This window comes from Waterburya agarophytonicola KI4 (assembly GCF_020640915.1).
In the GTDB taxonomy this organism is placed as follows: domain Bacteria; phylum Cyanobacteriota; class Cyanobacteriia; order Cyanobacteriales; family Xenococcaceae; genus Waterburya; species Waterburya agarophytonicola.
The window spans coordinates 1-57,671 of sequence record NZ_JADWDC010000013.1 but is presented as its reverse complement, the minus strand read 5'-3'; the positions used below and the strand labels follow the sequence as shown (position 1 = coordinate 57,671).

Here is a 57,671-nt window from a genome sequence, read left to right as displayed (position 1 = left end):
GATTAAACTCCGCAGCAATACAGCTTTTCATAGCTTCTTCACTAGATACTGAGCCAATACCTGTTAAATCTACAGTACATTCTGCATAACGTTCGGGTAACAAACTACGACGACAGCTATCTAAAGCCATCATTGATTTGTTTTTTTCCAAACCACTACTAACAGTCGTGACGCAACTAGCTAATTCGTCGGGTCTACGAACTCGATAGCAAGACTGGAGCGCATCATTTCCCTTGATATCTGTTCCCTCTTTAATAGTATCGACACAACTTGCCAAATCCCCTGGATTTAAAGCATCAGAGCAAGCTGCTGCTGCTGCCGATTTTGCTACCCCATTTGCCATCAAGTTATCAGCACAGTTACCAATACTGCCAGCCATAGCGGGAGAACTAGGAATAGCTAACAAGAAAGCAGGTAGAGAAATTAAACTAGTCCAACGAATAGCTTTTACTAGAATTTTCATGACTATATTGACTATATTTTTGACTATTAACAATTCATAACTATACTAAGGGCTGATTTCAGAAATTTGTCAACTGGGATGAGATCGAGAATTGATCCATTTCCAGAGAGGATGTTTTTTACCTCGGGCATTTATTTTTTGTACTTGCTTTTCTAATTTACGTTTTTCTACTTCGGGTAAACCCCAGATTGCATTACGACTTTGCCACAATAGAACAGAAACAGTCATCCCGATACAAAAAGCTAAACAAAGAGTTGGTAGAAAATTGAAGTGCAATCCATAGTAAACTGCTGCCCAAGTAAAGTAATCTAAACAAAGAGCAATTTCTTCACGCAAATTCCAAATAGCATATATTCCTAAAGTGAGCCAGCTAGACAAAACAACTAACCAGCGGAGGTATATAGATAATTGATGCAGTCTGTGTACTTTCTGCTGAAAATCAGATTGAATGCTCACTGTTTTAATCCCCATGGAGAACAAGTTTGAACCCAAGTTTTATTCTGAGGCTGGAGGTGCGGAAACAGCTACAGAATTATTACTTTTGCGATTTCTCCACCAAGCAAGAAGAGTACTGGCAATAAAAATACTGGAATATGCGCCCAGGATAAAACCAACAATCAAAGCCAGGGCAAAGAATTTGAGAGTTTGTCCCCCAAAGAGGAAGATACCTATCAATGGAAGTAAAGTAGTCAAAGTCGTATTAATCGATCGCCCTAGAGTCTGATTGACAGCATTATCGACGATTTCGTTAATTTCTCCCTCTGGATTGGCGGTTATGTTTTCACGAATGCGATCGTAAATTACTACGGTGTCATTAACCGAAAAACCAATAATAGTCAGCAAGGAGACTAAAAACAAACTGTCTGCTTCCAAACCAATGACCAAACCTAACAAGGAAAAGACTCCTGCGGTGATAACTACATCATGGAAAAGAGCAGCGATCGCAAATAAAGCATAGTCAAATTGAAAGCGGATACTTAAATATACAATAATACCGAAAAATGCCACCAATAAGGCTAAAATGCCCGAAACAAATAGTTCTTCGCCAATAGTAGGCCCTACGGAATCGATTTGGACTGTTTTATCGTCAAATTTGCCGATCGCCGTTCCCAGAGAGCTTAATAATTGACCACGGCGATCGCCGTCAAGATTTTCTGTTCGCACTGACAGAATTTGTTGGTTATCTCCTAATAGCTGAATACTACTATTGCCTAAACCTTGACTGTCTAATACTTCTCTAACTTGGGCGGTATCAATTGCCTCGTCGCAGTTACCTGCTACGGTGCAATCTCTGGCGATTTGAATCCGAGTACCGCCAATAAAGTCGATTCCAGGACGAATGGGTGCATTTAAACTGACAAAAGAAAATACCATCATGGCAATACTGGCAACAATAGCCGTACCAGAAATTGCCCACCATAAATTGCGTTTGCTTGTAATACTTAATTTCATGGGTTGTTAATTATTGGTTGCTGGATATTGGCGAGCGTTCGCCTACATTTAAGTTGGGACAAAATAATTCTGGTTTTTGTCTTACCTTGGGTAAACTAAGTACTACCAATAGCATCAAAGTTCGACTACAGGTAACTGCGGTGAACATGCTCACCACTACTCCAATCAAAAGCGTAACCGCAAAACCTTTGACTAAACCAGAGCCAAGCCACAGTAGAGCCACACAAGCGATCGCAGTGGTAACGTTACTATCTAAAATGCTCGAAAATGCGCGAAAGAAACCAGATTCGACAGATCTATAGAGAGTTTTACCCCCACGTAGTTCTTCCCTAGTGCGTTCAAAAATGAGAACGTTGGCATCTACCGCCATCCCGATACTGAGAATAAAACCTGCAATTCCAGGTAAGGTTAAGGTGACTCCAACCAAGGCATAGCAAGCCATTGTTAATAAAGCATAGACAATCAATGCTCCATCGGCAATCAATCCTGGCAGACGATAATAAGCCACCATAAAGATTAAAACTAAAACTAAGCCCACAGAAGCAGCAATAATACTACGACGAATACTATCTTGTCCTAAAGTCGCACCAACGGTACGGTTTTCGACCACTGCAACAGGGAAAGGTAACGAACCTCCTTTTATCTGAATACCCAAGTCTTTGGCACCTTCTAGGTCAAAATTACCAGTGATTACGGCTCTACCTCCAGCAATACCAGTATCGGCGAATTCGGGCCCGACGACAGGAGAACTAATTAAGTCATCGTCTAAGAAGATCCCAATACTGCGACCAGTACCTGCTAAGTTTTTGGTTAATTCGGCAAATTTTTTGCCTCCAGCATCGTCAAAGTTAATTGCTACTTCCCAACGGTTTCCCGTAGCATCGGGTTGGGGACGGGCATCGGTTAAGTTTGTTCCCGTTAAACCAACTGATTCAAATAATTCGGCAACTGCTTTATTGGACTTGACTAAAGATTCGTTGATTTCGGCTAACTTAGCTTGGTTTTCTGGATTTGATTCTTGTTGACTATAAAATATTCTTTGAGCCTTTAACTGTCGATTAACCTGAGATTCTGCAATAAAATCTCCTTCGGAACCTTGTTTTTGTTCTTTGAATTCTAATTTAGCCGTTCCTTTCAAACGTCGTTCGGCTTCTTCAGGTTGGCTTTCTCCTGGTAGCTGAATTAAAATTTTGTCTTCCCCAATGGTTTGGACGGTGGTTTCGGAAACGCCAAATTCATTGATGCGATTTTCTAAAACTCGCTGTACCGCCTCTACATCTTCTGAGGTAGGTTTGACATCAGGTCTTTCTTTGGTGGGATTGACTTGAATAGTTAATTGCGCTCCCCCTCGGAGATCTAACCCTAACTGGGGAGGAATGGTAGTTAAGATAGCGATCGCTGCTGCGACCAATGCTAAAATTAAAATAATATAGGCTCTTTGTTTCTGCATTTGCTATCACCCGCCGTAGTGTTTGAGTAGCGTACTATTTTTCATATCGCGATATTAATATGATTATTGATTTAATTAACTCAGTCTACTACTTTAGATTGTCAAGTGAAAAACAAGCTAATCTACTCAATTGTTGATGTTTATGGTTTTTTCTTAGCAGACATATACTTATCCGTTTCTCGCAGTCTCATACTCAAAAAACGACAGATTTCTAAAATAATATGAGGGCGTTGAGAAATTAGACTAATAAAGCGTTTCTTTTCTAAACTCAATAAGAGACAGTCTTCTAAGGCGATCGCACCATCCCATCGCGGTGCTTCATCAAACAAGGCAATTTCCCCAAAGTATTGTCCTGTAGCTAATTGTTTGATATTTTCTAATTCACCATCAAGTTCTTTGACTATTTGAATCCTGCCTTCAGCGATAATATATAAATTATTCCCCCAACTTCCTTCGGTATAGATAGTTTCTCCTGCTAATACTTGTCTTTGTTCTAACGCTTCGTCTATTTGGAACAATTCATCTAGGGAGAGATTTTTAAATAAGGCTATATTTCGCAGTAAAAGCAATCGATTCATAGAGTTACTAACAGGGCAATCAAGGCGATCAGGTGCGGGAAAGATTTCTCTCGCTACTGATTGTACGATGGGATCGGGATCTTTGAGTAGGGCGGTGGGAACAATGGCTAATGCCACCGATGCCCCTGTTTTAATCCAGCGATCGCCACTTTCTAATGCTTCTAGTAATATTTTGTAGCCTTTATTTCTCAGCCATTGGGGAGTTGATTCGATCTTGGGTAGGGGTTTATCGGAGACGATTTGCTCTAATAACGGCATCAAGGGTTGGACAAAACGACGATGTTCGATCGAAGCCAAGACTTCCACCGCATTGGCTAAATCTCGGCGATCGCTGGTTGCCAAAATCCTTCTAACTAAATTGACGGTGCGGGAATATCCCAGACAGGAAAGAATATATAAAACTTTTTGTAATAAACGCTGTTGATAGTCTTCGATGGCGATCGCTAATAACCGCCAGCTAGGATCTTGACGGGGTATCTGTTGTTGCCATTTACGGGTACGGTTAAACTGCTGAAATTCTGGGGCGAGATGTTTGTAGAGGATTTCGTTAGCCCGTTTGGTTTTTACCTTGGCGATCGCAGCAATAGCAGTATTCACTATATTAGAATTACGGGAATCAAGATTATCTTGGGCTATCTTTAAACCAGACTTGCCATAGGCTGCAATGGTATGGGCTACCTGTTGGCGTACATGGGGATGAGCGTCCCCCATACCTGTCGTAACTGACTCCAGGGTTTCTCGACAATGAGTAATTTCTAATAGTTTATAACCCGCTACTCTAATTAAAGGTTCGTCGTGGTTTATCTCAGCTACGGCTATTTTAGCTAAATGAGAGTCTTGTGGTTTTGCTAGATTAGCTAAGGCTTCGAGCGCGTTTTGTTTGGCTTCGGTGGTGGCTTGGGGAAGTAAGTATTCAATTAGGGTAATAAATTCGGGGTTTTGGCTATAGCGAACTACTCTAGCGATCGCTTTACCGATGTTGTCAGTGATTTCTGTTTGCCAAAATTGTTCGGCAATCTTATTATCTATTTTGTCAGATTCGGTATGTTGGAAGGTGGCAATTAAGCCCAAAGTTTTTACTTCTGGATGTTTGTCACCAATCGATCTCTGCAATTGTTCGGCATTAAAATCATATTGGTTGGCAATTAAAACTTCTAAAGCCGTAGCCCGTACTGTAAAATCTAAATCTGTCAGTAAATTGGCAAACTTGTCTAGAATTTCCTGATTACTCTGACTAAATAGTTGCAACACTCCTTCCCGCAGCGATCGATTAGCATCGGGTAATAAAGCGATCGCCTCATGAAAAAATTGACTGGGATCGTTCAAATTGGTGGCTAATTCTAAACCTTTGACTTGGGTATAGCGATCTCCATCTGTGAGAAATTCTCGAACAACCTTACTAGATTGGGGTGGTAGTTGAGTTTTATTATTTTCAAAATCATCGAGATTAATACTATCAGTGCGAATCATCTCCTCTAAACTTTGAGTATAAAACTTACCCATAGGTATCCGCACGAATAATAATAAAACCGTCAGGCTAATTGCCAAACCCGTAATTTGTCCCAGACTTAAATAAAGATGGCAAATCCATAAAATAACTCCTGCCAGAGTCAACCCTACGGAATAGATTAAACCATCGCTTAAGGCTCTAATTCTGCCTAAATATTGATGGGGAATGCCGTTGTAGTTAAGTTGATGGATGGGCAGGTTAATCGCTTTATAGAAAGCATCTCCGTTGATATGGAGTCCGATAGCTGCGGTTAAATTGAAGTTAAACAGCAATCCGATTAAACTAATTAAAGTTGTCACGGGGTAAACTGCGTTGAGTCTGGCGACTCCGATCCATTTCAGCAGGGGGCGAGTAATGCCATAGAGAAACAACACCTGAATCAAGGAAATAATAATCCGCATTAATCCCAAGAAGGCAGTTAACTTAGATTCCTCAAAGTGTTCTCCGTAGATATTAAACCAGAGAAATTCCGAGCTAATATAAATAATTACGAGTAAGAAAGTGCTGCCCGCTAAAAATAATACTAAAGGATAGCGTTGACAAAGATCGGGCAAAGTTTTAATCGATTCGAGAATACTAACTTCCGCTTCTTGCTTGGGGGTTTCGAGACGACGCTGGGAAGATTCTAGGTATAACAATTGAAAAAAGGCGATCGCCATAAATATCGGCAACCCCAACAATAATTCCCGACTGGGAAAATAACGGGACAATAGGATAGTAAAGCCTCCCCCTACAAGTGTCCCTACTGCTTGAGCAATTCCAATGAAGGGGGCGTATTGTTTATATTCTAGAGTAGTAAAATAGTCGGTCAATAAACCAGGATAAAGCAGATTGTTATTAAAATCCCACTGGAAAAATATTACGATCAACAGAGCATAATAAACCCAGGTGGTATCTAAGTTAATTAACAACCTCATCCCAATCATTGCCACCATCGAAATTAGTAAGACATAACGAAATAACTGAGTACGACGATAGCGATCCGCAATCTGGGAAAACACCCCATAAGCAGGAAGGGAACACAAGCCGATTAAAATAAAAGCAATGGGTAGATTCCCCGCACCTACATGAGTAACAAATAAAGAATTAGCGATCGCCATAGCAATCACGTTATAAGTTAATACTGTAACTGCTAGTAATAAAAGTTGTGCCAAGCGATCGACTTGCAGGTTAGATAAACTCAAACGCTTTTCAAAAGACTGACTAATCATGATTGATGCTCGTTGAGAGGACTAATCTCCGTCAGTTTAGAAGTTATTGCCTCGTCAGTCTCTAAAGTTTCCATTTCCTTGCTTAAATTATTAATTGGGGCGGGTTTAATTAGTAAAGTCAATCCTGCTGCAATAATTAAAAACACTCCTCCTATTACCACAGCCAACAGCCGATTATCGTGGAGTAAATATCGCATTACCCAGCCAAAACCCAAAGATGCAGTAATCTCTGGTAAAACAACAAAGAAATTGAATATTCCTTGATAAATTCCTCGACGTTGGGGCGGAATTGAATTGGTCAACATCGCGTAGGGCATTATCAACGCGCTAGCCCAAGCTATACCCAAGCCAATCATCGCTAATAAAAGAATATATCGATTAGTAATAAATAACAGTGAAATTAAACTGATTCCGCCACAAAATAACGAAAAACTATGAATTGCAGGACGACCAAATCGCCCTGCAAGGCGAGGTAGCAGAAAAGAAAAGCCAATACAAACCGCATTATACAGAGCAAAACAAATTCCCGCCCATTCTATCCCTTCACTGTATAACAAAGAGTTTTGACTAGTCGCACCAAAAATATTTCTCGCTACTGCGGGGGGAAAATAAAGCAAAAAACAAAAGATCCCCAACCAGGTGAAAAACTGTACTTTTGCCAACTGCTGCATCTTCGGGGGAATATCTCCCAGGGTTTGCCATATCTCTCTTAAGCTGCTGCTAATCCCTCCTCGTGCTGCTTGTAGTTGTTCAAATTTAGCTAAATTTTGCGGTGGATACTCTGGAGTAGTCACAACAGTCCATAAAACAGTACCCAAAAATAATATCGCGCCGATGTAAAAAGAAACTTCTATCGTTAAGGGGATCTTACGCAGACTATTGCTAGTATTATCCACCTGAAAAATATGAGAAAGTATCCAAGGCAAAGCCGAAGCCGAAACCGCACCCAATCCCAGCATAATACTTTGCATGGCAAAACCTTGAGTTCTTTGTTCTCTAGGCAGCAAATCCCCCACAAAAGCCCGAAAAGGTACCATGCTGACATTAGCACTAGTATCTAAAATCCATAATAATCCTGCTGCAATCCAGAGATTAGAGCAGTTAGGCATAGCAAACAAAGCAATACAAGCTAAAATTGCTCCAACTAAGAAATATGGTCTTCTTCTACCCAAAAAAGTCCAGGTATAGTCGCTCAAGTTACCCACAATTGGCTGTACCAATAAGCCCGTCAAAGGTGCAGCCAGCCAAAGAATCGGCAAGCGATCCGCATCTGCACCAAGGTACTCAAAAATAGCACTCATGTTTGCCATTTGTAGCCCCCAACCAAACTGAATCCCTAGAAAACCAAAGTTCATATTCCAGAGTTGCCAAAAACTAAATTTAGGTTTGGATAATATCTCTGGGATATCAGCTGGTTGTGGGATAGACATATAAAAGAGGGTTAATAAATGTTGGCTGGAGTACTAAAGCTTAGTGTAGTTCAACTTAGGCGTTCAGCCTTCAAATGATTAAGCTTAATGCGATCGTATTTTACGAGGGAGATTTTCGGTTTTTGCCTCTATCTGTAATTTTTTTTAATCAAAATTTGCAAAAATAAACACAATAACAGGGTTTTATTTTTACTAAAAGTGTTAGCATGCAAATTGAGAATGAACAGATTAACGATTAAGTTTGTATCCAGTATATAAAGGTTTTTCCATAAAGTATTGAGCTATTTCTTTCCGCATAATTCTGTCTCTCTAAACACAACACTCATTGAGCAGACAATCAAAATATGTCAATTTACGTAGGCAATCTATCTTACGATGTTAACCAGCAAGACTTAAGTGAAGTCTTTGCCGAATATGGGACTGTTAAACGGGTTCACGTTCCTACTGATCGCGAAACAGGTCGCGTGCGCGGATTTGCTTTTGTGGAAATGGAATCCGAAGCAGAAGAAGATAAAGCGATCGAAACTTTAGATGGTGCTGAATGGATGGACCGTCAGCTAAAAGTCAACAAAGCTAGACCCCGTGAAGATAATAGAAATAGTGGTGGTAGAAACAATCGTTTCTAAGTTTCTTTAATAAATTTTTAATAAGTTTTAAAATTAAAGCTTTTAGAAATATAGGTGGATTGCTTCTGTGTCTACGTTTCTGAGAGCTTTTTATTTTGACGATCTGGAAAAAATCTTGCTTGAAAAACTCAAGAATCAGAAAATTCAAGAAGTCAGAAGGAACTTATAGCTGCTTATCTCGATCTTGCGATCGCCGTACCCAAAATACAAGCCCTTTCTAAGTTTGCTCCATTCACATTGCTACCTTCTAATTCTGCACAAAGCAAATTAGCCCCAACTAAATTAGCCCCAGCTAAGTTTGCCCCCCGCAAGTCGGCTTCTTCCAAATTTGTTTCGCTCAAGTTTGCACCTTGCAAGTCAGCCTGAGATAAATTAGCTCCCTTCAGGTTAGCACTATTAAGATTGACGCCTCGTAAGTCTGTTCCTCGCAAATCGACTCCTTTTAAATCAACTCCCGTCAAATTTGCACCGCTTAAGAATGCTCCCGATAGAGCAGCTTGGGATAATTTTGCTCCCATGAGATTCGCTCCTCTCAAGTTGCTACCACGCAAGTCAGCACTGCTGAGATCGGCTTGCATCAAGTTAGCTCCTAATAAACTAGCCCTAATATCAGCTAGTTTGAGATCTGCTCCTAATAAGTTTGCTCCATCTAGTCTTGCCCCTCTCAGGTTAGAGCAAGAAAAATCCGCACCACTTAAATTTGCCCCAGCTAAATTAATTTTTTCTAACTGACAGTGAGCCAAATCCTCGTCTTCTAAATCTATTCCTGGGAAGTGTTTTTCTTTTCCTGCGCGAACTGTATCTAGGGTCATTAATTTATATTTTATATTTCGTTAAAAATGAATTTTATTTTAGTAAGCCGAAGCATTCAAATTACTTAAGAAAATGGAGCTTTGCGATTAACATTGCCAGAGTTTATGAGCCACATTCCCGTAGCAATTTTAGGTCGATATGCCTGAAGAGTCATACCCTGTTGCATTCCCATTACCAAGAGAGATAAAGCATCAAGTAATTTTGGATCGTATCGCTTACCCGCCAAAGCCTGACAGTCTGCCAAAGCGTTGGTAATCGGATTTTTATCGGAGGAATATTGTTTGTATGCTTTCATTTTTTGTTGAAAATCTGCCAACAAGCAAATGATTCGCGATTCCAAAGGAATAGCATCATAAGCCAACCTCGAAGGAATTCCCGATCCATCCCAGGCTTCTCTTTGGTGAGTCAAAATTTTGGATATTGCTTCTAACTGAGGCATTACTCGCAAAACAGAAGCTTTAGAAGCAGAATCAGTTTTATTCAAAGCCTCTTTTTGCACTTTAGACTGTTTATTACGATCCTTCATTACTTCTGGCAAACCCACGCGATGTAGCAACCCAGAAATATAAAGGCGTTTGGCTTGCCACGCAGGAAGATCGAGTAACTGTGCCATTGCTTCTGCCATTGCTGCCACTTCCGAAGCTGCCATCGGATTCCTAACATCCGTGGCATCTAGTAGTTGAGCCATTCGTAAGAAGGCTTGCATTTCATTAGAAATGATGTTCTCATCTAAATCTTTAAAAACATTGAAGGTAGAGGCTTTATTTGGGTGATGTAGATTTTTTTGACTGTCTTGCAGATATTCGATCACTTGAGTTACAACCGCATCGAGATCGTCTCGTTGTCTGATGCCATGCTCGTCTGTCATTTGAGCGACTTTTTCTGTTAATAGCTTCGCTAACTCTGGTTGATAACCTTTAATATGGTCGATGGTTAAGTCTACCGTTTCGCGGACTAATGCTGGTTCAAATGTCCAAAAACCGTAAAATTTACGTTCTAAATCTTCTTTGGGCTTGTTGTCTCCATAATCTTCATCTGACAATTCCTGACACAGTACCATTGCGGTATAGGTAGAAGAAATAATCATTAAATGCCACTCTTCCGCAACGGGATCTTCTGGCTTGAGATCGACTAACTTAACGTTATCTTTTTCACTGGTAGGATGGCTGTCAAATCCTGCCTCGGCAGTCGCCAAAATTACCACATGCTGGGCTTTATCTGCCAAATCGCTATAACGATCTGCTTCTTCTAGATACCATTTACCACGCTGAAAAGCCGCGATCGCGATCGGCGCACTATCGGAATCTAGGATAAAATCTTCCAAAGCATGACAGAGTGCTACCAAAGTATTTTTGTAATAAACCCCTAAATTCAAGGGTTGCTTACCATCACGATGAGCCTCATCTAATCTTCTTAATATCGAGCCTTCCAGCATAATAAAAATTGAGTTTCTAAAAATAAAATGCGATCGCGTGATTTGCCAAAGGCATTACTGTTAGCGCATTTAATGGTTAACATAAATTTATTTTTTAAACAGAAGCAGTCATTTTCTGTTTATCTGATTTTACAGGGGCGGTTAACGCTTCTTCTAGGGGAGCTTTACCTAACTTATTCTCTAGGATATCCATGACTTCCCTGCCAAAGTCGTTGGGGTTTTGCTTCCAAGCTTGCAAACACACTTCTCCAAAGAAAGAACCCAAGGGTTCGGGATTCCAGAGTAGTTTTTTAGCAGTCCAGGGCATTAGACTCATGGGATTATATCCTGGTTGTAAGATTTCTTGTTCAAAGGCATATTCCTCCAGATGAGTATGGGGTTGTAAACCAATAAAGAAAATTGCTGGCTCTACTTTGTCTTTCCCAAAAATGGCTTCTAATTCTCGGTGATAAGCAATAGTTTGTTTGATAGTCGCTTCGGTTTCGTCAATTACATTAAAAGAGTAGTTGACCGAAACTAGATCGTTGAATCCTGCTGCTTTTAAATCGCGACAGTTTTGCAACACAGTTTTCAAGTTATAGCCCATACGCATTTTACGGACTAACTCTTGAGAGCCACTAGTAATTCCAATCTCAAAATAGTTCATTCCTGTTTGTACCATGAGATCGGCTAACTCTGCTGTTACATTATCCGCCCTGATATAAGCAGCCCAATGAATATCTTTCATGCCAGAATCGACTATTTTGTGTAGCAATTCAATCGCGTCGGGTATATATTTCTTTGCTGGAATAAATTGAGCGTCGGTAAACCAAAAATTGCGAATTCCTCTGTCGTAAAGCTGGCGCATTTCGGCAACAACTTCGTCGGCAGGATTGATTCTTACTTGCTTGCCTTCCACTACGGTATAGACACAATAGCAGCAATTGTGGGGGCAGCCTCGTTTGGTTTGTACTCCAATATAAAAATCATTTTCCTGAAGATAGTAGTTAAATTCAGGCCAAACAGTTTCAATGTAGTCGTAGTTGCAGGCAGTTTTGTCAATGGGAGTAGGCCATTCATGGATCAATTTTTCCCTGATCTTGTTTTCTCCAACTACATAACAACGTTCGTCGCGAAACTCTCGATCGCTCAGGATTTTTTCTAATAATTGCTCTCCTTCTCCTACCGAGACGATGGTGTTTTGGGGTAAGTCTTGCTGCAACTGTTCGTAAAATACGCTAACTGCACCACCCCCTACCACTGCACGAGCATCAGGACTATATTTTTTCGCTCTGTTTAATCCTCGTTTAATCAAGCCTGTATTGCGCCATAATTCTCCATAATAAGCAGTTGCTACCTTCAAACCACCCAAAGCACCCCGCAATTTAATTAGAGGGTTTTTAGCGTAGTAAAACTCGAAAGCATTTTGTAGTGGATTACCGCCTCTACCTCCCACAGGTGCGTAAATTTGGATATCGCGCCAGGAAAATACGAGTAAAGATGGTTTAAATTCATCTACACATTTGTCTAAGGCATTGTCAAAGTCTAGGGGGGGAACAGTACCAAGATCGAATATTTTTTGCTCTACATCAGGAAATAGCTTATGAACGTGGTCTGCAAGATAGACTACTCCAATCGGAAAAATGGGATTACAAGGAAGACGAACATACAGGATTCTTTGAGTCATGATTTTTCTTATAGTGTTAAGTTTTGCAAATTTTATAAGTTAATCAAAGGTATAAAATTGATTGTTTACCTTCAACGGTCATAATTTATTCATATAACTTAACTTTAGCGATAATATTTCCCACAATCAACCAAATTACTTAGATGCCCCCAAACTTGTCTATTTTTTTGAGTGGCAAACCAAGATATTTCCGTAAATGTAGATACTTTAAAGTTTGTTTATCGATCGCATTTTTGCTATTAAGTCAATTATGTCAGTAATTCGCAACTAATTTTTAGAAAAAATTAAAACAATATTAAGGAAGTAAAGTTGAGAGTTAATCAAACAAAAGATTATATAAATGTCTATCGGTAGCTAGTTTTACAACCGATGGGGATCGAGCGATGCTAGCTTATATATAGCGATAAAAAATTACTTTTAATCTCTTCAATAGTCATGGCTCAGATCTTAGATTCCCTCCCAAATGACGATAAAAACCGCATTCTTTGCTGTTACGTAAATGCAACTAGTCAGATTCAGATAGCTCGCATCACCAATATTCCTAACTGGTATTTTGAGCGAGTTGTGTTTCCAGGGCAAAGGCTCGTATTTGAAGCCGAACCCACGGCAGTATTAGAAATACATTCAGGAATGATGGCTAGCGCGATTCTTTCAGACACAATTCCCTGTAAGAAACTGGCTCTACAAGCAGTCGAACCAGAACCAAGCAACAAACCAGAACAAAATACGAGTAATGCTAATGCTACACCCATTAGTGAAATAAATAATGGCGATCGCGAAGAAGCAGTTTCTTCATCTCTCAACATTGCAGTTTAGGAATGTCGAGCAGTTAGTTACATTCAAAATTAAAAATCGGGCTGGGAGTTGCTAAATTTGGCAACTCCATTGTTTTTTGCCACTTTTATTTATACTAAAATTAATAATTTGGACAAAAGATTTGAATTTACCGTCTTTTCTATGGCTGTGGAAAATTGCAGCTTGGGCAATGGGAGGAACGATCGCTTTTTATTTATTGCTGTTGTTCTCTGGGGCTTGGATGTTTTATGGTCGCGCTGCTAGAATTGGTCGTCCCCCTTGGCTGGTTAACGCTCACTATATTGGCGGAATAATTATTGTCTTTTTAGTTTTATTATTGTTGGCGATCGGTGTTGTAGGCACAGTGGGTTACTATGGCAGTCTGGGACATTCGCCCCATCTTTGGTCTGGCTTATTTGTAGTGCTTTTAATTTCTCTTTCCGCCTGGAGTGCCAACCAGATCGATTCTCGTAATTCCTGGGCGCGATCGCTCCACGTTACTCTTAATGCTATTTTGTTTGTAGGATTAGCCTATGTTTCTTGGACGGGCTGGGAAGTCGTGCAAAAGTATTTGTAAAAGTCTGAAACCAAGCGAAACAAAAAAAAGGACGCAACTACAGTTATGTCCTTCAATAATAATTTAGTTAGATTAATTAGAAACTAAAGCTTGCTCCCGCATCTAGAGTAAAAGCGTCTCCGTTGTCGCCATCAACAAATACATTTAGATAGCGAAATTGCCCGAAAACATCTATAGATTCGGCAACGGGATAACCTACCCCCACTTTTCCTTGGAGTAAGAAACCAGATTCACTTGTATCAGGTTCTTCGAGTCCTAGTTGTTCTGCTTGATCTTTTGCTGCATCAACAGCATCTCCAGTAGCAGATACAACACCAAAACCAGCACCTGCACCACCAAAAGCATAGATACTTTTAGAATTGTTTTGGTTTAAAGGATATCTGAAAGTAGCGTTAGCTGCAATTCCTAACAAGTTGTATCCTAAGTCGTCAAAATCCGTACCGCCAAAATAATCATAAACCTCAAGCTCGGCAGAAACTTGCTCGGTTAATCTGTATCCTAGTAAACCGCCGAAACCAATACCGACATCAGTACCATCTCCACCAAAGAAAGCTCCTACATTACCACCTGCATAATACTTGTCAAAGGAACTTGTTCTGCGAGTGCGACGAGTGCGGGTTCTTTGAGAAATCTGGTTACGATCTTCAGACTCTTGTTCGTAAATAACATCAAAGTTATTACAATCAACACCAGCCTCGCAGCCTACTTGGTAATCTTCATAATTTTCTATATTTTGTGCCTTAACCGCAACAGGAAGGCTTGCTAGCAATATACTAGCTAAAATAGCTGTTTTAATTTTCATACTCTTCACACCAAATATTAGATTTTTAATCACATTGGTTATTTTTTTAACCAAGTATCTTATGGTATTGGGATATTTTGGAGAATATAAGTATCAAATGACAGATTTTCAACTGGCTAATTGTTTTTTATTATTATTTTTAACGAACTTCACGGAGTAGGTAGGAGTAGTTCATAAGCAAGTTATTCTCGCAAAACATAACCAACTCCGCGCACAGTTTGAATTAGCCGATTTTCCTTATCTTCCTCCAGCTTGAGGCGGAGATAGCGGACATAAACCTCAATAATATTCGAGTCCCCCATAAAGTCGTAACCCCAGACTCGTTCCAAAATTTGATCGCGAGTTAATACCTGACGGGGATGAGCAATAAGATATTCTAACAGATCGAATTCTTTAGCCGTCAATTCAATCGATCGCTTACCTCGAAATACCTCGCGGGTAGAACGATTGAGAGTTAGATCGCTAAACTGTAGCAAATCTAAATCTTCCTCTTGTTCGCGACGCAAACTAGCCCGTATCCTAGCCAGCAATTCCTCAATGCTAAAAGGCTTAATGACATAATCATCCGCCCCCGCATCCAAACCCGTCACGCGATCGCTTACTTCATCTTTGGCAGTAAGCAGTATGATCGGCACTTTATCCCCAGTCTGACGCAGGCGACGGCATATTTCTAGTCCAGATATCCCTGGTAACATCCAATCAAGTAAAATAAGGTCTGGTTTGACTTCCCTAGCTACAGATAGTCCCCCAAAACCTTCTGTCGCCACCGTCACCTCATAATTTTCAAACTCTAATTCCATCTTTACGAACTGGGCGAGTTTGGCTTCATCTTCTACTACTAGGATATGAGATTTCATAGTTTCTAGGCGGTCTATAATTATGGGTTTAGACAGTAGGTTCTACTCTGTAAGGGTAAATAGATGAACTCTATATCTACTAGTAGATATTTTACGAGTATTTCCCAGAAAATTAAATTAGAAATAGATTTAACCCAACTTTTTGTCTAATTAATTTAAGCCTTACTTTATAGATTAAAAGGGTATCTAAATTATCATGTTAATCTCAACCTTCGGTAATCAGATCGGTCAAGGTTTTAATAACGCGATCGCCTTCTAATGGCACAATATCTTTACCGTGCAGCATTTCTTGCAGCATTACAAAGTAAACCATTGTCCCCATCATCACCCTGACTGTAGCTTCGGGATCGGCTAATTCAAGTGCAGGATGAGACTTTAAGTATTTGGTCAAGATTTCAATGGTGGGTTTAGCCACATTGTTAACATAAGCCTTAGCTAATTCTGGGAAACGCCCCGACTCACCAATAATAATCCGCATAAAATCCTGGAAAGAGCGATTGTTTTGGATATTGGCAAGCATTTTCGTCATCATCCCTGACAACACTACTTGAGGATCTTGTTCTAACGATTGAGGTTTCTCCAAACTCATCACCTGCTGAAACTTGTCTTTGACTAAATCCTGCATCACTGCATTAAACAAATTTTCTTTATCTCCAAAATGACTGTATACCGTTGCTTTAGAAACCCTTGCTGACTTTGCCACTTTATCCATACTAGTTCCCGCATAGCCATTTTGCAGAAACTCTTTCATTGCCCCACTTAAGATAGCTGTGGTTTTAGCTTCTGATTTTGTTCGTTCAGAAATCTGGCGATCGCTTTTAGTCATGTTTACTGGAAATGAAAAAGTATTGCTAAACTATTCAGTTTAGTTTAGCATAGTAATAGCTGAACTATTCAGTTTAGTTGAATAATAAAAAAAGTTAGTAACTATGGAATATACAGCAGACAATAAAACCAAATCTAGCAAGCCTCTGGTGAAAAAAATACCCGCTTTAGTTATTGGTTTAGCTTTAATGCTTGGTGGCGTAACAGTTTATAGATTGACTCAAACAGATACTTCTCAATCTGAAGTACCAGTACAGACGATGCCCGAAATTAAAACAGTAACAGCATTAGGCAGACTAGAACCCAGTGGAGAAATAATTCAAATATCAGTCTCCTCTGGTGCATCAGGAAATCGCATCGATGAATTGCTGGTCAAAGAAGGAGACGAAATAGAAAAGGGTCAGGTAATTGCCGTTTTAGACAGTCGCGATCGCTTAGAGGCAGCTTTAAATCAATCCCAAGAAGAAGTAAAAGTAGCCCAAGCAAATCTAGAACTAGTCAAAGCAGGGGCAAAAACAGGAGAAATTAAAGCCCAAGAAGCAGCGATCGCTCGTATCGAGGCTGAAAGCAGCAATAATATCATTGCCCAAAGTGCTACAGTATCGCGAATTAAAGCAGAACTAAATAACGCCCAAGTAGAATATCAACGCTACGAACAACTTTACCAAGATGGAGCAATTTCCGCATCCGAAAGAGATAGCAAATATTTAGCTTTAGAAACAGCAAAAGAACAAGTAGCAGAAGCGCAAGCCAATCTCAATCGAATCAAATCATCCCAACAAGAACAAATCGCTGAAGCCAAAGCTACCCTCAACAAAATAGCGGAGGTACGTCCTGTAGATATAGCAGTAGCCGAGGCAGAAGTAAGACAGGCACAAGCAGCAGTTAAAACCACCCAAGCAGAATTAGATCGCGCATACATAAAATCACCCCAAGCAGGAACGGTAATCAAAACGATGATTCGTCCAGGAGAAATAGCTTCTAGCGACGAAGGTATAGCCAGAATTGGACAAATAAAAGAAATGTATGCCGTAGCCGAAGTCTATGAAAGCGACATTAGCAAAGTCAAACTAGGGCAACCCGTGACAGTTACCAGTAGTGCAATTGAAGGAAAGCTAGAGGGAACAGTAGAAAGAATCGGCTTAGAAATAGAACGACAAGAAGTAGTTAACACAGACCCCACCAGCAATATAGATGCCAGAGTTGTTGAGGTCAAAGTCAAGCTAGACCAAGAATCTAGCCAGAAAGTAGCAGGACTGACTAATTTGCAGGTGAACGCCAGGATTGAAGTAGCAAGTAGTAAGTAGTAAGTAGTAAGTAGCAACTAACAACTAACAAACGAACCAGTAAATCAAAACAATATACAAATCAATTAACAACGATCGCAAAACAATGTTCACATCACTAAAAAACCGCACTCCTTTAGGTTGGCTACAGCTAAAGCACGACAAAATGAAAATGCTCACCGCATTAGCAGGAATAGCTTTTGCAGACATCTTAATGTTTATGCAGTTGGGATTCAAAGATGCCTTATTCAAAACCAACACCCAGTATCCCAGACTGGTAAATGGAGACATTGTCTTGCTTAGTACCCAAGCGACAAATTTTAACGAGCTATATACTTTTCCGCGACGGCGACTTTATCAAGCGATGGATGTGCCTGGAGTAGAATCTGCCGAACCCGTTTATATCGGTTCTCTCAAATGGCGCAATCCTCAAACTAAAGAAAAAACCTCTATGATGGTTGTAGGTTTCGATCCAGAACGACCAGCTTTCAATTTACCAGAAGTTAACCGTCAGCTAGATAAAGTCAAAATTCCCGACACGGTGCTATTCGATCGCGCCTCTAGGGGAAAATATGAAGAGGTAATTGCCCAAGTCGAACAGGGAAAACCCTTAACTACCGAAAGCGATCGCACTACCGTAACCATAGCTGGTTTGTTTGAGGTGGGTGCTTCCTTTGCCGATGATGGGGCATTGATGACGAGCGATTATAATTTCTTGCGTTTATTTCCCCGTAAGCAACAGGGAACGGTCAGTTTAGGGATTATTAACCTCGAACCAGGACAGGATTTGGAAGCAACCAGAGCTAGTTTAAACGCTTATCTCCCTGAAGATGTAGAAGCCTATACCCATGAGGAATATGTTGCCAAAGAAGTAACTTACATTCAAAATCGTTCTCCGATTGGCTTCGTGTTTACTTTGGGAACAACGATGGGCTTTATCGTCGGCATTGTGATTGTCTATCAAGTTCTTTCCACCGACGTGAACGACCACATGGCAGAATACGCCACCTTTAAGGCAATGGGTTATAAGAACTCCTATTTACTTTTTGTGGTGTTTGAAGAAGCTCTGATTCTATCGATTGCTGGTTTTATTCCCAGTACATTTTTAGCAATGGGACTATACCGATTAACCGCAGCAGCTACGGCTTTACCGATTGTCTTACCTATATCGAGAGCGATTACAGTCTTGATTCTAACTGTGATAATGTGTGGTGTTTCTGGTGCGATCGCCACTCGGAAACTCCAATCAGCCGATCCTGCCGATATATTTTAACGACATATTTTCCAAACTAAAAAATCAAATAAATATATTAATCATGGTTAATCAACAACCAGTAATAGATATCCACAATCTAAATCATTATTTTGGCAAAGGCGAACTCCGCAAACAAGTATTATTCGACATCAATTTGGAAATAGATCGCGGAGAAATTATCTTAATGACAGGGCCTTCGGGTTCTGGTAAAACTACGTTATTAACCCTAATTAGTGGACTAAGATCGCCCCAGTCGGGAAGCTGCAAAATTCTCGGTAAAGAACTATGCGGGGCGAGTTCTGCTGAATTGGTGCAAGCTAGACGCAAGAATGGCTATATTTTTCAGGCACACAACTTACATCACAGCTTGACTGCTTTGCAAAACGTGCAGATGGGTTTAGAGGTACACGGTAAATATTCTCCAGCCGAAATGCGCGATCGCACTACTGCCATTCTAGAAGAAGTGGGTTTGGCAGATCGAGTTAATTACTATCCCGATAAATTATCTGGCGGGCAGAAACAAAGGGTTGCGATCGCTCGTGCTTTGGTGGCACATCCTGCGATCGTTCTCGCTGACGAACCTACCGCAGCTTTGGATAGTAAATCGGGAAGAGATGTAGTCAATATTATGCAAAAGCTAGCGAGAGAACAAGGTAGCACAATTTTGCTGGTTACCCATGACGATCGCATTCTCGATATTGCCGATCGTATTGTGCATATGGAAGACGGCAGGTTAGTTAATAACTCTGTCAACCAAGCAGCTTAATGAGCTTTGCAGAAAAGACTCCTAAAGCATTTGCGAAGCTATCCTAAAGATTAACTTCGCAAATGCTTTAGCATACCGCTTCATCACCAGAGGGAATCCTTGAGGGCATATGAGGAGTTAATAGCGATCCGAAAAAAACAATTTATCATCAAGCAAGTCCGACCAACTTTTCGCTTAATTCCCAAAGACGTTTGCCTTTGTTGTCGTCCATCGCTTCGTCGGATATTTCTTGCTTGAAGGCTGCGCGATCTTCTGCTTGACGATTTCCCCAGCTATAGTAAACTCCAGACTCGTTAAACCCAGAATCGGCAGTAACTTTGGCGACTCTTTCCCCTGCCAATTCTTCGGTTACATAACCCCCTGTAATATTTTTCTGAAACCAAGGGAAGATAGTTTGAAAGAGAGAATAATGATTGCGGAATAGTGCTGTTTCGGCAACGCAACCAGGATAGAGGGCATTAAAAATAATTCCTGTAGACTCGTGATAGCGATCGTGTAACTCTCTCATAGTTAGCATATTACAGAGCTTGCTATCTTTATAAGCCTTACCTGGTTTAAATTTCTTACCATCAATCATTGCCACAGGTGCTTTAAAACCCGCTTCCATTCCTTGCAAGTCGCCTAAGTTTGGCGGTGCGGGAATGGGAATTTTACCGCCCAATTCTTTGGGGTTGGCAGTAACAGTACCTAAAATGACCAGTCTTTTCTCTGGCGCTGGAGATTGTTTTAGATCTTCCAACATCAGATTGCATAATAAGAAATGTCCTAAGTGATTGGTAGCAACGCTCAATTCATAGCCTTCTTTACTGCGTTGAGGTTCTTTTTCTAGGGGTAGATATACCGCAGCATTACACACCAAAGAATCGAGAGATTTACCCGTAGCGCGAAAATCAGTGACAAATTGACGCACGCTATCTAAAGAAGCGAGATCGAGATGAATAATACTATAGCTATCTTTGCTCATGCCGACTTGCTCGGCGACTTTTTCAGTTTTAGGCAAATTGCGGCAAGCCATAACTACGTGCCAACCTCGATCTGCTAAAGCTTTGGCAGCGTATAGACCAACTCCAGAAGACGCTCCTGTTACTACTACCGTTGATTGTTGCTCTTGTAACATTCTATTAAAATCTATCTATTCATCTACATATTTATACCTATACTTAAAATCTCATACTAAAGAACCTCTATGCTGCAACAATTTATAATTCTTTTCTTTAGCTCTCTAGTTTTTCAAGAAGTAACGATCTCCTATAAATAGAGAATCTATGAATTTCTTTTCTGCTAAGACATCATTTCTACTAACTCCTTTGACTTGAGCTTTATAAATCATTCGCATAATTTCAATCCCTTTAATTGTTCGCCAAGCATTATAAAATGATTGATATCCAAGAGCAGCATTTGTAATTTTTTTGACTCCTCTATGGTCTTGTTCGACTAGATTGTGTTGAGTAAAATTACCTCTGGATAATGAGATAAAGGATCTAAAGGTGCAATCAAAGTTGGTTCGGTAATAATTAATCCATAGTCAGCCAGATCGCCATAATAAGTAATAGCTTCTGGTTGAGGTAAATGATTATATGCTTGCGATCGCAGGTTTGAGGCGAAGACTATTCGATTTGCTAGAGTATAAGCCCCTAGCTGTACTGGTGAAGTCAGGCAAAAATTTGGTTTCAAGATCGACTCAATCGAGATAACTCAACCGCCATACTGTTAATTGTTGAGCTAATTATAACGATTGGCAAAATTCACGTCTTGTCGCTTATTGTCCTGATTTTTCCGATCTTGCCATGTATTGCTGTACTGAATTAACCCGATCAATTTAGAGAGCAAGATTAAACAAAATTGAGCAACATAGGAAAAAAGAGAAAGATAATCACTGAAATCCAGCTAGCAACAGCACATTATTGTTTAATTAGTCAATGCCATAGTAATCAATCCCTGTTGACCGACTAATATTTCTCGCAATAGAGTGCAGAGTCCAACCCAAATAATTGGAGTAATATCCACTCCGCCAATGGGAGATACTACTTTACGCAAGGGTGCCAGAAATGGCTCTGTAGGGACAACGACAAGACTAAAAGGGAAACGAGTAAGCTCGGCTTGGGGATACCAAGTGAGGACAATTCTAAAGATAAATAAAATTGTCATTAATCCGAGTAAAAGACTAACCGAGACCGCTCCCCAACTTGATAAATTCATGACTTTGATTTAAAAATAAGATTATTTGCTAGAAACAATACATAATGTAAATATATTTTAATTTATTGTACTGGAATTTTGGAATACATTTAAGAACTACCTGTCTTCTTTTGACCGCCATCCCCTTACAATATATGGTGAGCTTCTTTAGAATGCCAGATTGTAATTAACTTTAGTTTTGGTTAAAAAACTTTTAAAATTACAAAATAACGTAAATTATTAATACATAGACAACAATAGTCAGGATTAAAAATATGACTCCCTCATTAACTAATTTTCTTTTAAGCATCGGATTGGGTGCAGTAATTGTGGTTATCCCCGCAACCATTGCCTTGATTGTTCTCAGTCAAAGTGACAAAATCAAACGCAGATCTTAAGTTATAAGATTGCTTTGGCAATAAATTGTTATTAATTTTTGGACGACGGAATAGTCTCTATTGCAGAGATAGGGTAGCATTACCAGCAGTTCCGTCGTTATATTTTTACAGGGCTATACCTTGCGGGTATTAAGTTCGCCAATAGAAGAGTTATGACTGTTCTGGGTAGATTATAAATATAGATCACTTAAGATGAGTATAGACATATTCATACTCACAACTATGAGAACCAGATTAGGAGAATTGTAATGGTCAATTTTGGGCTGAATGCAGCAGCTATCTTAGGTTTATTCTTAGCAGTAGCGGGAGCAGGTTTGTTTTTCCTGCGCTCAATTCGCCCAGAGTTAGCAAGGGATTATGATATCTTTTTTGCTGCGGTGGGTTTGTTATGTGGAATTATTTTACTCTTTAACGGTTGGCGGTTAGACCCCATTTTGCAATTTGGTCAATTTTTGCTGACAGGGACGGCAATTTTCTTTGCGTTCGAAAGCATCAGAATGCGTGGTGTAGCCACAGAACAAGCCAGGCGCAATACGCCTATAGTAGATCGAGATCGCCCTGTTAGTCGTACTAGAGTCTATACTGAAGCGGAACTGGATCAAATTGACCCCTATGACAATGTTTATGAAGGAGCTAAACCTAACTATAATAGTCCCAGATTAAGAGCCTACGACGATCCTAATCCTCGTCCCCCTCGTCGTTCCGAACCCAGAAGAAGACCATCGCCCCAGAGCGATGTTAGAGATGAACCCCGACGCAGAACGAGTCGCAACCGTCCCGAAAATAGAGATTCAGCTATTGGTAGAGATCGCTATGCTGAAAAAGATAGTCGACCCAGACGTCGCCCCAGCGCACCACCCAATGATAGCTATGATGATTGGAATGCCAAAGATGAATGGGCTGATAATTCTCGCCCTTCCCCTCGTTCCCGTCCTCGTCCTCGTCCTACCAGAGAAGATAGATATTCTGACCCTACTCCGCCCCCTGCTGCTACTTCCCAACGCAGACCTAGCCCTGGGGATCTAGGTAGAAGCTACGAACCAGAAGATAGTTATGATGATGGGGAAAATTTTGGTAGTGGTTACGATGATGCAGAGGTAGGAAGAAACTATGAAGAAGACGAACAAACTATCCCAGGAGATTATGTGGTTGATTATCAACCCGTAGATGATGCTGGGTCTGATTATTCGGAAGACTCGGAAGATAGCGGTGATTATGATGATTACGACGACTACGACGATGCTGAAGATCGTAACTCCGATAGTCGGTATGACGACCGTGGCGATCGCCCAGAAACGCGCCAACCAATTAATTTTGATAATAAATACGAGTAAATTAAAATTTATTAGATAATGGGGGAAATGGGCAACTTTATTGAGGTTTTGACTGTCATTTAGTCACTCAAGTTACTTATACCAGGTAAAGTAAAAAGTTGTTTTTTCTCCCAGTTGAGAGTCCACCCAAACTTTTCCACCTTGATCTTCAACGATTTTTTTCACAATAGATAAGCCAATTCCCGTGCTTTCAATAGTGTCTCTTGCTTGTAAAGTTTGAAAAATCGTGAAAATGCGATCGTGGTATTGAGGATCGATACCCAGTCCATCATCACAGACGCTAAACTGATAAAATTCTGCTGCTTCTTCAACTGATATGAGAATATTACCCGATTCTTGGGGATGATATTTGATGGCGTTACTAATTAGATTAGAAAAAACTTGTTGTAATAATAGTTCTTTTGTTTCTAACCTGGGCATAGAATCGGCGATCTCGATTTTAAACCCTGGCGGTGGTGCGAGGGAATCGACAATATTACGCACTAGATTTCCCACATCAACAGTTTTAATGGGAGTGTTTTGTCGACCAATACGAGAATATTCGAGTAATCCTTGAATTAATCCATCCATGCGTTGCACTCTAGATTGCATTAACTGGAGTTGCTGCTGACTTTCTTCGGGTATTTGGTCTCCCAAATCCTCTTCCAACCAGGTTGCTAAGTTAGCGATCGCCCGCAATGGTGCTTTAAGATCGTGGGAAGTAACATAGGCAAAGCTGTCTAATTCTTGATTGCGTTTTTTGAGTAAGGCGGTGATTTTAAGAAGTTCTTGATTGGACCATTTAAGTTCTTGGGCTTTTTCTTTAAGAGAGTTTTCGGCTTTTTTCTGTTGGCTAAGATTCCGCATGACTGTGGATATATAATCAATTTTGTCATTAGCGGATTTGTGGGCAATAATTAGCTGAGATACAGGTAATTCTCGACCATCCTCGGTCAATAGGGCTGTTTCTCCCAACCAAGTGCCGTTAGCGATCGCACTAGGAATTCCTTGCTCTTTGACAATCTTTAAAGCCCAAGCTGGATAATAGTCGAGAATCGATAATTTGGTAATATCTTCATCGTCATCTATGTCCATTAATTGCTTCATAGGAGGGTTATTCCAAATCACTCGCCCGTGGAGGTCTGCCAACCCGATATAGTCTTCAGAAGCTTCTAGTACTTGAACTCTTCTGGCTAATTCTATTTCTAATTTTTTTCTAGCATTTAATTCGTTTTTGAGGTTGCTAATCAATTCTGCTTGCTGTATCGCGATCGCCAGTTGTACTGACAATTTGTCGAATAACTTTACTTCATCCGCTTCCCAATAGCGGGTTTGACTGCACTGATGAGCAATTAACAAACCCCATAATTCGGAGTCTTGTTTGAGGAGGGAAGGGGAAAGCAAGAGAGGGCATACTATGTGAGCTTTGACTTCAAATTCTTCTAATAAGTCGATATGACATTTAGACAGCCCATACTCGTAAATATTATTAACAACAAGGCTTTCTCCTTGTTGATATCTCAGCGCGCCCCGATCCTTAAAGCAAGTATCAATTATTTTTTGTCCGAGAGACTTTGTCCAATGGGGTTTAATTGACTCTGCAACCACATCCCCACTCATGTCTGGGGCAAATTTATAAATTACCACGCGATCGCAATTTAACAATAGCTGTACTTCTCTAACTGCGGTATCGAGAATTTCTGATAAATTTTGTGACTGACGAATGCGCAAAGCAGTTTCTGCAATCAGTTGCTGCTGTTGAAAACTTTTATTGAGTAAAGATTGCAAACGATCTTGCTGTAATACATTCTTGACTGAGGCGGTTAATATGGAAGGAGTTAGCTGTCCTTTGATCAGATAATCTTTCACCCCCCCTTTCATGGCTTCTACTGCTACGGCTTCACTACCTTGCCCTGTGAGCATGATAATCGAGGGAGTTTTGCTGGTCTGGGCTTTTAATTCTTCGATAAATTCTAAACCAGTAAAGTCTGGTAAGAGATAATCGAGTAAAACTAGATCGGGTTGAATTGTTGCCAGTTGCCTTAGACCATCTTCTCCAGATTCAACCTCAACAATTTGGTATTTAAAGATAATTTCGCGATCGAGATATCGACGATAGAGTTCTCGATCCTCAGCAGAATCTTCAACTATGAGAATTGTATATTGATAAACATTCATCAGCGATCGCTAATTAGAAATTATTTTTGAGATTTGTTCTAAAACTAATATTGTTCGCCATTTAATGTTGACATATCTAAGTCAAATTTAACTGCTAATTGACTCAATATTTCTTGCTCTTCTAAGGTGATATTGCCATTGGATATAGCAATCTCATAACATCTGTTTAAAGTTAGAGGAGCAAATTCAGGAATTAGTTCGTCTAGTAGTGCTTCAAGATCGTGAGAGCTTGTTAAATTTTCGGCAATTGTTCCTACTGAAGCGGGAGAAATTTCTTGTATTTTAGGTAAAATTTCCTTCCAATCTTGTTGGGGATAGCTAACCCGCACCATCTGCGCCAAAATACGATCCATCACCTTAGACTGATTTAAAGCTAGTTGCCAATCTGTATCGGTTTCTTGCTGTATGAACGCTAGCTCTATATTAGAAGATTTTCTCTCGTAAAAACGACAGGCAGTTTGTCCTAAAACATAGAGCATAGCTGCATTGGTCGAAGCACCCACAACCGCACCAATACCAGGAATAATCTCCACCACAGTCAAGCCTGTTTTCAAGACATCTGCACCTAAAGATAAACCAAAAATTGCCAATACTTCTCCCCGTCTGGCAGGATCTTGGAGGTCTAACCCATAAGCGGAGGCAATTTCGTAAACCATTTCGGTTTGCAGTTTGGTCGTAGCAATTAATTCTATACCTAAAAATAATGCTGCGATGGGGGGAATAATATTGGTTAATAATCCCAAACGCCCCCCAGACCAAGTTTTCTGCACGATCAAACGATGGGCAATTTGGTTTGACGTTTCCTGGGGATATTGCGATCGCATTTTAGCGACATTGGCTTCTATTTTGGCAACATCTGCTTGCCCCAAAAAAGTCATCAGCCAATCTAAACCCAGAATCTTATCTGCCGAGCTTAAAATCGGATTAGAAGCAATCCAGGCTAAAGTTTCTCCTGTAGAAACAGTGGTTTGTTCGAGGATTTTTTGAGTTTGAGTAGTTAATGTTTCTGTCAAACTACCTACTGTATCAATTATCTGAGTTAAGAAATTTTCTGATGTGTTTGTTTGGGGCATTTTGTAGAACGAATTAATGCTGAAATTCCCGACTATATCCTCAGCTTTGGTTTGGATAGTCAGGAAATATGTTACGAATTAAAATTTGCTAGACTTAGGTTTTTCTTTAAAGTTAGTGCAAGTATAATTCCGATCCAATAATTCTAAATGACTGAGAAAAATTATTGGTATTTGACTTTGTACTTTAGTTAGTTAAACTATCAAAAAAGTTAGATGCTTTTTCTTTTACTGTAGTTGCATTAGCTTCATCAGGGCTAATCATTTTATCTGCATCTGCACTACCTTGGACTGCATTTAATCCTTTTTGAGCTTCTTTAGTAACTTCATTGATTCCTCTAGGATTGGAACGAGCTACATCGTCTGTTTTGTTCTGAATTTCGTTTAGGCTAGCCTCTCCATCAGTAGTTTTGCTAGTTGCTGCCTGCGCGGGATAAGCACTAGCAACAAATAATAGACCGCAGACTAATACTGTTAATACTAAACGAACAGAGGATTTTAACCAGTTATTGAATTTATTAAGTAGCATAAGCTCACCTCGATAGTTTATTTGATTAACTAATTAATAGCAATTTGTGTAGTGTAACAGCATCTAACTAAAGGTATATATTGCTATTATTTTGCATAAAACCAGAGTTAAATGACAATTTAAAGGCACTTATCGATTTATTCGCCTTAAATACTTATTATTTTACGTGCCATAAAGTATCTATCTTGAGATGTACTTTTGAAATTTAGAATTGAAAGGTCATTTGACTCCCGAGCGATCGAGATTTGCTTCTTGGCGATCGCTCCTCCGTTTATTACCTTCACTTAATTTACGGAAATTTGAACTATGGGAGTTAGGTTTGGCTTGCCAACGATCTAAAATATCTCGAACCAATATCTCTTTGAGCCATACCTGAGCCACTACGGTAATAGGTAGAGCTAAAAATAAGCCTAGAATCCCAAAAAATACAGCAAAAGCAACTTGAGAAAGTAAAGTAACCGCAGGTAATAAAGACACTTGCTTTTCCATCACAATAGGAGTCAGAATATTGCTCTCAACCTGTTGAATTACGATATAAAGAATAACTACTGCCACTGCTTTCCAAGGAGCATCCAATAAAGCCATCGCTGCGGGGGGAACTACACTAAGTACGGGGCCCAAATTGGGGATGAAGGTTAAAATTCCTGCTAATAAACAATTAGCTAAAGGCAATCGAACACCAAGTAATAATAAGCCAATCCCGCTTAAAATAGCTATTACAGCCATGTTAAATAAGATACCAATCGCCCATCCTGCCAAATTTTCTTCGCACTTTTTGAGAATAGTCTTAACTCTAGAACGATAAAAAGCGGGAAACATTAAGAGAAATATTTGTTTGTAAGGAGTAGGTTTGGCTAACAACATTATGGTTACTACTATTACCAATAGAGAGTTGAGTAGTACGCTTAAAGTACTAGAAAACAACTCTAAAAAGTTGCTGACTATTTTATCAAGCCAAGACTGGAGATTTTGACCCAAAGATTGTAGTCCCCGAACGTCTTCAATCAAATTATCGGGTAATAAATTGCGCAACCATTCATTCCAATTACTAACCTGTTCTAAAGCAGTTGGAACTAGAGTAACTAATTCTTGAAATTGTTCAATAAAAGGCGGTATTACTAAAGCAATGAAGCCAATAGTAAAAGCTAGTACCCCACTTACTGATATAGCGATCGCATTTTTTCGACTTAATTTTAATTTTTGTTGTAGCAACTTGACTAGTTGATTGATGGCTGTCGCAAAAACAACCGCAGCAAATGCCAGCAATAACACTTGTTTTATTTGCCATAGAATATAAAGAGCAATAATAATTGCCAAAAACCCGACTAACGTACCCAAACTCACTATAAAATCCTCTCAAGATAAAATTTATGTATATAACAAGTTGATTGAAACTTAGTATAGTTGTCTTAAGATTGATTATCGTCTTTCTTAAGACTGTTGTATTTTTTGCCTTACATATATTATTTATTAGTTTTAATAGCAAAAAAAAGGACAGCATTGCTGTCCCTCAAGTTAGGCTCATTTAGAAATCAAAGATAATAATCAATTACGATCTAGCAGTGCGATCGTTGCGTTCTAAAGACTCTAGATCTCGACGTTCGGCTACTACTGTGGTTTCTTTTTTTCTGCCCGCTAAACCAAATAGTCCTAATAGACCGAGTAAACCCAACCAACCCCAGTTAGACTTCTGTTCGATGGCAGCAGCAGTCTCTGCTACCTCTGCTTCAGCAGCCTTGGCTGCGTTATTGATATTTTCTTGGGCCTCAACTGCGGTCTCTTTTACTTCTTGTTCGGCTTGGTTATAGTTATTTTCAATAGCGTTACCAGCATCTTGCAAACCATCTTCAACCGCTGCGCCAGTATTTTCTAAACCTTGTCCTGCTGCTTCTCCAGTATTTTTAATACTGTTGCCTAAAGACTTTCCTGCATCTTGAAGATTTTCGCCAACATTTTCGACATTTTGTCCTGCTTGATTAAGGTTTTCATTAACACTTTCCTCTTTTTCTTGGGCGAATGCAGCACCAGCAGAAAGAGCAAAAGCTAGAGCAAGAATAGTATTTGTAGTTAATTTAATTAAGTTCATAAAAAACTCCTAGTGATTATATTTAGTTACTTAGAATTTTGGGTAATATAGTAATATAGTTTTGTATTTGCCAGTGTTGATAACTTTAACAGAGAGAAAAAACTTCTATTAATGTCTTTCTCCCTACCAAAGATTGTTAAAGAAATTCTTTACCACTTGCGATCGCCATCTTCGTCTACTCTGGCTTGACGAATTACATCGGAGATTTCTTCTGCATCTTTAACGTGATGCAATACTTCTTCTTCTCCTTTTTCATTTTCCACGGAGAAGTAGGCAGGTACTTTTACATGACCTGCGGGGTCCCAGCTATCTACGGCTACTTGTTCTTTTTTTTCTTCTGAAGATTTAGAATCATCAATTACATCTCCTTTATTAGCAGTGCGATAAGCATCTTCTTGATTACTTTCGCGATATACTCTTTCGTGTTCTGGGTGACTCATAAATTCAATTACTCCTTTATATTCTTGTTACCATTAAACATAATTAGTAGGGGATAAATAATCTAGCAAACGATATATTTTTTATCTATCAATAGTTAGATACTATGATTATTTAATAGTTATTTAATAGTTATTTATCACCTGCGATCGTGCGACTAGTAGGTTTACATATAATAAAAATCGGCAGACGATCTAGGGTTAGATTTATCTACCGATCTTTAATTAACATTGATTGTGTCTGCTGTGATTAGCGAGCTTCCGTACCTTGGTTAGGGTCTCCTGCAACCTTTGCGTTCTTAGAACCTGGTGCATCTGGTTCTGCACCAGAACGAACATCTTGACTAGTACCTTGTCCTGTTTTGCGTTCGGAAGGCTCGATGGGGGTTTGCTTACCGCCGTCAGCCGTGGGAGTATTTTGTGATTCAGAGTTACTCATATTTTTAAACAGTTGTATTTTCGTTTCTATATTCCATATAGTTTCAAATAAAAGTAGAAAACAAACCTATCTAAAGATATAAAAAAAATAGTAGCAAATTTCTTTAAAGCGATCGTAATTAACTTGACTAATAGTTTCTTGTAGTTTCTTGATCGTCAGATTTTTATATATCATTAGCACGACTAATTATTATTGAGATATACATCACAAGTTAGATGAAACAAAAAAATATAAATAATAACCTGAAGGTGAAATTGAAATAAAAAAACATCTCTAAGGAATAAAACAAATTATGGTACTAGCTAAAATTGCTGACTTATATCCAGACTATAAACAAGATGTTTTTGGTGGTGAAGACATCAAAAGCTTTTCTGTCTATGATTATCAAAATGATAAAATAGGTTCTGTCTATGACATTCTTGTTGATGAGACTGGTCGCTTTCGCTATTTAGTAATCGATACTGGATTTTGGATTTTTGGCAAAAAAGTGCTTTTACCCATTGGCAGAGCTAGCGTAGACTACAGCCAAGAAAGAGTTTATGCTAAAGGTCTAACCAAAGAAGAGGCTGAAAATCTTCCTGAATATGACGATGATATGACCGTCGATTATGACTACGAAGAACGAGTCAGAACCATTTATCGAGGAGTAGATTACGATGCCGACAACACTGTCTATGCCCAAGAAGCGGGAGGCTATGATAGTGGTGCATATAATAAGACCGATTCTTACGCTTACGACCGCGAACCAAGTTTATACGCACATCAAGAAGTTGACGACCGTCAAAACCTCAAACTATACGAAGAACGTTTGGTCGCAAATAAAGACCGTTTTGTAGCTGGTGCGGTAACAATTGGTAAAAGAGTAGAAACCGAAACTGCCACTGTATCTGTTCCAATTGAGAAAGAAAGACTGATAGTCGAACGCACAACTCCTACTGACACCACTGCTGTAACTCCTGGGGAAGCTAGTTTTAATGCAGGAGAAGTAGCAAGAGTAGAAATGTACGAAGAAACTGCTGATATTGAAAAACAAGCTTTTGTCAGAGAAGAAGTAAGTATTCGCAAAGAAGTAGAAAAAGATGTAGTCTCTGCTAAAGAAACTATTCGTCGTGAAGAATTGGATGTCGAAACTGATGGCGACGCGGTAGTAAACAACAATCTGTAATTTAACAATCTAACCTTAGTCGATTTTTGAATCGTACATCAATTATGCAAAGGCGTTCGATAGAGCGTCTTTGTCGATTGAATATTACTTAATTTATCCGCAATCAATAATAATAAAAAAATGACTATCAGTGATAGCGAGCTTGTTAATAACTCTCCAGATATTAACTCTCAACCGAATGACTATAAAGTGAATTCCAATCTAGATCACGCTAAGAAATATAATGATACTTCAGGATTAACTAAAATTTCTTTGTTGGAAGAAAAACTTCAGGTTACTCGTCGCAAGCAAAAGGTTGGGGAAGTAATTGTTCGTAAAGAAGTTGAAACTCGAATTATCAAAATACCCATTCGTAGAGAAAAACTAGTTATTGAAAGAGTTGGTATCAATCCTGAAAAAATCACAGAAGTGATTGTTAATCAAGAAAAGGTCAACGGTTTCAAATACGATGAGATAGATGATACTAACAGTCTTCATCTAGTCAGAAGCAAATATCTAGATCTTCAAACAGCCCAGGATCTTTTAGATGCTATTGCCAGTCTTTCTGCTGCCAATAATGCCAAAATACGTCTGGAAATAGTGACCAATAGTGCTGAATCTCAACAACAGCATCAGGATGTTTGCGATCGCTTTATAAATCGATAATTTAGTGTTGAGTCCTAAGATTTAGATAACAAATTATAGAAATTATGGAATAAATATTTTTTCTCGTACCTGGACATTAATACAAGTGATACCATTACTTAGCACTCAAAATGTCTATTTTATTTAGGTTTTATAGTGGCACAGGTTGTAGTCGAAAATGTCTATAAAAGCTATTCTCGCTCTCAAGCGGATCGCAACGATCTTGCTCCATCAGCAAACATCCAAAAAATAACTAACTCCAAGCAAGTTAGCGTCTTGCGAGACATTAACTTTACTGTTAGTAATGGAGAGTTTTTGGTTTTGGTGGGCCCTTCTGGTTGTGGGAAAAGTACTCTATTACGCTTAATGGCTGGTTTAGAGGAGTTGACAGGGGGAAATATCCGAATTGGAGATCGCCTGGTAAACGATCTACCGCCAAAAGCGAGGGATATTGCCATGGTATTTCAGAATTATGCTTTATATCCCCACCTCAATATTTACGATAATATTGCTTTTGGTTTGCGACGCAACAGTTATCACTCATCAGCAAACCACAAAGAGCTAGCAGTTAAGAAGCTATCGGAGGATTTTCTAGTCAGTGTGACTCGTAATTTGCCACGTAGTTTCAGATATATGTCGGCGAAGGAAAAAAGTATTCGAGATCGGGTGAGATATGTTGCTAATCTATTACAAATAGAGCCTTTGCTATATCGTTTGCCCAAAGAACTTTCAGGAGGGCAAAAACAACGGGTAGCTTTGGGAAGAGCGATCGCTCGTAACCCCCAGGTTTTTTTGATGGACGAGCCTTTATCTAACCTGGATGCTAAACTACGCACCCAAACCCGCGCCCAAATTGTCAAACTTCAGCGACAGCTAGAGACAACCACGATTTATGTGACCCACGATCAAACAGAAGCCATGACTATGGGCGATCGCATTGCGGTCATGAATAACGGACAAATTCAGCAAATAGATTCACCTCTAGAAATATATAATAGTCCTGCTAATCGTTTTGTAGCAGAGTTTATTGGCTCTCCACCTATGAATTTTTTGCCCGTAACTTTAGTTAATTCTACTAAGCTATTACATCCCTATTTTGAATTGGATTTACCTCCAATTTGGCAATCTTCTCTACAGCTAAATAAAGTAAAATCTTTAACTTTGGGTATTCGCCCTCAACATTTACATTTAGCACCAGAAAGCAAATCTAGTATTCAAATTGAGGTAGATTTAGTAGAAGCATTGGGTAACGAAACCTATGTTTCGGCTCATTTAGTAGCAGATATTGAGACACTTCTAACCGTATCTCTTCCACCAGATAAGCCTATTGCCATCGGCGATATCCTGTGGCTGGCGGTAGATTTAGAAAAAATCCATCTTTTTGCAGTTGATGATGGAAGGGCGATCGCTGTTTAATAATTATTTAAAGTAATTTATTAAAGTAATATTTTCTGGTGTCATTACTAAAGTTCGCACCAACAACCAACAATTAACAAGCAATAACAATGATTAAAACACCAGATTGGGTCAAAAATGCTGTTTTCTACCAAATATTTCCCGATCGCTTTGCCAAAGGTACATCGACTCTCAAGGGGCAATGGCAAGCTTCTAAATACGAAGGTTGGGACGCTACTCCAACCTATCAAGGATACAAGGGAGGAAACCTCTGGGGAGTAATTGATAAATTAGATTATTTAGAAGACTTGGGCATCAATGCCATTTACTTCACGCCGATTTTTCAGTCTGCTTCTAACCATCGCTACCATACCCACGACTATTATCAAGTAGATCCCATGTTGGGGGGGAATGCGGCGTTTGATGCCTTGATTGAGGCTGCTCATAAAAAAGATATGAAGGTAGTCCTGGATGGAGTATTTAACCATGCTAGTCGGGGCTTCTTTTTCTTTAATGATATTCTCGAAAATGGCCCTAATTCCCCTTGGCTAGATTGGTTTGTAATTCACGGTTGGCCCCTCTCAGCATATGATGGAGACAAACCCGCTAACTATCAAAGTTGGATTGGCGATCGCGCTCTACCCGAGTTTAACCACGACAACCCCCAAGTCAAAGAATATATCATGCAGGTGGCAGAATATTGGTTGCATAAGGGTATAGATGGCTGGCGGTTGGATGTACCCAATGAAGTAGATACTCCTGGTTTTTGGCAAGAATTTCGCGATCGCGTTAAAGCAGTAAATCCCGATGCTTATATAGTTGGGGAGATTTGGGGCGATGCTAGCTATTGGCTGGATGGTACACAGTTTGATGGAGTGATGAACTATCGCTTTACCGAGCCTACTATTGCTTTTGCTGGGGGAGAAAACTACGATCCCCAATATTGTCAGGGGGAGTTAAAACCCTATCCGCCAATTTCGGGTACGGAATATGCCATTAGAATTGATGCTTTGCTCAAACTATACGATTGGGAAATACAGCTAGCTCAATTAAATTTATTAGACAGCCATGACACCCCTAGAATGCTCACTACTGTTAGAGAAGATAAGCAGAGCTTTCTGCTTTCAACAGTTTTGTTGATGACTTTTCCTGGCGCACCTAGCATCTTTTATGGCGATGAAGTTGGTTTAATAGGAGGGAAAGATCCCGATTGTCGTCGCGTCTTCCCCGAAGCCGAAAAGTGGGATGTAGAAATTTTAAAAGCGCACAAAGAATTGATTGGGTTGCGCCACAAATATCCTAGTTTGCGTACTGGAAGTTATCATACTCTTTATGCAGATCGAAATGTTTATATCTTTGCTCGTGTTTTAGATGAAGAAGAAATAATAGTTGCGGTTAATATCGGTCAAGAACAATCTTTGGCTGAGTTTGTAGTTACAGAATTGCAATCTCAACCCAGCAATGTTGTATATGGATCTGGCAGATTGGAGTGGCACAATACCACTAATGCTAATAAGTTAGAAATCACTTTACCTGCAAAAAGCAGTCTGGTAGCGTCATAGTGTCGTTTTTTGATTCAAAGCGATCGCAAATCCAAGTATTTTTATTGCTTCGCTCTATGGATTTGGAAATATGATAATTTTGCAAGACTACGACGAGTTGAATCACTATAAACTCAATCAGCGATCGCGTTGTTTTTTTGCTGATAAACTTGTTTAAATACCATTAAAAATCTCAATCAATTGGCGATTCTGCACCAATAACTGGTTCTCCCCTTTTTTCTTTGGCTACTAGTTCTAAATTCAACTCTAAAAGTTTGGCTAAAATATCGTCATTTGTTTTAAAGCCATAGGCTTGCAGGACTAATTTATCTAGTTGTTGGTGTAGTTGATAAAGTTTACTGGCTGGTTCGTGAAAGTATTGGTTATATAGTTGGGTAATACCCCATTGTTTTTGCTCCATTTGTTGGGTGCGATATTCATGGAGTTCGGTCATTTTATCCCGTATTTGCTGCACGACGTTATCCGTATCCGCGAACCGCCGTTCGCCCCTACTATGATTTTGGGGAAAAGGAAAAGTTTCAAAACAGGTTGTATTGGTATATCTTGTATCTCCTTTTAATGTAGAACTTTGAGCTTTAACCCATAAGCGATGAATATGTGAATTAATAATGCCCAAAATATAATAATCATCCGAAGCGATAACCATATTTGCTTCACAGGGCAGAATTGAAATATCTATGGGACTAAAAACTGTGTATTTAGTAACTTTGGGAATAGCAAAGTAGCAAGATAAACCTGTTAGTGCTTTTCTCATTGCTGGTCTAGATCTTTCAAACAACCACCATTTTTCTTTTAATTTTTTATTTTTTTTGTTTTCTCGTTCTATCTTGACTGTATTTTTAACTCTTTCCAAAGGTTTTTTATAGCTAAACGCTTCTTCAATCGACATATTGTTAAAGTCTATGATCCAATCCATTGGTAGATGTAAGTTTACTAAACTCTTTCCATCTATCATGGGTTTTAAAACCTCTGCATTTTTGGATGATTCTTGTGTCCATTGTTGAGCTTCATGTTTTGAAATAATAAACCCTTTGCCAATCAACTTACATCCTTCAAATGAATAATTTTTGTTTGCTTTGATTTTTTTAGCCTTATTTACTGCAATCTCGTTTTTCAAGGATGTAGATATTCTCTCAACTGGTAAATTATCCAAAAATAGTTTTTCGGGTTTTTGTTTAGACCAATTGACAATGCTTACATGAACATTAGCATCACCAGACCAAACTTGAGAGGAAATAGCATCATGGATATAGCTACCATTATCAGTTAAATAATCTAAACTAGCTTCGCGACTTGTATTTTGAGCAATAGAGTTAGTCCCAACCAAACCAGCCCTACCATTCTGTTCCAAATTATCCTCTGCTAATCTAAACCAATAGGTACAAAAATCAGGTTGACCTTTTACATCGAAAAATTGTTTGTATACTTTTTCTGTATATTCTTCACCTAACTCTTGCTTTAATCTTTTCCCACCCAAAAAAGGAGGATTGCCGATGATCGCATCTGCTTTAACCCAAGGAGAAAACAAAGCATCATCACAGACAATATTTTGGTCTAAAGTATCGAGGGGTAATTCTTGTTCGGTTAAACCCAGTTTATCGATCGCAACTTTTTTAGCGATAGTCAAAGTTACTTTGGCTAGTTCCACGGCAAAGGGATTGATATCCATGCCGTAAAACTGTAACGGTGTTACCAAACCCATCTGTACCTGTTGTTTTGAGGTTTCGGAACGACGACGTGAGGCAATTTTATCGAGTAAGTCTTTTTCGATTTCTTTTAACTCTTGATATGCCAAATACAAAAAATTTCCCGAACCACAGGCAGGATCGAAGACGCGGTAGTTTGACAGTTCTAATTGCAAAGCACTTAATTCCGCAATGGAGTTGGCAACTTCGATCTTTTCATCCCAATAATTACTAATAGTAGGACGTACTATTTTCATAATGTCCACCTCGCTAGTAAAGTGGATGCCGTGACGATGGCGTTGCTTGTTGCTGGCTGTGCCTTCAAAAATACTGCCAAAGATGGCGGGGCGAATGGTTGTCCAATCTTCTTTAGCTGCGGTTGCTAGCAGGGTTAATTCTTCTTGGGTTAGTTCAACGTGATGGATGGTGGCAAATAACCCCCCGTTAAAATAATCGACACCTTTGTATCTCCCCGCAGGAATTATCCCAGGGCGATTCATCGCGTCAAATAAACCACCCAAAAGATCGTAAGAACTTTTACCGTTTAGGCATTCATCAACGCAACGAGTAAAAATATTATCGGGCAATAGTCCCCGATCCTCAGCAAACATCGATAATACGCATTGCAAAATCAATCTTCGGGCTACATAATCCTTAAATCCTTCTTTTTTGCCTCTTTGCTCGATGATTTCATATAGTTCGCCCATTTTTCGAGCAGTTTCTTTGGTAATCTCCACCTGATTATTATTGAAGATCGGCGTTTTGTCCTCGATCTCCATAAAGCCAAAAACTGCAACCCGCTTGGGCAAATCTTCTAAAGCCACAATATCCACGGGTTCGTCTACTTGAGAGTTAAAATCATAAATCCAAAACTCATCAAAGTTACACAAAATCACGTATTGCGGACGATCTGGAACTAGTCTCGTCCAATAATTAAACGCTTGACGGTAGTGCTTGGCTAGATCTTCCCCCTTAGTCTTCATTTCGATCAAAACACGGGGTTTCCATACCAAATCTGCAAAACCCGTTTTGCCTTTTTTGCTTCCTTTGGCGATCGCTTTTTCCAATTCTGCCCCCGCTTCGATCGCACCCTCATGCCCAAAAGCTTGAAAGAATCGATCTAAAAACTTCTGTGCCTCACTTCGTTCTTTTCCCGAAATATATTGCTGACAAAAATTGACGAATGCTTGGAGGTTTTGCGATCGACTTGTAACATCAACCAGGCGAGAAGAGACTATCATATATCTAGCTATGTAACTGATATAGATAGTTTTCCTTGGCAAAAAAGAGAAAATATACAGATAAATACTGTATTTCAATTATTAAGTTGAATTTTGACTTCAATACCTGGTATTTTTGCCGATAACTATTACCTAACTTGAGTTTTGCTCAATTTAAGCTCAAAGTAAGCTAGAGTAATCAATTGCCATAAATGGCTTATGGAATAAATGGCAATGGGCAATTAATACATAAAGTTTCTTTAAAATATAGAGCAATATAAACCTTAGCCTTTAAAACACCCATAAAAAAGAGTATCTCTTATAGTGTGAGATACTCTATATAGTTCGTGAAATTTCACCTTATGCTTGAAAATTTCACCTTATGCTTTAATCGACACACCTCAAATATCCAAATCGTCTAAATTTAACTTAGGCGCGTTGGTTTCAATAAACTCCCGTCGGGGGGCAACGCGATCGCCCATCAAGACGGTGAAAATGCGATCAGCTTCTGCTGCATCGTCTATTTCTACCCGCTTCATAGCGCGAGTTTCAGGATTCATAGTAGTGTCCCAAAGCTGTTGGGGCATCATCTCACCTAATCCTTTAAAACGCTGAATGGTATAGTTTGCATTGGCGGGAAATTCATCAATACGCTGTTGTAATTCGCGATCGCTATAGCAATACTGATGATTGCGTCCCCGTTCTAGTTTATACAGAGGAGGACAAGCTATATAAATATAACCTTGGTCTACTAATGCCCGCTGGTAGCGGAAGAAGAAAGTTAAAATTAAAGTCCTGATATGCGCCCCATCAACGTCGGCATCAGTCATAATCACAATGCGATGATAGCGCAATTGAGAAGGGTCAAACTCATCCCCTTTAATACCCAAGCCAAGGGCAGTAATCATCGACTGAATCTCATTATTCTTATAAATTTTACTATCATCAGTCTTTTCAATATTAATGATTTTACCTCTTAGGGGCAAAATTGCCTGAAATCTTCTGTCTCTCCCTTGCTTTGCGCTTCCCCCCGCAGAATCTCCTTCCACGAGAAATATCTCAGATTCTTCAGGATCGCGCGAACTACAGTCAGAGAGTTTCCCAGGTAAAGGAGAAGATTCTAAAACAGATTTCCGTTGGACTAGTTCCCTAGCATGGCGCGCTGCTTCGGCAGCCTTAAAAGACAGTAAAGCTTTTTCAATAATGGAATCGCCAACATTGAGATTAAATTCAAGATAATCTTTGAGAACTTCCCCTACCAGAGAATCCACAATACCGCGAACCTCTGTATTACCAAGCTTAGTTTTAGTTTGTCCTTCAAATTCAGGATCGGGTACTTTCACTGAAACTACCCCAGTCAAGCCTTCTCGGATGTTTTCTCCGCCAAGATTAGACTCATTTTCCTTAATCTTGTTGCGCTTGCGGGCAAAAGTATTCATTGTCCGAGTCAAGACAGTCTTCAACCCTTCTAGGTGAGTACCCCCATCAATCGTACGAATGTTATTAGCAAAACCTAAAAGATTATCGCTATAGGCATCAATACACCACTGCAAAGCAACTTCCACCGTTACGCCTTTTTTCTCTTTGTTGACGTAAATAATGTCTTGGTGCAGGGCATCCTTTTCCCTATTCATGTACTCGACGTATTCTTTAATTCCGCCTTCGTAACAAAATATATCTTGGCGTACTTCTTCCCCTCGATTATCACTAAAAGTAATCTTAATTCCTGCATTAAGATAAGCCAACTCTTTGAGACGCTTGGCTAAAATTTCGTATTCAAAGACAGTTGTCTCAGTAAAGATAGTTTCATCAGGAACAAAATGAACTGAAGTCCCCGTACGCTTAGGATCTTGCTTGTTGGGTTCTGCCGCTAACTGTCCTTGAGGTTTGCCTCTTTCATAGCGTTGAACGTAAACCTTTTTATCTCGCCAAACCGTAACCTCTACTAATTTTGAGAGGGCGTTAACTACGGATACACCCACCCCATGTAAACCACCAGAAACTTTGTAACCACTACCGTCGCCACCAAATTTACCTCCAGCATGAAGAACAGTCATTACCGTTTCTAAGGCTGACTTCCCTGTCTTAGAATGAATGCCCGTAGGAATACCCCGCCCATCGTCAGTTACACTGATTGAACCATCAGGATTTATATCAACTTCTATGTGGGTACAAAAACCAGCAAGAGCCTCATCGATGGAGTTATCCACCACCTCATATACTAAGTGATGCAGTCCTTTCGGCCCTGTCGAACCAATATACATCCCTGGGCGTTTGCGTACTGCTTCTAGACCCTCTAGAACCTGAATTTGATCTGCATCGTAAGTGCTAGCCATGTAGTCTCTCCGAAAAATGCCTTAAAGCTGTGGTTTTTTTATTTTGTGAAAAAATACTCAAAAATTCTAACATAAAAGCTTTCTTGACCACCTTAAAGCTTTCTGTAATGATTTTTAACTATAGATACAATCCTATATTTATTTTATCTGAGTAAGGTTGTGTTTGGGTCGAGAAGCAAAAGCTCAGAAAGTAAAGCAGGTTAATAGGTTGGTAATTATCGATCTGTTTAAATTGATTTTTTATTCAATATGCTTTTATTGTACTGTAAAATACCTTAAGAGTATCGATCTACAGTAGAGTCATAAAGGAGTTTCAACAAAATTAAATGATTCAAACGTATTTGGTTACGGGAACAAATCGAGGTATTGGTCTAGAATATTGTCGCCAATTAAAAGATAGAGGAGATGAAGTGATTGCGGTATGTCGATCGCCTTCTGAAGCATTAAAATCTTTGGGAATAAGAGTGGAAGCAGATCTAGATCTTACTTCCGAATCAGCCATCAAAGATATGGTAGGCAGGTTAGATGGTAAAAAAATTGATGTTTTAATTAACAATGCAGGTATTGTCGAACGAATTAGTTTGGATAGTCTAGATCTTGACAGTATTCGCCGTCAGTTTGAGGTTAATGCGATCGCTCCATTAAATTTTACTACAGCATTATTGCCTAATTTAACTAATGGCTCAAAGGTTATTTTTATGACTAGTCGAATGGGTTCGATTGACGATAATACTTCTGGCGGATCTTATGGTTATAGAATGTCGAAGGTTGCTTTATCCATGGCGGGAAAATCTTTATCTATCGATCTCAAACCCCAGGGAATTGCTGTAGCAATTTTACATCCTGGATTGGTGCAAACGCGCATGACTGATTTTAATAAAGCGGGAATTACCACTGAAACTTCAGTTAAGGGTTTAATAGCGCGTATTGAGGAATTGAATTTGAATAATACTGGAACATTTTGGCACGCTAATGGAGAGATTTTACCTTGGTAAATATCCTATCAACTTTAAGCAATAGATATTAAGTCGAAGACAAATTATCGACGATTAAATTCCTGCGTGTCCCAAAGCAATGCCCGTAAACAACATGCCAAATACCAAAAAGGGTTGCGCGCTAGCTTGATACTTAACGTCATTTTCTAGAGGATTGCGGAGGAAATACATATCTTGAAACACAATTTGAGGAATAACCAACAAGAAAACAATAGTAGCGTAAAGATTCTCGTGAATGGCTACCAAATAACCCGCTATCCCAATTTGGAAAACATCGATCGCAATAACGCAAATCCAAGCAGCAGCAGTCACTCCAAACATTACAGGTAAAGATTTTAAACCCAACGCGCGGTCGCCTTCTACGCTCTTGAAATCATTGACAATAGCAATACCCAATCCTGCAAAACTATAGATCAAGGTAAGAATGATAATCTTCCAACTCAATTCGCCAAATAATGCATGACCAGTCCACCAAGGAAGAGCAATATAACTAGAACCCAGGGCATAAGTACCCAACCAACCATTTTGTTTCAATTTTAATGGTGGTGCAGAATAGATAAAAGCAATAAAAGCCCCTCCTATCGCCAGAACAAGAATGGTAGGAAAATCATGCCCTACTGCTAAATCCAACCCATAAGCTAACGCCCAGCCAGCCAGCAACAAGACCCAAATTTGTACCTTTACTTGGGGTAAAGAAATCGCCCCCGAAGGAATCGGACGATAGGGTTCGTTAATCGCGTCTATTTCGCGGTCATAAAGCTCATTTACCGTCTGAGTATAACCAGTCATCAAAGGTCCTGAAAGCAGCATACAGGCTGCGGATAACAGAAAATTTTCTACCGTCCAGGTATAGTTACCCGAAGATGCTGCACCACAAATTACACCCCAAATTAGAGGAATCCAAGTGATCGGTTTCATCAGTTGCAGCCGTATTTTCCAGATCGAAGTTTCTCCCGTCGCTGCCCCCTTCATGCCTAATAATTGACGGGTTTTCGAGTTACCTGAGTTATCTGCTTTTTCAATGTTAGTTGGAGTATCAGACATGATGATGTTGTATTAAACGTTTTCCCTAAAAACTTATTACTGATTATTTCTGTACGGACAAACGTGGGTTCGCCCCCTAGCTGATTAACTATCCAACAGTTACTTCCAGATAGCCATTTTGAAATTTTGCTCCCGTTACCGAACTACCCCGCCACCCAGGAGGGAGGGTAATATTACGTCTTTGATCTCCCGCTTCGATAGTAATTTCTGGACCATATTGAGTCAGCTTGACTTCTTTTTTATCAAACCCTGGCAAAAACACTTTAATTTTGCGCTCTGCCATCACAAATTCTGTTGGTTTGGGAAGATCGACTTTTCCAGACATAGCAGGTAATCCAGCAATTAAAGCTTGCCAATTACTATCGTCCAAACTGGGCAAACTGGAAACAGTCAAGGGTGCAAAATTAGCAGATATATCGTCTGTACTTTGACCTTGATTGACCAAAACTCCTCCTACTTGTAACCCTATTTGTTGCGCGCTACCCCAAAGATATTTGGCGGTGGCTAGGGCTGTGGGATTGGGAGTAGTGACCAAATAAGCTACTACATTGCCTTGACTCAAAGCTTCTGTACCGTTTTCTAGCATCCGAGTGGCAGGATTATCGGTATTGCTCGTAATATCATTTGCCGTCCAGGTGGTATTTAATACCGCACTAGTAACAGGACCAACAAAAGGGGAAAGAGTTTTAACAATATCCGATTCAGTGAAAATACCGCGAAAACGACGGAAATACCAGCTTAAGATTTCTGGCATCCCAAACATTCTCAGGGGATCTATGCCTCCCGAACCGTCGTAAATAATTGCGTCATATTTATTACTTTGATAGTATTCGCGAATGGCATTAAGCGCTAATGCTACATCCATTCCAGGAATAATGCCCAATTCTTGACCATATACCTGTTTAAGAATTGGCGATCGCAAGTATTGGGCTTCTAGTTGTTTGACTTCCGACCAATTTTTTTCTAGCAATACAGTAGAATTTAGCTGTACTACTGCAAGATTTGTCTCCATCTCTTGGGGATCGCAGGAGGGCTTCATTCCCAATGCCATTCCCCAAGCGGGGCTAGAATCTTGTCCGATTAAAAGAACTTTTTTTCCTGCTGTAGCTAGTTTTTTAGCAGTTGCGATCGCGCTAGTAGTGCGACCTGTACCGCCTTTACCTAAAAAGGTGACGATCGAGGGCATATTTAAAAATTTAGTCTGTTATAAGTTGTTTTTTTATGGATGACTAGTCTACGGGCTTAATTTCATCCTCGAAGAACCAAGTGGCAGAGCGATCGTCAAATTGAACGACTACACCCACACCACTACCATCAGTCATTTTATATTCTTTGATAGTTCCAACCTTGCCCAGCTTGCCAGCTACACTGCCACTAACTCTGTCTTTGATTCTACAAACTTTCACTTTTTGCCCGATTTCCATGTCTAATTTAATTTATTCCAAATTATAATGAGCCATCTCACAGTTTAAAGCAAAACATACCCTCTTTGAAGTCTTGAGCCTTCCCCATCAGATTCAATTTGGCAAGTCTAAGCGTCAAGCATTTAACAAATATAATATTTATTACACAAAGAATTATAATTATGGATTAGCTCGAAAATCATCAACTACGACAAGTTTGATTCGAGCGATATTATTGTTAAAAATCGATGCAATTTATAGATCTCGCAGAAATAGAAGTAGTAGCAGGAAAAGGTGGAGATGGAATGGTAGCATTCCGCAGAGAAAAATATGTCCCCGCTGGTGGTCCGGCTGGGGGGAACGGTGGTTGGGGAGGTTCGGTAATTCTCAAAGCTTCAGACCGCTTACAAACCCTCTTGGATTTTCGCTATGCCAAGATTTTCCAAGCAGAAGATGGTAAAAAAGGAGGTCCTAATAATTGTACTGGGGCAAAGGGCAGCGATCGCGTAATTGAAGTTCCTTGTGGGACTCTTATTACCGATGCAGATACGGGGGAATTAGTCGGCGATCTGACTGCCAACGAAGAAACCCTTTGCGTAGTCAAAGGAGGCAAAGGAGGCTTGGGCAACAAACATTTCTTAAGCAATCGCAACCGCGCCCCAGAACATGCTTTACCAGGCTTAGAAGGGGAAATCAGACGTTTGCGTCTAGAGCTAAAATTAATCGCTGAGGTAGGTATTATTGGCTTACCCAATGCAGGCAAATCTACCCTTATTTCTTCCCTGTCTTCTGCCAAACCAAAAGTCGCAGACTATCCGTTTACCACCCTCGTACCCAATCTGGGAGTGGTACGCAAGCCGACGGGAGACGGTACGGTATTTGCCGACATTCCTGGGTTGATTTCAGGTGCATCGGAGGGCATTGGTTTGGGTCATGATTTCTTACGCCACATCGAACGAACTCGCGTATTACTCCACCTAATTGATGCGACGACAGATAACCCGATCACTGATTATCAGACTATTCAAAACGAATTAGAAGCTTACGGACACGGACTCCCCGAACGCCCACAAATTATTGCTTTCAATAAGATAGATGCAGTAGATGGAGATATTTTAGAACTGATTATTTCAGAATTGCAAGCCATAACCAGCACGCCCATATATGCCGTCTCTGCGGTAACTCGTCAGGGATTGGACAGTATAGTCCAGAAAATTTGGTCGATCTTAGATGCCGAAGAAATTCCTTCTCTCAGTACCTCACTGCCATAGTGCTTTTCTAGCAAAGTAGATTGCCTTTCTGTTAATTAACCCTTAGCTCAATTGAGATTTATGTCTCCAGAAATATTGGTTATCTAAGGAAAAGTTGTTAAGATTTGTACCATGGCAAATTCAAGGTTGAAGAAACTCGGCAACTACCTTCGTCCCCACTGGCGAGTAGTTTTAATCGGTACGATCGCACTGGTGATTGTCAATGGACTAAAAGTATATATTCCCCTGTTGATTCGAGACAGTATCGATAGCTTGCAAGGGGATTTTAGTTTTGAGAGTCTATCTCAATCTGCACTCTGGTTGTTGCTCTTATCCGCAGTAATGTGGGGATTTAGAATGTTGTCGCGGGTATTGATTTTTGGTGCGGGAAGACAAGTTGAATTTAGTCTCAAGCAACGTATCTTTCAGCACCTACTAACTATTGAACCTGGATACTTTTCGGAAAATAGATCGGGAGATTTAATCAACCGCGCGACTAGCGATGTGGATAACATTCGTCGCCTAGTGGGTTTTGCTTTGTTGAGCTTTGTTAACATCATTTTTGCCTATGGGTTTACTCTTCCTGCAATGTTGGATATCAATGTCAAGTTGACCTTGCTGGCGATCGCAGTTTATCCTTTGATGTTGATGACGGTACAGTTGTTTAGTGGGAAGCTACGAAAATATCAAGAAGAGATTCAGGTCAAGCTATCGGACCTCAGCGAGGTAATTCAAGAGGATATGAGTGGTATGGCTCTAATCCGAATCTATGCTCAAGAAAACCAAGAAAGAGAAGCTTTTAAAGTCAAAAATCAGGAGCTATTAACAGCAAATTTGAAACTAGCTAGAACGAGAAATTTACTCTTTCCCATCATTGAAGGAATTTCTTATATTAGTTTATTGATCTTATTATGGTTGGGCACAGCAGCGATCGCATCTGGGACTATTACAGTAGGGGATTTTATTGCCCTAGTCTTGTTTGTCGAAGGATTGGTCTTTCCTACTGCTTTGTTGGGTTTTACCATCACTGCTTATCAACAGGGAGAAGTCAGTATAGATCGAGTGGAAGCCATTACCAAAGCCGAACCTAAAATTAAAAATAATCCCCAGGCAATTGTCTTACCTCCAGAAGATATTCGGGGAGAAATCACCGCACGTAACCTCACTTACACTTATCCTGATGCCCAAACTCCTGCACTATACAATTTAAACTTTACTATCGAGCAAGGGGAAACCGTCGCTATAGTAGGCTCAATTGGCGCGGGAAAATCTACTTTAGCTAATGCTATTCCGCGCTTGCTAAATATTGAAGCAGGAGAACTATTTTTAGATAATCATGATATTACTAAATTGGACATTGGCACTTTAAGAAAAGCGATCGCTTATGTACCCCAAGATAGCTTTTTGTTTAGTACCACGATTGAGAATAACATTCGTTATGGCGAACCATTAGCCCAAACAGACGAGGTAATTCAATCTGCCCAACAAGCTCAAATTCACCCAGAAATTCTTACTTTTCCCCAACAATACGAAACTTTGGTTGGAGAACGAGGTATAACTCTGTCTGGCGGACAGAGACAGCGTACTTCTCTGGCGAGAGCCTTATTGACTGATGCTAAGATTCTAATTCTTGATGATGCTCTTTCGAGTGTAGACAACGAAACCGCCACCAAAATTCTTAATAGTTTATCCCCTACTAGAGCTAAGAAAACTGTAATCTTTATCTCTCATCAATTATCAGCAGCAGCAACTTGCGATCGCATTTTGGTGATGGATGAAGGTAAAATTATTCAAAATGGCACTCACGAATCTTTACTAGAACAGCCAGGATTGTATCTATCTTTGTGGCAACAACATCAACTTAAGGAAGTATTAAATTAATTATTACTGTCCCTATGAGACTGGGATCGCACTTCAACTAATGGGAAAGTATGGTTTTGCTATTGTCTATCATCCCGATTATGTCGCGCCTTTGCCAGACGTTCATCGATTTCCCATGCCCAAGTTTAAAATACTGCGGGATTTATTATTAAAAGATGGGGTAATAGTACCCGAACAGATTTATCAGCCAGAATTGCCAGATTTAGAATTAATTCAATTAGTTCACACTCCCGAATACGTCCAAGCCTACTGTAATGGGACATTGGAATATAAAGCACAACGTCGTATTGGTTTGCCTTGGAGTAAAGCCCTAGCCCATCGGACTCGTATTGCTATTGGAGGGACAATACTTGCTGCCAAATTAGCTTTAAAATATGGCTGTGCTTGCAATACCGCAGGAGGTACGCATCACGCATTTACTAGCTACGGATCGGGATTTTGTATTTTCAACGATTTGGCGATCGCATCCCGGGTGTTGCAGCATCAAGGATTAGCTAAGAAAATTTTAATTGTCGATTGCGATGTCCATCAGGGAGACGGTACAGCTTCGATATTTAAGGATGATGATAGTGTATTTACCTTTTCAATGCACTGCGAAGCGAATTTTCCAGGGAAAAAACAACAAAGCGATCTTGATGTACCTTTACCCATTGGTTTGGATGACGATGGTTACTTGCAAATATTAGCCAGTCATTTATCAGATTTACTAGATCGGGTGCAGCCCGACTTAGTATTGTTTGATGCGGGAGTTGACACCCACGTAAGCGATCGCTTGGGCAAATTATCCCTCACAGATCGAGGTATCTATCGACGAGAAAGAATGGTGTTGAGTACCTGCAAAGCTTGGGGTTATCCAGTTGCTTGTGTCATTGGTGGCGGTTACGGAAAAAATATGTCTGCTTTAGTCTATCGTCACTCCCTACTACATCGTGCAGCCCAAGAAGTTTTTAGCCTGACTGCCTGACACAAGTAGCTGAAAGATAGACAGGGATAGATTGAAAGAAAAAGGGAGAGCAATCGTGGGAAGCTAAAAATAGTCGTTTTTATGCTTCGTAGTCCATGTCAATCTCTACCCCTCTTTATAATCAACTTCTAAGTCTTTTGAGTCGCCCTCGGCAGTTGCTTCAAGTCGGGGAACCCGCCCAACGCACTGCCTCGCAACATAGTCAATATCGAGATTTACGTCATTTGAAAGCATTGGCTTGGATGATTAATGGACTACTGTGGCATTTAAAGAATATAAATTGATGCGAGATTTCGTATTGAAGAGTTATTTCTCGATTCTAAATCTGGAGCGTTTCAGTTAGAAGAATCTAAAATTCGCCAACCCCAAGCTCTCGAACGGTTATATTTAGTGGTAGCTCTGACTCTTTTGTTCGCCACTGCTCATGGTATGGCAGTTCAATTGAACGGACTTCGACAACGAGTCGATCCTCATTGGGAGCGTGGTCTTAGTTATCTTAAGATTGGTATTAGGTGGCTTAAAGGAGTCTTGCATAAAGGTCGTGATTTATTTGCTCCCATACCTCTTTTTTCTCAAAATATCCAACCCTGTTTCGCCTCAAAAAAGAAGCGGAGAGAGTACTATGATGCTATTTGGTTCACCCGAATTTCAGAAGTAAAATGTTCAAATATTTAGCTTCGTTTAAATAAATGTGTCAGGCAGCCAGCTTAACTAGTCTCTTTTCACTTATATTTGATTTAAACTCTCATGCTACAGTATTCGCTTAAATATTCAATTTCTACGGTAATGTGTTCCAAATTAAGGTCGTGACCCAAATGCTTAATTGCATTTTTAATACTTTGTATCGCCTTCCTACTTGTGTTGTCCATAACAACAACATGAGTAGTCAAAACATGATGCTCGCCATCCAAAGACCAAACATGAGTATGGTGAATCGAATCAACTCGATCTAGGGCAATAATAGTTGCTTCTAATTGTTCGAGATTAATATTTTCAGGTACAGCTTGCAAAAATAAGGTTACAGTTTTCCGCAGGTTGGCGATCGCATTGTATAAGATATAAACTGAAATTAAAATTGATAGTATCGGATCTAAAATATATAAATTGCTAAATAACAAAACAATACTAACAATTAAAACTGCTACCCAGCCCAGAACATCTTCCCATAAATGCCAAGCTACAACCTTAGCATTTAATGAACTTTGGTGAGATAGCTTTATCATAGCCGAACCATTAATTATAATGCCTATAATAGCAAAGAAAATCATACCTCTGGCGTTAGTAGGTTCGGGATTAATTATGCGAGGAATAGCTTCTGAAAGAACATATAATGAACCAAATAATAAAATTAAAGTATTGATTAAAGCTGCTAATAAAGATAAGCGTCGATAACCATAAGAAAAAAGATGATTATTAGTTTGATTGGATTTTTTTTCTAAATACCAAGCAAGTCCTAACGAAAAACTATCTCCTAGATCGTGGATTGCATCAGAAGTAATTGCCAAGCTATTTGTCCATAATCCTCCAAAAATTTCTAAAATAGCAAATCCAAAATTCAACAAAAAAGCTGTTTTTATATTTTTGGTTAATTGATGAGAATGAGAATGATTGTGATTATGATTATGATTCATTACTGTTTCCTAAAAGTATATTTATGTTGATTGTACAAATGTTTATACTTTAGATCGATAGAAACTATAATGTCTTGTCAACTAGTATTTTAGCTATCAGCTATTTCCATAAACTTAGATTCTTGATTGGGTTGTAAAATAGTTTGCAAAACAGCTTTATGATAATGCAAAGCAACTTCTTGCCAGCTAAAACGTAAAGCATTATGCTGTGGTGGTTGTTTGAGCCAATTTTGTTCTAGAGCGATTTGTAATGATTCTGCATATATATCAATATCCGTAACATTGCAGGTGATCCCACTATTGCCAATGAGATAGCGACGGACAGAATCATCTGTAGCAACCACTGGTAAACCACAAGCCATAGCTTCAATATAAGCTAGTCCGCGAAAAGCTTCTAAAGATGGAAGAGTAAAAATATCAGCACTGCGATACACCTGGGGCATTTGAGCGTAGGCAAAAGTGTTGATTTGGAAACGATCTTGCCCTAAAAGGCGATCGCCTAACTTTTGAAAATAGTCTCGATCTTCACCCTCTCCGCAAATCAATAAACTAGCCTGAGGCAAGCGAGCAACTGCTCTAATGGCTAGTTCAATTCTAGAATTACTAGCTCTTTGTAAAGGTGCAACACAGAGAATAGTTGGTTTGGGCAAACCAGTAACGATCGCCTTGCCTACGGGAGTAAATTCTGTAGGATTGATACCATGAGGAATAATGCTCAGTGGTTGATGGGGGGCAAAATGCTCCACATATCGAGCAACGGCGGGATTCGGTACGATCAGGCGATCGGGTTTTAAAGTAAGATTATGTCTTAAATACTCACTTTGCTTTGACAGGCTATTATGTTCGGTCAACAAAATCGGAGTACCTCGGATAGCTCGAATGCAACTAGCCACAAACAAACCACCATAACCATTTTGGGGAAAGATTAAATCTGCTGGATGTTTGAGTAAATAACTTATGCAGGGCAAAAAATTAGTTAAGTGTTCGATGGCGATTTCAGGATCTGGAAACCATCTGTGTAACAGGCGATTTAGTAATGGATAACATGCCCAATTAATTACATCATTGCGAGTAATCGATGGGATCGGACGACTAAAAGATCCGCACTCGGCACCGCTAATTAACTCAACCTCAAAATAATTATCCAGACAGCGAGCGAGTTCGATCGCGAAATTTTCGGAATTACCTTGCCAATTTACCCCCGCACTGGGATGAATCAAAATTATTTTATACATTTTCCAACTCCTCTTTTAATATATTTATTGATCTTCAAGTTCCCAGAAGATAAGAGTTATCCAGTCCCCTCATCCTTTCTCATGACTTTTTCCTTCCCGATTTCATTTTCTTGCAACATCCAATGCAAAAGACGATGGGCAGATACTTTAAACTTCTCTTTCACTGCTTGTAACCAAGCGCGGATAGTCTGAATTAAAGAAAGCAAACAAATATAGCGATCGCTTTTTAAATAGTGCAGAGTCATAACTGCCAAACTCACCCGTAAAAATTCTGGGGAAAAACTGATACGGGGAGAATATTCTAAAGCCTGACGACAATAATGATCGGCGATGGCAGTTTTTGGGTCTTGATGGTGTAAAACTTGCCAGGCTAAACTAAGACTGGCATAGGCGTAGCTGCGATTTTTGAGATGGCGTAACTCAATCGAAGCATTTTGATAGGCTTTTTCAATCGTCGCCTGTAAATCTATTTCCCTAGTTAGCCAACTCTCTCTTAGGGTGTCTTGTGGTTGATGGCAATAAACTAAAGTTTCGGCGATCGTCATAAACTGATAGCAACGACTCAGACGAATCCACATATCCCAATCAAAACTGGTTGCTAACTGGGAGTCGAATAATCCCACTTTTTCAAAACAAACCCGACGAATCATCGCCGATGAATAATTAATCTGATTTCGTTCGAGAATTGCCGACTCTACCCATCCTGAAATTTGATTTTTGACGATAATACCAAGGGGTTTGTGGCGATCGTCGACTAATGTGAGCCAGGAATGAATTAAACCTAAAGAAGCATAATTATCTAAATAAAATACCTGTTTTTCTAGTTTGCAAGGATGCCATAAATTGTCTGCCTTCAATAAAGCAATATATTTCCCTCTTGCTTGTTCGATGCTGAGATTTAACCTTTGAATCGGATCTAAATCTTCTTGCAAAAACAATTTTCCCCAAAGATCTTGTTGACGCTTGTACCATTCAAGTAAATTAAGAGCATTACCGTTATGGCAAACCAAAATTTCAAAATCTTGATAAGTTTGTTGCCGAACGCTATTAATCGTCTCTAGCAACAACCTATTTCCTCGATTAGTCAAAATAATAACTGAAACTGTAGGTGATTCAATAGACATCAATAAATCTCCTTCTAGTTTGTCTGTGCATAACACCCCTAATCCTCAAGCATTATGTTGTATCGACTGAGAACAGATCTTGGCTGTAATCTTTAGATATAGGGACAAATTACCGTAAGTTACCCGATCCCAATTGTGATTGATTGCAACATAAGTTTGAGCTTTTTGTGTCATAGTCGTTAAAACCGAAGGTTCGGACAAGGCATATTGCAATTGTTGTTCGAGGGAGTCTAATTTTCCTGATTCAAATAACAAACCTCGATCTTTGCCAATTAGCTCTTGATGAACTGCGCGATCGCTGGCTAAAACAGGAATTTTCTCTCTCATTGCTTGCAATAAAGCTAATGGCAATCCCAGATCCAAGGCATCTGTCGGAGCAACTAACAAACCCGCACCTTTGACAATTTCAGCTAAATGTTTTCCTCTAATTTCATTAGTAAAGATAATATTTTGATTTTGTTTAGCCAAAGCAAGAAGCTCGATCGCATATTGCATGGAATCGCCAATTTCTCCCGCTATCATTAGCTTCCATCCCAATGGTTCTAATTTTTGAAAAGCCTGGAGTAACAGATCGGGTTTATTTTCAGGATTTAGAGTACCTAAATAAAGAATATAGCGTTTTGGTGTTAGTCCCAGAGATTTGCCATAGCTAAATTGTAAATCTGTTTCTGCATAGCTCCCTGGGGCATTGGGTATATAACGGGGGCGAATGTTATATTTTTGTTGGAAGTATTCTCCTAGTGCCTTGGATACCACCACCACTTCATCTGCATTTTCGATCGCTGTGCGCTCGATCCACGGCAATAACCAACGAAAAACCTTACACCGTTTAGCGCGATCGCAATCTAGCTGATGACTGGTTACGACGATTTTTGACTCAGAAAATAATTGAGGAAACCAAGCAAACCAAGCTGCTTTTGTACCGTGGATATGAATGACATCATATTTGCCCAAACTTGCCCAAATAGTACTTAAAGCGGAATTAAGCCAAAAACTAATATGTTTGCGCGGTAAAGATGCCAGGGCAATTATTCTCACTTTATGATAGTAACCAACAGAAAACCAAGGTTGTCGATCGCTTTTTGGTTCGACAAATAAATCTACTTGATGTCCCCGTGCAGCAATGCGAGGATAGAATTCTTGACAGTAGCGTTCGATTTCCCCCTGGTTAGAGGGAATTCCTTTAACGCCAATTACGGCAATTTTCATATTTAACAACACTAGAAGAGAAATTTTAATATTGGTATGGTTGCAATTACTACCGTCTCCATGGTTGCGTTGAGCTAGACGGCGATCTTTGCTTGGAAACTCAAAGTATCAAATAATACTTTAAAGGCTATTTTAGATTGATAAATTAGATAAGAATAGGACTTGGTGGTGAAATTTTTGCTAAGCTGATACATTCCTTACTTTATATATAATAACTACAATTAAAAGAGTTCGATATTATCTTTGGCATGGCTCAAAATTCATCAACACTAACTATCATCGAGCTTTAACTCCGTAAAATTGTTTACGAGAAAATACTGAGATTATTTTCAAGCACGATCGTAACCGCTCAAAATAGAATTGGCAATAAAAAAAATCCAAAATTACGCCAAAATAGATCAGTAAAATCACGTAAGTCTTATAAGGAGGTATTTGTGAGGAAATTATTAATTCTTCATAGGCTTTTGTAGAAGTACCTATGGTTATGAGTTACCATAACAAACTATTCGATTGCCAAAAATCTAGATAGAAAACTCTGACCGCAAACATATATGAATAAAGCTATTTACCGTATTTTGGATGCGAATCTCGATCGCGCCAGAGAAGGACTAAGAATTATTGAAGAATGGTGTCGTTTGGGCTTGAACCACAAGGCATTAGCCGAAGAATGCAAACAAATACGTCAAGAGTTAGCCCAGTGGCATAGTTGGGAATTACGCCAGGCTAGAGATACTCCTGGTGATGTAGGTACGGAGTTATCTCACCCCCAAGAAGAAGCAAGAGAAAGCATCGAACAACTACTACAAGCAAACTTATGTCGATCGCAAGAAGCCTTAAGAGTACTAGAAGAATATAGCAAACTCTACGATCCAGAAATGGCATCTGCTTGCAAACAAATCCGCTATCGCGTCTACACCATTGAAAGTACTCTGTTCAATAGCTATCGCCACCAACTATTGCACAGCGCACCTTTATATCTAGTTACTTCTCCCGAACCAGAAATACTCAAAATAGTCGAGGCTGCCCTTAAAGGGGGTTTGAACCTAGTACAGTATCGGGATAAAGATGGCAAAGATAGCGATCGCTTAGAAATGGCGGATAAACTATGTCAACTCTGCCATCATTATAATGCTCTATTCATCGTCAACGACCGCGTCGACATCGCTCTGGCGGTAGATGCCGATGGAGTACATTTGGGTCAAAATGATGCCCCAGTAGCTTTTGCTAGAGAAATCTTAGGGATGCAGAAAATTGTTGGGCGATCGACTACCAACAAACAAGAACTAAATAAAGCGATCTCTGAAAAAGCTGATTATGTAGGTGTTGGACCTTTTTTTGAAACTCCTACCAAGCCAGGAAAAGCCGCTTTGACTCAGGAATATGTAGATTATGTTAAGGCAAAATGTTCCGTACCTTGGTTTGCCATCGGCGGAATTGACCTTGATAATCTCAATGGAATTCTAACCACAGGCGCACAGAGAGTATCGGTAGTCCGCGCTATCATGCAAGCAGAGCAACCAACCCAAGTCACGCGCCAATTTTTATCTCAATTGGTTAGACGGTAATTACTCTATTAGTCAGCTAGATTTATGTTTAACGCAACCAATAAAATAAGTATACAGGTTAACGGAGAAACCCAAGCTTGCCCAGCAGCTACTCCCTTGCCAGAGTTGCTAACTCAATTACAACTCAATCCTCGTCTAATTGCGGTGGAATACAACGGGGAAATATTACATCGTCAATATTGGAACGATACCACAATGCAGCCAGGCGATCGCTTGGAGATTGTCACCATAGTAGGAGGCGGTTAGATCGTTGACAATTATTAGGCAACAGGTGATGAATTGATAGTCCGTAAGTAATAAGTAATAAGTAATAGAGATTTTAAATAAATAAAAGCAAAGATGAAAATGATTTTTAATAAAAAGTTTTGGATAAAGTCGATACTAGCACTAGGTTTAGTCTGTGTTTTGGTATTGGGTAATGCAAGTACAGCGATGGCTGCACGTACTGGTGGTAGAATTGGTGGCGGTTCGTTCCGCGCACCTTCTCGCAGTTATTCAACTCCTCGTTCTGCCCCTGGCGGTGGTGGTTATGTTTCCCCTGGTTACGGCTATGGCGGTGGCGGTTTTGGCTTTCCCTTCTTGCTTCCCTTTATAGGTTTCGGTGGTGGTGGCGGTTTGTTCTCCATTATTATCTTCATTGCGATCGCCAATTTCTTGATTCGCAGTTTCCGCAGTGCGGGAGTGGGAGAAGAAAGCGTCTATGGCGCAGCTAGTTCCAAGGTTTCTGTTGCGGAAGTACAGGTAGGTTTGTTAGCTAACGCTCGCGAATTGCAGCCAGAATTGAACCGCTTGGCTTTGACTGCCGATACTAGTACTGCTTCGGGTAGAGCAACCGTAGTTCAAGAAGCAACTTTGGCTTTATTACGTCACCCCGAATATTGGGTATATGGCTCGACTAATTCGGTTAAAACAGATATTGATTCGGCTGAAGCTAAGTTCAATCAATTTTCTCTCACAGAACGGAGTAAGTTTACCGAAGAAACCCTGTCTAATGTTGATAGTGTAATTAACAGTGGCGATCGCAAAGCCATCGAACAAGCTTTAAAAGAAGCTTTGAACGAAGAACCCGAAGCAGGAGAAATACAACTCCGAGAAAACGATAATGGAGAATATATTGTAGCTACGGTAATTGTTGGAGCAACAGGCAATCTCAACTTACCCGAAATCAATGATTCTGACAGTATGCGTCAAGCACTGCAACAAATAGGTAGTGTCGGAAGCGATCGCCTTTTAGCAGTCGAAATTCTTTGGACTCCCCAAGGAGATGGCGACACCCTATCCTCTGACGATATTTTGGCGTACTATCCTAATCTAAAGCTGGTTTAGCGACTGATATTTCAAGGTACGTAGCCAACCGCTTAAATAAAAAAACTGCCAAAAAAGTTATGAAAGCTGGTACATTTGATTATGGCTACGTATTAGATTTACGTTAATAAATCCCGAAAATAAATTTAAAATTGTAAAGGAGAGGTTTAATTATGGACTTTCGTGTAATAGTAGTTGTTGCACCTCTAGCGATCGCAGCTAGTTGGGCTATCTTCAATATTGGTTCTGCTGCTGTGGCTCAAATCCAAAAATACTTTAACGAAGAAGCTTAATATAACAAAAAATATAAGATAATTTTGCCGACTGAGGATTTCATCAATCTAAGTCGGTTTTTTAATATCTGGGTTTCATTACGAACTAATGATAAAAAGCGATCGAGATTGACAATATTAGCAATTGAAGATGGTAGTATTTTTGCAACTTAAAAATTCGGCTTCATTAATACTACTAGACAATGAAAATAGCTCTATCTCCTTTGCTCAAGCTCTCTCTTTTTACTGTTGGTTGTTTTTGTTCTACAAGTAAAATTGCGATCGCTCAAGTAACCACTGACGGCACGACAGGAACGACAGTTACTGTTGATGGCAACAACTTTGAAATAAATAACGGAACTACCAACGGCAACAATTTATTTCACAGTTTTCAGGATTTTTCTGTTCCAGGGGGAGGGCAAGCTTTTTTCAATAACGCTCCTGAGATAAGTAATATTCTATCGAGAGTTACGGGAGGAAACATATCCAATATTCAAGGTGCAATTCGAGCCAATGGCAGTGCCAATTTATTTTTAATCAACCCCGCAGGGATTGTATTTGGGGAGAATGCCAGTTTAGATATCGGCGGTTCGTTTTATGGCAGCACCGCAGACAGCATCTTATTTGAAGATGGGGAGTTTAGCGCAGTCAATAATTTAAACACACCTATTCTGACTGTTAACGCGCCCATTGGCTTAAATCTTAGAAATAATCCTAATCCAATTACTAATCGATCCTTCGCTCAAGATATTGATGGAAATTTTGTCGGCTTAGAAGTGCGATCGGGACAAACTATCGGTTTGATTGGCGGAGACGTAAACTTTGAAGCAGGAGAAGCTACTGCTAGAGGAGGAAATATTGAAATAGGAGGCTTATCTGAAGCAGGAACAGTTAGTCTTAATGAAAATGGCAGTCTCAGTTTTCCTGAAAACATAAGCAGAGCAAATCTTTCATTTGATAATGCTGCTGATATTGATGTTCGGGGAACGGGTGGCGGGAATATAACCATTAATGCCAATAATTTACAGCTTACAGACGGAGAGTTTGGCGGTAGTATCCTTCGCGCAGGAATAACGGCTGATTCAACTGCTATTGATGCTCAAGCGGGAGATATTGTAATTAATGCTACTGAGAATATAACTCTTGATAATATCATTATCCTAAATCAAGTTGACTTTGGTGGAGTAGGCAATTCGGGCAATATTACTATTACAACTGGTTCTTTAAATCTCATCAATGGTGGAGATATTAGAGCAAGTACTTTTGGTCAAGGTGATGCAGGTTCAATTAATATTTTGACAAGAGACACTATTAATCTTGATGGAGAAGATAAGCTTAGACGTATTTACATTGCATTAACTAAATCACCTTTATTTTTTAA

Annotated in this window: 54 protein-coding genes (1 of these 54 running past the window's edge); 22 read left to right on the top strand and 32 right to left on the bottom strand. The window is 39.7% G+C overall.

All coding sequences use genetic code 11. The features are described 5' to 3' along the window. The 6 genes from I4641_RS07690 to I4641_RS07665 form a co-directional block, all read right to left on the bottom strand. Positions 1 to 463 carry the 5' portion of a hypothetical protein gene (locus I4641_RS07690; protein WP_229639897.1) on the bottom strand. Its footprint begins 35 nt before the window's first position, so 463 of the gene's 498 nt are visible here — the first part of the coding sequence; it begins with the start codon at positions 461 to 463; its stop codon lies beyond the left edge, outside the window. A 69-nt stretch (positions 464 to 532) separates the two neighbouring features. Next, complete coding sequence (locus I4641_RS07685) at positions 533 to 919, bottom strand: hypothetical protein (RefSeq protein WP_229639896.1); 387 nt, start codon at positions 917 to 919, stop codon at positions 533 to 535. Positions 920 to 958: 39 nt separating this feature from the next. Continuing rightward, the gene (secF, locus tag I4641_RS07680; RefSeq protein ID WP_229639895.1) at positions 959 to 1,915 is read right to left on the bottom strand and encodes a protein translocase subunit SecF; all 957 of its coding nucleotides are present in this window, start codon (positions 1,913 to 1,915) and stop codon (positions 959 to 961) included. 10 nt (positions 1,916 to 1,925) lie between these two features. Next, positions 1,926 to 3,365, bottom strand: coding sequence for a protein translocase subunit SecD (gene secD, locus I4641_RS07675; protein ID WP_229639894.1), 1,440 nt, complete (start codon positions 3,363 to 3,365; stop codon positions 1,926 to 1,928). 140 nt (positions 3,366 to 3,505) lie between these two features. Further along, positions 3,506 to 6,664, bottom strand: a complete 3,159-nt coding sequence (locus tag I4641_RS07670) for a cyclic nucleotide-binding domain-containing protein (RefSeq protein ID WP_229639893.1) — start codon at positions 6,662 to 6,664, stop codon at positions 3,506 to 3,508. Beyond that, on the bottom strand, positions 6,661 to 8,094 hold the full coding sequence (locus tag I4641_RS07665; protein ID WP_229639892.1) for an MFS transporter: 1,434 nt from the start codon (positions 8,092 to 8,094) through the stop codon (positions 6,661 to 6,663). The genes I4641_RS07670 and I4641_RS07665 overlap by 4 nt, the downstream gene beginning before the upstream one ends. Before the next feature lie 344 nt (positions 8,095 to 8,438). On the opposite strand from I4641_RS07665, the gene rbp reads away from it, so the two are divergent. Then, positions 8,439 to 8,720, top strand: a complete 282-nt coding sequence (gene rbp, locus I4641_RS07660; RefSeq protein WP_229639891.1) for an RNA-binding regulator — start codon at positions 8,439 to 8,441, stop codon at positions 8,718 to 8,720. A gap of 173 nt (positions 8,721 to 8,893) precedes the next feature. On the opposite strand, the gene I4641_RS07655 is transcribed toward rbp, so the two are convergent. The 3 genes from I4641_RS07655 to I4641_RS07645 all read right to left on the bottom strand — a co-directional run bounded on the left by I4641_RS07655 (position 8,894) and on the right by I4641_RS07645 (position 12,634). Continuing rightward, positions 8,894 to 9,532: a pentapeptide repeat-containing protein gene (locus tag I4641_RS07655; protein WP_229639890.1), complete on the bottom strand. Its 639-nt coding sequence runs from the start codon at positions 9,530 to 9,532 to the stop codon at positions 8,894 to 8,896. A gap of 65 nt (positions 9,533 to 9,597) precedes the next feature. After that, complete coding sequence (locus I4641_RS07650) at positions 9,598 to 10,968, bottom strand: DICT sensory domain-containing protein (protein WP_229639889.1); 1,371 nt, start codon at positions 10,966 to 10,968, stop codon at positions 9,598 to 9,600. 94 nt (positions 10,969 to 11,062) lie between these two features. Beyond that, positions 11,063 to 12,634 carry a photosystem II high light acclimation radical SAM protein gene (locus I4641_RS07645; protein ID WP_229639888.1) on the bottom strand — a complete coding sequence of 524 codons (1,572 nt, stop codon included), beginning with the start codon at positions 12,632 to 12,634 and terminating at the stop codon, positions 11,063 to 11,065. Between the two features lie 435 nt (positions 12,635 to 13,069). Here I4641_RS07645 and I4641_RS07640 point away from each other — a divergent pair, with 435 nt between their 5' ends. Beyond that, positions 13,070 to 13,450 (top strand): DUF1830 domain-containing protein, encoded by a 381-nt coding sequence (locus I4641_RS07640; protein WP_229639887.1) that lies wholly within the window; start codon positions 13,070 to 13,072, stop codon positions 13,448 to 13,450. Between the two features lie 121 nt (positions 13,451 to 13,571). Continuing rightward, positions 13,572 to 14,006 (top strand): DUF4079 domain-containing protein, encoded by a 435-nt coding sequence (locus I4641_RS07635; protein WP_229639886.1) that lies wholly within the window; start codon positions 13,572 to 13,574, stop codon positions 14,004 to 14,006. 76 nt (positions 14,007 to 14,082) lie between these two features. Here the strand turns inward: I4641_RS07635 and I4641_RS07630 are convergent, their stop codons facing one another. The 3 genes from I4641_RS07630 to I4641_RS07620 all read right to left on the bottom strand — a co-directional run bounded on the left by I4641_RS07630 (position 14,083) and on the right by I4641_RS07620 (position 16,491). After that, positions 14,083 to 14,808, bottom strand: coding sequence for an outer membrane beta-barrel protein (locus I4641_RS07630; RefSeq protein ID WP_229639885.1), 726 nt, complete (start codon positions 14,806 to 14,808; stop codon positions 14,083 to 14,085). A gap of 182 nt (positions 14,809 to 14,990) precedes the next feature. Further along, positions 14,991 to 15,665, bottom strand: coding sequence for a response regulator (locus I4641_RS07625; protein WP_229639884.1), 675 nt, complete (start codon positions 15,663 to 15,665; stop codon positions 14,991 to 14,993). 205 nt (positions 15,666 to 15,870) lie between these two features. Beyond that, complete coding sequence (locus I4641_RS07620) at positions 15,871 to 16,491, bottom strand: TetR/AcrR family transcriptional regulator (RefSeq protein WP_229639883.1); 621 nt, start codon at positions 16,489 to 16,491, stop codon at positions 15,871 to 15,873. A 103-nt stretch (positions 16,492 to 16,594) separates the two neighbouring features. Here I4641_RS07620 and I4641_RS07615 point away from each other — a divergent pair, with 103 nt between their 5' ends. The 3 genes from I4641_RS07615 (at position 16,595) to I4641_RS07605 (ending at position 19,797) form a co-directional block, all read left to right on the top strand. Continuing rightward, positions 16,595 to 17,797, top strand: coding sequence for an ABC exporter membrane fusion protein (locus I4641_RS07615; protein ID WP_229639882.1), 1,203 nt, complete (start codon positions 16,595 to 16,597; stop codon positions 17,795 to 17,797). A gap of 85 nt (positions 17,798 to 17,882) precedes the next feature. Continuing rightward, positions 17,883 to 19,049 (top strand): ABC transporter permease DevC, encoded by a 1,167-nt coding sequence (gene devC / locus I4641_RS07610; protein ID WP_229639881.1) that lies wholly within the window; start codon positions 17,883 to 17,885, stop codon positions 19,047 to 19,049. A gap of 43 nt (positions 19,050 to 19,092) precedes the next feature. Then, positions 19,093 to 19,797, top strand: a complete 705-nt coding sequence (locus I4641_RS07605) for a DevA family ABC transporter ATP-binding protein (protein WP_229639880.1) — start codon at positions 19,093 to 19,095, stop codon at positions 19,795 to 19,797. 148 nt (positions 19,798 to 19,945) lie between these two features. On the opposite strand, the gene I4641_RS07600 is transcribed toward I4641_RS07605, so the two are convergent. The 4 genes from I4641_RS07600 to I4641_RS07590 form a co-directional block, all read right to left on the bottom strand. Then, a complete protein-coding gene (locus I4641_RS07600) occupies positions 19,946 to 20,914 on the bottom strand; it encodes a protochlorophyllide reductase (RefSeq protein WP_229639879.1) in 969 nt (322 codons plus the stop codon). A gap of 105 nt (positions 20,915 to 21,019) precedes the next feature. Next, on the bottom strand, positions 21,020 to 21,202 hold the full coding sequence (locus I4641_RS24145) for a hypothetical protein (RefSeq protein ID WP_369426743.1): 183 nt from the start codon (positions 21,200 to 21,202) through the stop codon (positions 21,020 to 21,022). A gap of 29 nt (positions 21,203 to 21,231) precedes the next feature. After that, positions 21,232 to 21,471, bottom strand: coding sequence for a hypothetical protein (locus I4641_RS07595; RefSeq protein ID WP_229639878.1), 240 nt, complete (start codon positions 21,469 to 21,471; stop codon positions 21,232 to 21,234). A 234-nt stretch (positions 21,472 to 21,705) separates the two neighbouring features. After that, a complete protein-coding gene (locus I4641_RS07590; protein ID WP_229639877.1) occupies positions 21,706 to 21,996 on the bottom strand; it encodes a YggT family protein in 291 nt (96 codons plus the stop codon). A gap of 254 nt (positions 21,997 to 22,250) precedes the next feature. On the opposite strand from I4641_RS07590, the gene psbX reads away from it, so the two are divergent. Beyond that, complete coding sequence (psbX, locus tag I4641_RS07585; RefSeq protein ID WP_229639876.1) at positions 22,251 to 22,373, top strand: photosystem II reaction center X protein; 123 nt, start codon at positions 22,251 to 22,253, stop codon at positions 22,371 to 22,373. Between the two features lie 248 nt (positions 22,374 to 22,621). Further along, the gene (locus I4641_RS07580) at positions 22,622 to 23,707 is read left to right on the top strand and encodes a Ycf66 family protein (protein WP_229639875.1); all 1,086 of its coding nucleotides are present in this window, start codon (positions 22,622 to 22,624) and stop codon (positions 23,705 to 23,707) included. A gap of 72 nt (positions 23,708 to 23,779) precedes the next feature. Here I4641_RS07580 and I4641_RS07575 read toward each other — a convergent pair whose 3' ends face one another. From I4641_RS07575 to I4641_RS07545, 7 genes are all read right to left on the bottom strand, one after another. Next, a complete protein-coding gene (locus I4641_RS07575) occupies positions 23,780 to 25,864 on the bottom strand; it encodes an ATP-binding protein (protein ID WP_229639874.1) in 2,085 nt (694 codons plus the stop codon). A gap of 44 nt (positions 25,865 to 25,908) precedes the next feature. Beyond that, complete coding sequence (locus I4641_RS07570) at positions 25,909 to 26,937, bottom strand: hypothetical protein (protein WP_229639873.1); 1,029 nt, start codon at positions 26,935 to 26,937, stop codon at positions 25,909 to 25,911. A gap of 184 nt (positions 26,938 to 27,121) precedes the next feature. Next, a complete protein-coding gene (locus tag I4641_RS07565) occupies positions 27,122 to 27,463 on the bottom strand; it encodes a hypothetical protein (protein ID WP_229639872.1) in 342 nt (113 codons plus the stop codon). 219 nt (positions 27,464 to 27,682) lie between these two features. Beyond that, positions 27,683 to 28,807, bottom strand: a complete 1,125-nt coding sequence (locus tag I4641_RS07560) for an AI-2E family transporter (protein ID WP_229639871.1) — start codon at positions 28,805 to 28,807, stop codon at positions 27,683 to 27,685. A gap of 205 nt (positions 28,808 to 29,012) precedes the next feature. After that, positions 29,013 to 29,549, bottom strand: coding sequence for a WGxxGxxG family protein (locus I4641_RS07555; protein ID WP_229639870.1), 537 nt, complete (start codon positions 29,547 to 29,549; stop codon positions 29,013 to 29,015). Between the two features lie 149 nt (positions 29,550 to 29,698). Continuing rightward, positions 29,699 to 29,989 carry a hypothetical protein gene (locus I4641_RS07550; protein ID WP_229639869.1) on the bottom strand — a complete coding sequence of 97 codons (291 nt, stop codon included), beginning with the start codon at positions 29,987 to 29,989 and terminating at the stop codon, positions 29,699 to 29,701. A gap of 247 nt (positions 29,990 to 30,236) precedes the next feature. Continuing rightward, positions 30,237 to 30,425 carry a hypothetical protein gene (locus I4641_RS07545; protein WP_229639868.1) on the bottom strand — a complete coding sequence of 63 codons (189 nt, stop codon included), beginning with the start codon at positions 30,423 to 30,425 and terminating at the stop codon, positions 30,237 to 30,239. A 292-nt stretch (positions 30,426 to 30,717) separates the two neighbouring features. On the opposite strand from I4641_RS07545, the gene I4641_RS07540 reads away from it, so the two are divergent. The 4 genes from I4641_RS07540 (at position 30,718) to I4641_RS07525 (ending at position 35,171) form a co-directional block, all read left to right on the top strand. After that, positions 30,718 to 31,590: a DUF2382 domain-containing protein gene (locus I4641_RS07540; RefSeq protein ID WP_229639867.1), complete on the top strand. Its 873-nt coding sequence runs from the start codon at positions 30,718 to 30,720 to the stop codon at positions 31,588 to 31,590. 120 nt (positions 31,591 to 31,710) lie between these two features. Further along, the gene (locus tag I4641_RS07535) at positions 31,711 to 32,235 is read left to right on the top strand and encodes a DUF2382 domain-containing protein (RefSeq protein ID WP_229639866.1); all 525 of its coding nucleotides are present in this window, start codon (positions 31,711 to 31,713) and stop codon (positions 32,233 to 32,235) included. Positions 32,236 to 32,370: 135 nt separating this feature from the next. Beyond that, on the top strand, positions 32,371 to 33,630 hold the full coding sequence (locus tag I4641_RS07530; RefSeq protein WP_369426740.1) for an ABC transporter ATP-binding protein: 1,260 nt from the start codon (positions 32,371 to 32,373) through the stop codon (positions 33,628 to 33,630). Positions 33,631 to 33,719: 89 nt separating this feature from the next. Next, entirely contained in the window at positions 33,720 to 35,171 is a 1,452-nt protein-coding gene (locus I4641_RS07525) for a glycoside hydrolase family 13 protein (RefSeq protein WP_229639865.1), read from the top strand. 172 nt (positions 35,172 to 35,343) lie between these two features. Here the strand turns inward: I4641_RS07525 and I4641_RS07520 are convergent, their stop codons facing one another. Together I4641_RS07520 and gyrB are read right to left on the bottom strand one after the other, a co-directional pair. After that, positions 35,344 to 38,097 carry a DNA methyltransferase gene (locus I4641_RS07520; protein WP_229639864.1) on the bottom strand — a complete coding sequence of 918 codons (2,754 nt, stop codon included), beginning with the start codon at positions 38,095 to 38,097 and terminating at the stop codon, positions 35,344 to 35,346. A gap of 380 nt (positions 38,098 to 38,477) precedes the next feature. Next, a complete protein-coding gene (gyrB, locus tag I4641_RS07515; RefSeq protein ID WP_229639863.1) occupies positions 38,478 to 40,412 on the bottom strand; it encodes a DNA topoisomerase (ATP-hydrolyzing) subunit B in 1,935 nt (644 codons plus the stop codon). Positions 40,413 to 40,741: 329 nt separating this feature from the next. Here gyrB and I4641_RS07510 point away from each other — a divergent pair, with 329 nt between their 5' ends. Further along, complete coding sequence (locus I4641_RS07510; RefSeq protein WP_369426742.1) at positions 40,742 to 41,407, top strand: SDR family oxidoreductase; 666 nt, start codon at positions 40,742 to 40,744, stop codon at positions 41,405 to 41,407. Positions 41,408 to 41,461: 54 nt separating this feature from the next. Here the strand turns inward: I4641_RS07510 and chlG are convergent, their stop codons facing one another. The 3 genes from chlG to petP all read right to left on the bottom strand — a co-directional run bounded on the left by chlG (position 41,462) and on the right by petP (position 43,875). Next, entirely contained in the window at positions 41,462 to 42,451 is a 990-nt protein-coding gene (gene chlG / locus I4641_RS07505; RefSeq protein WP_229639861.1) for a chlorophyll synthase ChlG, read from the bottom strand. A gap of 88 nt (positions 42,452 to 42,539) precedes the next feature. Beyond that, complete coding sequence (locus tag I4641_RS07500) at positions 42,540 to 43,637, bottom strand: Get3/ArsA fold putative tail anchor-mediating ATPase NosAFP (RefSeq protein ID WP_229639860.1); 1,098 nt, start codon at positions 43,635 to 43,637, stop codon at positions 42,540 to 42,542. A gap of 43 nt (positions 43,638 to 43,680) precedes the next feature. Continuing rightward, positions 43,681 to 43,875 (bottom strand): cytochrome b6f subunit PetP, encoded by a 195-nt coding sequence (gene petP / locus I4641_RS07495; protein WP_229639859.1) that lies wholly within the window; start codon positions 43,873 to 43,875, stop codon positions 43,681 to 43,683. Positions 43,876 to 44,102: 227 nt separating this feature from the next. On the opposite strand from petP, the gene obgE reads away from it, so the two are divergent. The 4 genes from obgE to I4641_RS07475 all read left to right on the top strand — a co-directional run bounded on the left by obgE (position 44,103) and on the right by I4641_RS07475 (position 48,233). Next, the gene (gene obgE, locus I4641_RS07490; RefSeq protein ID WP_229639858.1) at positions 44,103 to 45,125 is read left to right on the top strand and encodes a GTPase ObgE; all 1,023 of its coding nucleotides are present in this window, start codon (positions 44,103 to 44,105) and stop codon (positions 45,123 to 45,125) included. A 111-nt stretch (positions 45,126 to 45,236) separates the two neighbouring features. After that, positions 45,237 to 46,985 carry an ABC transporter ATP-binding protein gene (locus I4641_RS07485; protein WP_229639857.1) on the top strand — a complete coding sequence of 583 codons (1,749 nt, stop codon included), beginning with the start codon at positions 45,237 to 45,239 and terminating at the stop codon, positions 46,983 to 46,985. Between the two features lie 40 nt (positions 46,986 to 47,025). After that, entirely contained in the window at positions 47,026 to 47,949 is a 924-nt protein-coding gene (locus I4641_RS07480) for a histone deacetylase family protein (RefSeq protein WP_229639856.1), read from the top strand. A gap of 95 nt (positions 47,950 to 48,044) precedes the next feature. Further along, positions 48,045 to 48,233, top strand: a complete 189-nt coding sequence (locus tag I4641_RS07475; protein WP_229639855.1) for a hypothetical protein — start codon at positions 48,045 to 48,047, stop codon at positions 48,231 to 48,233. A gap of 453 nt (positions 48,234 to 48,686) precedes the next feature. Here I4641_RS07475 and I4641_RS07470 read toward each other — a convergent pair whose 3' ends face one another. The 4 genes from I4641_RS07470 to I4641_RS07455 form a co-directional block, all read right to left on the bottom strand. Next, positions 48,687 to 49,580, bottom strand: a complete 894-nt coding sequence (locus I4641_RS07470) for a cation diffusion facilitator family transporter (protein ID WP_229639854.1) — start codon at positions 49,578 to 49,580, stop codon at positions 48,687 to 48,689. A gap of 89 nt (positions 49,581 to 49,669) precedes the next feature. Continuing rightward, the gene (locus I4641_RS07465; protein ID WP_229639853.1) at positions 49,670 to 50,815 is read right to left on the bottom strand and encodes a glycosyltransferase; all 1,146 of its coding nucleotides are present in this window, start codon (positions 50,813 to 50,815) and stop codon (positions 49,670 to 49,672) included. 56 nt (positions 50,816 to 50,871) lie between these two features. Beyond that, positions 50,872 to 51,939: a glycosyltransferase gene (locus tag I4641_RS07460; RefSeq protein WP_229639852.1), complete on the bottom strand. Its 1,068-nt coding sequence runs from the start codon at positions 51,937 to 51,939 to the stop codon at positions 50,872 to 50,874. Positions 51,940 to 51,984: 45 nt separating this feature from the next. Further along, a complete protein-coding gene (locus I4641_RS07455) occupies positions 51,985 to 53,148 on the bottom strand; it encodes a glycosyltransferase family 4 protein (RefSeq protein WP_229639851.1) in 1,164 nt (387 codons plus the stop codon). Between the two features lie 551 nt (positions 53,149 to 53,699). On the opposite strand from I4641_RS07455, the gene I4641_RS07450 reads away from it, so the two are divergent. The 5 genes from I4641_RS07450 to I4641_RS07430 all read left to right on the top strand — a co-directional run. Next, complete coding sequence (locus I4641_RS07450; protein ID WP_229639850.1) at positions 53,700 to 54,713, top strand: thiamine phosphate synthase; 1,014 nt, start codon at positions 53,700 to 53,702, stop codon at positions 54,711 to 54,713. A gap of 24 nt (positions 54,714 to 54,737) precedes the next feature. Next, on the top strand, positions 54,738 to 54,959 hold the full coding sequence (gene thiS / locus I4641_RS07445; protein WP_229639849.1) for a sulfur carrier protein ThiS: 222 nt from the start codon (positions 54,738 to 54,740) through the stop codon (positions 54,957 to 54,959). A gap of 99 nt (positions 54,960 to 55,058) precedes the next feature. Further along, positions 55,059 to 56,039: a DUF1517 domain-containing protein gene (locus I4641_RS07440; RefSeq protein ID WP_229639848.1), complete on the top strand. Its 981-nt coding sequence runs from the start codon at positions 55,059 to 55,061 to the stop codon at positions 56,037 to 56,039. A 152-nt stretch (positions 56,040 to 56,191) separates the two neighbouring features. Then, the gene (locus I4641_RS07435; RefSeq protein WP_229639847.1) at positions 56,192 to 56,311 is read left to right on the top strand and encodes a photosystem II protein Y; all 120 of its coding nucleotides are present in this window, start codon (positions 56,192 to 56,194) and stop codon (positions 56,309 to 56,311) included. 182 nt (positions 56,312 to 56,493) lie between these two features. Beyond that, positions 56,494 to 57,671: filamentous hemagglutinin N-terminal domain-containing protein (locus I4641_RS07430; RefSeq protein WP_229639846.1), on the top strand; the 1,178-nt coding region annotated here is incomplete at its 3' end.

Coding starts and splice junctions, on each gene's coding strand:
- secF (WP_229639895.1), bottom strand. CDS start 1,915: ATGAAATTAAGTATTACAAGCAAACGCAATTTATGGTGGGCAATTTCT.
- secD (WP_229639894.1), bottom strand. CDS start 3,365: ATGCAGAAACAAAGAGCCTATATTATTTTAATTTTAGCATTGGTCGCA.
- I4641_RS07670 (WP_229639893.1), bottom strand. CDS start 6,664: ATGATTAGTCAGTCTTTTGAAAAGCGTTTGAGTTTATCTAACCTGCAA.
- I4641_RS07665 (WP_229639892.1), bottom strand. CDS start 8,094: ATGTCTATCCCACAACCAGCTGATATCCCAGAGATATTATCCAAACCT.
- rbp (WP_229639891.1), top strand. CDS start 8,439: ATGTCAATTTACGTAGGCAATCTATCTTACGATGTTAACCAGCAAGAC.
- I4641_RS07655 (WP_229639890.1), bottom strand. CDS start 9,532: ATGACCCTAGATACAGTTCGCGCAGGAAAAGAAAAACACTTCCCAGGA.
- I4641_RS07650 (WP_229639889.1), bottom strand. CDS start 10,968: ATGCTGGAAGGCTCGATATTAAGAAGATTAGATGAGGCTCATCGTGAT.
- I4641_RS07645 (WP_229639888.1), bottom strand. CDS start 12,634: ATGACTCAAAGAATCCTGTATGTTCGTCTTCCTTGTAATCCCATTTTT.
- I4641_RS07640 (WP_229639887.1), top strand. CDS start 13,070: ATGGCTCAGATCTTAGATTCCCTCCCAAATGACGATAAAAACCGCATT.
- I4641_RS07630 (WP_229639885.1), bottom strand. CDS start 14,808: ATGAAAATTAAAACAGCTATTTTAGCTAGTATATTGCTAGCAAGCCTT.
- I4641_RS07625 (WP_229639884.1), bottom strand. CDS start 15,665: ATGAAATCTCATATCCTAGTAGTAGAAGATGAAGCCAAACTCGCCCAG.
- I4641_RS07620 (WP_229639883.1), bottom strand. CDS start 16,491: ATGACTAAAAGCGATCGCCAGATTTCTGAACGAACAAAATCAGAAGCT.
- I4641_RS07615 (WP_229639882.1), top strand. CDS start 16,595: ATGGAATATACAGCAGACAATAAAACCAAATCTAGCAAGCCTCTGGTG.
- devC (WP_229639881.1), top strand. CDS start 17,883: ATGTTCACATCACTAAAAAACCGCACTCCTTTAGGTTGGCTACAGCTA.
- I4641_RS07605 (WP_229639880.1), top strand. CDS start 19,093: ATGGTTAATCAACAACCAGTAATAGATATCCACAATCTAAATCATTAT.
- I4641_RS07600 (WP_229639879.1), bottom strand. CDS start 20,914: ATGTTACAAGAGCAACAATCAACGGTAGTAGTAACAGGAGCGTCTTCT.
- I4641_RS07590 (WP_229639877.1), bottom strand. CDS start 21,996: ATGAATTTATCAAGTTGGGGAGCGGTCTCGGTTAGTCTTTTACTCGGA.
- psbX (WP_229639876.1), top strand. CDS start 22,251: ATGACTCCCTCATTAACTAATTTTCTTTTAAGCATCGGATTGGGTGCA.
- I4641_RS07580 (WP_229639875.1), top strand. CDS start 22,622: ATGGTCAATTTTGGGCTGAATGCAGCAGCTATCTTAGGTTTATTCTTA.
- I4641_RS07575 (WP_229639874.1), bottom strand. CDS start 25,864: ATGAATGTTTATCAATATACAATTCTCATAGTTGAAGATTCTGCTGAG.
- I4641_RS07570 (WP_229639873.1), bottom strand. CDS start 26,937: ATGCCCCAAACAAACACATCAGAAAATTTCTTAACTCAGATAATTGAT.
- I4641_RS07565 (WP_229639872.1), bottom strand. CDS start 27,463: ATGCTACTTAATAAATTCAATAACTGGTTAAAATCCTCTGTTCGTTTA.
- I4641_RS07555 (WP_229639870.1), bottom strand. CDS start 29,549: ATGAACTTAATTAAATTAACTACAAATACTATTCTTGCTCTAGCTTTT.
- I4641_RS07550 (WP_229639869.1), bottom strand. CDS start 29,989: ATGAGTCACCCAGAACACGAAAGAGTATATCGCGAAAGTAATCAAGAA.
- I4641_RS07545 (WP_229639868.1), bottom strand. CDS start 30,425: ATGAGTAACTCTGAATCACAAAATACTCCCACGGCTGACGGCGGTAAG.
- I4641_RS07540 (WP_229639867.1), top strand. CDS start 30,718: ATGGTACTAGCTAAAATTGCTGACTTATATCCAGACTATAAACAAGAT.
- I4641_RS07535 (WP_229639866.1), top strand. CDS start 31,711: ATGACTATCAGTGATAGCGAGCTTGTTAATAACTCTCCAGATATTAAC.
- I4641_RS07525 (WP_229639865.1), top strand. CDS start 33,720: ATGATTAAAACACCAGATTGGGTCAAAAATGCTGTTTTCTACCAAATA.
- I4641_RS07520 (WP_229639864.1), bottom strand. CDS start 38,097: ATGATAGTCTCTTCTCGCCTGGTTGATGTTACAAGTCGATCGCAAAAC.
- gyrB (WP_229639863.1), bottom strand. CDS start 40,412: ATGGCTAGCACTTACGATGCAGATCAAATTCAGGTTCTAGAGGGTCTA.
- chlG (WP_229639861.1), bottom strand. CDS start 42,451: ATGTCTGATACTCCAACTAACATTGAAAAAGCAGATAACTCAGGTAAC.
- I4641_RS07500 (WP_229639860.1), bottom strand. CDS start 43,637: ATGCCCTCGATCGTCACCTTTTTAGGTAAAGGCGGTACAGGTCGCACT.
- petP (WP_229639859.1), bottom strand. CDS start 43,875: ATGGAAATCGGGCAAAAAGTGAAAGTTTGTAGAATCAAAGACAGAGTT.
- obgE (WP_229639858.1), top strand. CDS start 44,103: ATGCAATTTATAGATCTCGCAGAAATAGAAGTAGTAGCAGGAAAAGGT.
- I4641_RS07485 (WP_229639857.1), top strand. CDS start 45,237: ATGGCAAATTCAAGGTTGAAGAAACTCGGCAACTACCTTCGTCCCCAC.
- I4641_RS07480 (WP_229639856.1), top strand. CDS start 47,026: ATGGGAAAGTATGGTTTTGCTATTGTCTATCATCCCGATTATGTCGCG.
- I4641_RS07475 (WP_229639855.1), top strand. CDS start 48,045: ATGTCAATCTCTACCCCTCTTTATAATCAACTTCTAAGTCTTTTGAGT.
- I4641_RS07470 (WP_229639854.1), bottom strand. CDS start 49,580: ATGAATCATAATCATAATCACAATCATTCTCATTCTCATCAATTAACC.
- I4641_RS07465 (WP_229639853.1), bottom strand. CDS start 50,815: ATGTATAAAATAATTTTGATTCATCCCAGTGCGGGGGTAAATTGGCAA.
- I4641_RS07460 (WP_229639852.1), bottom strand. CDS start 51,939: ATGTCTATTGAATCACCTACAGTTTCAGTTATTATTTTGACTAATCGA.
- I4641_RS07455 (WP_229639851.1), bottom strand. CDS start 53,148: ATGAAAATTGCCGTAATTGGCGTTAAAGGAATTCCCTCTAACCAGGGG.
- I4641_RS07450 (WP_229639850.1), top strand. CDS start 53,700: ATGAATAAAGCTATTTACCGTATTTTGGATGCGAATCTCGATCGCGCC.
- thiS (WP_229639849.1), top strand. CDS start 54,738: ATGTTTAACGCAACCAATAAAATAAGTATACAGGTTAACGGAGAAACC.
- I4641_RS07440 (WP_229639848.1), top strand. CDS start 55,059: ATGATTTTTAATAAAAAGTTTTGGATAAAGTCGATACTAGCACTAGGT.
- I4641_RS07435 (WP_229639847.1), top strand. CDS start 56,192: ATGGACTTTCGTGTAATAGTAGTTGTTGCACCTCTAGCGATCGCAGCT.